Annotated in this window: 46 protein-coding genes, 2 tRNA genes and 3 pseudogenes (1 of these 51 cut by a window edge); 21 read left to right on the forward strand and 30 right to left on the reverse strand. The window is 61.2% G+C overall.

Annotated features, from left to right (window positions below):
• Nucleotides 1–176 precede the first annotated feature (176 nt).
• Entirely contained in the window at nucleotides 177–1823 is a 1647-nt protein-coding gene (locus ACUXV1_RS18670; RefSeq protein ID WP_446016195.1) for a methyl-accepting chemotaxis protein, read from the reverse strand.
• 179 nt (nucleotides 1824–2002) lie between these two features.
• On the opposite strand from ACUXV1_RS18670, the gene ACUXV1_RS18675 reads away from it, so the two are divergent.
• Entirely contained in the window at nucleotides 2003–4330 is a 2328-nt protein-coding gene (locus ACUXV1_RS18675) for an N-6 DNA methylase (RefSeq protein ID WP_446016194.1), read from the forward strand.
• A gap of 30 nt (nucleotides 4331–4360) precedes the next feature.
• On the opposite strand, the gene ACUXV1_RS18680 is transcribed toward ACUXV1_RS18675, so the two are convergent.
• Entirely contained in the window at nucleotides 4361–5716 is a 1356-nt protein-coding gene (locus tag ACUXV1_RS18680) for an aldehyde dehydrogenase family protein (RefSeq protein ID WP_081555081.1), read from the reverse strand.
• A 218-nt stretch (nucleotides 5717–5934) separates the two neighbouring features.
• On the opposite strand from ACUXV1_RS18680, the pseudogene ACUXV1_RS18685 reads away from it, so the two are divergent.
• The 4 genes and pseudogenes from ACUXV1_RS18685 to ACUXV1_RS18700 all read left to right on the forward strand — a co-directional run.
• Nucleotides 5935–6666: pseudogene (locus ACUXV1_RS18685) on the forward strand (methionine ABC transporter ATP-binding protein); the annotation flags it as partial.
• Nucleotides 6667–6711: 45 nt separating this feature from the next.
• Complete coding sequence (locus ACUXV1_RS18690; RefSeq protein WP_332087002.1) at nucleotides 6712–6945, forward strand: NIL domain-containing protein; 234 nt, start codon at nucleotides 6712–6714, stop codon at nucleotides 6943–6945.
• Nucleotides 6945–7622: a methionine ABC transporter permease gene (locus ACUXV1_RS18695; RefSeq protein ID WP_019104597.1), complete on the forward strand. Its 678-nt coding sequence runs from the start codon at nucleotides 6945–6947 to the stop codon at nucleotides 7620–7622. Before ACUXV1_RS18690 ends, ACUXV1_RS18695 begins: the two co-directional genes overlap by 1 nt.
• Nucleotides 7623–7698: 76 nt before the next feature.
• On the forward strand, nucleotides 7699–8493 hold the full coding sequence (locus tag ACUXV1_RS18700; protein ID WP_446016193.1) for a MetQ/NlpA family ABC transporter substrate-binding protein: 795 nt from the start codon (nucleotides 7699–7701) through the stop codon (nucleotides 8491–8493).
• 247 nt (nucleotides 8494–8740) lie between these two features.
• Here ACUXV1_RS18700 and ACUXV1_RS18705 read toward each other — a convergent pair whose 3' ends face one another.
• The gene (locus ACUXV1_RS18705; protein ID WP_194427068.1) at nucleotides 8741–9922 is read right to left on the reverse strand and encodes an NAD(P)H-dependent flavin oxidoreductase; all 1182 of its coding nucleotides are present in this window, start codon (nucleotides 9920–9922) and stop codon (nucleotides 8741–8743) included.
• A 355-nt stretch (nucleotides 9923–10277) separates the two neighbouring features.
• On the opposite strand from ACUXV1_RS18705, the gene ACUXV1_RS18710 reads away from it, so the two are divergent.
• A complete protein-coding gene (locus ACUXV1_RS18710) occupies nucleotides 10278–11006 on the forward strand; it encodes an acyl-homoserine-lactone synthase (protein ID WP_194427067.1) in 729 nt (242 codons plus the stop codon).
• 10 nt (nucleotides 11007–11016) lie between these two features.
• On the opposite strand, the gene ACUXV1_RS18715 is transcribed toward ACUXV1_RS18710, so the two are convergent.
• The 3 genes and pseudogenes from ACUXV1_RS18715 to ACUXV1_RS18725 form a co-directional block, all read right to left on the reverse strand.
• Nucleotides 11017–11817, reverse strand: a complete 801-nt coding sequence (locus ACUXV1_RS18715; RefSeq protein WP_114153105.1) for a helix-turn-helix transcriptional regulator — start codon at nucleotides 11815–11817, stop codon at nucleotides 11017–11019.
• A gap of 279 nt (nucleotides 11818–12096) precedes the next feature.
• On the reverse strand, nucleotides 12097–12798 hold the full coding sequence (locus ACUXV1_RS18720; RefSeq protein WP_446016192.1) for an anaerobic ribonucleoside-triphosphate reductase activating protein: 702 nt from the start codon (nucleotides 12796–12798) through the stop codon (nucleotides 12097–12099).
• Nucleotides 12785–14701 (reverse strand): annotated as a pseudogene (locus ACUXV1_RS18725) (ribonucleoside triphosphate reductase). The gene ACUXV1_RS18720 and the pseudogene ACUXV1_RS18725 overlap by 14 nt, the downstream one beginning before the upstream one ends.
• A 624-nt stretch (nucleotides 14702–15325) precedes the next feature.
• Between ACUXV1_RS18725 and ACUXV1_RS18730 the strand changes: the two are divergent.
• Nucleotides 15326–16291, forward strand: a complete 966-nt coding sequence (locus ACUXV1_RS18730) for a LysR family transcriptional regulator (protein WP_039755418.1) — start codon at nucleotides 15326–15328, stop codon at nucleotides 16289–16291.
• A gap of 173 nt (nucleotides 16292–16464) precedes the next feature.
• Nucleotides 16465–17757 (forward strand): NAD(P)/FAD-dependent oxidoreductase, encoded by a 1293-nt coding sequence (locus tag ACUXV1_RS18735; protein ID WP_446016191.1) that lies wholly within the window; start codon nucleotides 16465–16467, stop codon nucleotides 17755–17757.
• 1 nt (nucleotide 17758) lies between these two features.
• On the opposite strand, the gene ACUXV1_RS18740 is transcribed toward ACUXV1_RS18735, so the two are convergent.
• The 10 genes from ACUXV1_RS18740 to ACUXV1_RS18785 form a co-directional block, all read right to left on the reverse strand.
• The gene (locus ACUXV1_RS18740; RefSeq protein WP_446016190.1) at nucleotides 17759–18517 is read right to left on the reverse strand and encodes a GGDEF domain-containing protein; all 759 of its coding nucleotides are present in this window, start codon (nucleotides 18515–18517) and stop codon (nucleotides 17759–17761) included.
• Nucleotides 18518–18769: 252 nt separating this feature from the next.
• On the reverse strand, nucleotides 18770–19204 hold the full coding sequence (ubiT, locus tag ACUXV1_RS18745) for a ubiquinone anaerobic biosynthesis accessory factor UbiT (RefSeq protein WP_107732924.1): 435 nt from the start codon (nucleotides 19202–19204) through the stop codon (nucleotides 18770–18772).
• The gene (locus tag ACUXV1_RS18750) at nucleotides 19191–20120 is read right to left on the reverse strand and encodes a U32 family peptidase (RefSeq protein ID WP_446016189.1); all 930 of its coding nucleotides are present in this window, start codon (nucleotides 20118–20120) and stop codon (nucleotides 19191–19193) included. Before ACUXV1_RS18750 ends, ubiT begins: the two co-directional genes overlap by 14 nt.
• Nucleotides 20121–20145: 25 nt before the next feature.
• Nucleotides 20146–21162: a ubiquinone anaerobic biosynthesis protein UbiU gene (gene ubiU / locus ACUXV1_RS18755; protein ID WP_019102351.1), complete on the reverse strand. Its 1017-nt coding sequence runs from the start codon at nucleotides 21160–21162 to the stop codon at nucleotides 20146–20148.
• 93 nt (nucleotides 21163–21255) lie between these two features.
• Entirely contained in the window at nucleotides 21256–21642 is a 387-nt protein-coding gene (locus ACUXV1_RS18760; RefSeq protein WP_081556545.1) for a SirB2 family protein, read from the reverse strand.
• Nucleotides 21643–21722: 80 nt separating this feature from the next.
• Nucleotides 21723–23723, reverse strand: a complete 2001-nt coding sequence (locus ACUXV1_RS18765) for a hypothetical protein (RefSeq protein ID WP_446016188.1) — start codon at nucleotides 23721–23723, stop codon at nucleotides 21723–21725.
• Nucleotides 23720–24415, reverse strand: coding sequence for a hypothetical protein (locus ACUXV1_RS18770; protein WP_446016187.1), 696 nt, complete (start codon nucleotides 24413–24415; stop codon nucleotides 23720–23722). The genes ACUXV1_RS18765 and ACUXV1_RS18770 overlap by 4 nt, the downstream gene beginning before the upstream one ends.
• Nucleotides 24408–24797 (reverse strand): hypothetical protein, encoded by a 390-nt coding sequence (locus tag ACUXV1_RS18775; protein ID WP_081556548.1) that lies wholly within the window; start codon nucleotides 24795–24797, stop codon nucleotides 24408–24410. The genes ACUXV1_RS18770 and ACUXV1_RS18775 overlap by 8 nt, the downstream gene beginning before the upstream one ends.
• A complete protein-coding gene (locus tag ACUXV1_RS18780) occupies nucleotides 24787–25287 on the reverse strand; it encodes a prepilin-type N-terminal cleavage/methylation domain-containing protein (RefSeq protein ID WP_446016186.1) in 501 nt (166 codons plus the stop codon). The genes ACUXV1_RS18775 and ACUXV1_RS18780 overlap by 11 nt, the downstream gene beginning before the upstream one ends.
• Nucleotides 25284–25715 carry a type IV pilin protein gene (locus ACUXV1_RS18785; RefSeq protein WP_446016185.1) on the reverse strand — a complete coding sequence of 144 codons (432 nt, stop codon included), beginning with the start codon at nucleotides 25713–25715 and terminating at the stop codon, nucleotides 25284–25286. Before ACUXV1_RS18785 ends, ACUXV1_RS18780 begins: the two co-directional genes overlap by 4 nt.
• Nucleotides 25716–25927: 212 nt before the next feature.
• On the opposite strand from ACUXV1_RS18785, the gene recC reads away from it, so the two are divergent.
• The gene (recC, locus tag ACUXV1_RS18790) at nucleotides 25928–29137 is read left to right on the forward strand and encodes an exodeoxyribonuclease V subunit gamma (protein WP_446016184.1); all 3210 of its coding nucleotides are present in this window, start codon (nucleotides 25928–25930) and stop codon (nucleotides 29135–29137) included.
• A 16-nt stretch (nucleotides 29138–29153) separates the two neighbouring features.
• Here the strand turns inward: recC and ACUXV1_RS18795 are convergent, their stop codons facing one another.
• Nucleotides 29154–29987 carry a substrate-binding periplasmic protein gene (locus ACUXV1_RS18795; protein WP_052370456.1) on the reverse strand — a complete coding sequence of 278 codons (834 nt, stop codon included), beginning with the start codon at nucleotides 29985–29987 and terminating at the stop codon, nucleotides 29154–29156.
• Nucleotides 29988–30426: 439 nt separating this feature from the next.
• Between ACUXV1_RS18795 and ACUXV1_RS18800 the strand changes: the two genes are divergently transcribed.
• Nucleotides 30427–31770 (forward strand): tyrosine-type recombinase/integrase, encoded by a 1344-nt coding sequence (locus tag ACUXV1_RS18800; protein ID WP_446016182.1) that lies wholly within the window; start codon nucleotides 30427–30429, stop codon nucleotides 31768–31770.
• A 43-nt stretch (nucleotides 31771–31813) separates the two neighbouring features.
• On the opposite strand, the gene ACUXV1_RS18805 is transcribed toward ACUXV1_RS18800, so the two are convergent.
• Nucleotides 31814–32572 carry a hypothetical protein gene (locus ACUXV1_RS18805; protein WP_446016181.1) on the reverse strand — a complete coding sequence of 253 codons (759 nt, stop codon included), beginning with the start codon at nucleotides 32570–32572 and terminating at the stop codon, nucleotides 31814–31816.
• A 7-nt stretch (nucleotides 32573–32579) separates the two neighbouring features.
• Nucleotides 32580–32783: pseudogene (locus ACUXV1_RS18810) on the reverse strand (hypothetical protein); the annotation flags it as partial.
• 235 nt (nucleotides 32784–33018) lie between these two features.
• On the opposite strand from ACUXV1_RS18810, the gene ACUXV1_RS18815 reads away from it, so the two are divergent.
• A complete protein-coding gene (locus tag ACUXV1_RS18815; protein WP_446016180.1) occupies nucleotides 33019–33366 on the forward strand; it encodes a helix-turn-helix domain-containing protein in 348 nt (115 codons plus the stop codon).
• Here the strand turns inward: ACUXV1_RS18815 and ACUXV1_RS18820 are convergent, their stop codons facing one another.
• The 6 genes from ACUXV1_RS18820 to ACUXV1_RS18845 form a co-directional block, all read right to left on the reverse strand.
• Complete coding sequence (locus ACUXV1_RS18820) at nucleotides 33367–33993, reverse strand: hypothetical protein (protein WP_446016179.1); 627 nt, start codon at nucleotides 33991–33993, stop codon at nucleotides 33367–33369.
• Nucleotides 33993–34295 (reverse strand): hypothetical protein, encoded by a 303-nt coding sequence (locus ACUXV1_RS18825; protein ID WP_446016178.1) that lies wholly within the window; start codon nucleotides 34293–34295, stop codon nucleotides 33993–33995. The genes ACUXV1_RS18820 and ACUXV1_RS18825 overlap by 1 nt, the downstream gene beginning before the upstream one ends.
• Before the next feature lie 103 nt (nucleotides 34296–34398).
• Nucleotides 34399–35346 (reverse strand): hypothetical protein, encoded by a 948-nt coding sequence (locus ACUXV1_RS18830; protein ID WP_446016176.1) that lies wholly within the window; start codon nucleotides 35344–35346, stop codon nucleotides 34399–34401.
• A gap of 113 nt (nucleotides 35347–35459) precedes the next feature.
• Nucleotides 35460–36425 carry a DUF932 domain-containing protein gene (locus tag ACUXV1_RS18835; protein ID WP_446016175.1) on the reverse strand — a complete coding sequence of 322 codons (966 nt, stop codon included), beginning with the start codon at nucleotides 36423–36425 and terminating at the stop codon, nucleotides 35460–35462.
• Nucleotides 36426–36535: 110 nt separating this feature from the next.
• Nucleotides 36536–36991: a hypothetical protein gene (locus ACUXV1_RS18840; RefSeq protein ID WP_446016174.1), complete on the reverse strand. Its 456-nt coding sequence runs from the start codon at nucleotides 36989–36991 to the stop codon at nucleotides 36536–36538.
• A 317-nt stretch (nucleotides 36992–37308) separates the two neighbouring features.
• On the reverse strand, nucleotides 37309–38217 hold the full coding sequence (locus ACUXV1_RS18845) for a hypothetical protein (RefSeq protein ID WP_446016173.1): 909 nt from the start codon (nucleotides 38215–38217) through the stop codon (nucleotides 37309–37311).
• 155 nt (nucleotides 38218–38372) lie between these two features.
• Between ACUXV1_RS18845 and ACUXV1_RS18850 the strand changes: the two genes are divergently transcribed.
• From ACUXV1_RS18850 to ACUXV1_RS18890, 9 genes are all read left to right on the forward strand, one after another.
• Complete coding sequence (locus ACUXV1_RS18850; RefSeq protein WP_446016172.1) at nucleotides 38373–39278, forward strand: helix-turn-helix transcriptional regulator; 906 nt, start codon at nucleotides 38373–38375, stop codon at nucleotides 39276–39278.
• Nucleotide 39279: 1 nt separating this feature from the next.
• Nucleotides 39280–41358 (forward strand): RecQ family ATP-dependent DNA helicase, encoded by a 2079-nt coding sequence (locus ACUXV1_RS18855; protein WP_446016171.1) that lies wholly within the window; start codon nucleotides 39280–39282, stop codon nucleotides 41356–41358.
• Nucleotides 41355–42764 carry a DNA-processing protein DprA gene (locus ACUXV1_RS18860; protein ID WP_446016170.1) on the forward strand — a complete coding sequence of 470 codons (1410 nt, stop codon included), beginning with the start codon at nucleotides 41355–41357 and terminating at the stop codon, nucleotides 42762–42764. Before ACUXV1_RS18855 ends, ACUXV1_RS18860 begins: the two co-directional genes overlap by 4 nt.
• Nucleotides 42765–42826: 62 nt before the next feature.
• Nucleotides 42827–44320 (forward strand): type I restriction-modification system subunit M, encoded by a 1494-nt coding sequence (locus ACUXV1_RS18865; RefSeq protein ID WP_446016169.1) that lies wholly within the window; start codon nucleotides 42827–42829, stop codon nucleotides 44318–44320.
• The gene (locus tag ACUXV1_RS18870) at nucleotides 44317–45828 is read left to right on the forward strand and encodes a type I restriction-modification system subunit M (protein WP_446016168.1); all 1512 of its coding nucleotides are present in this window, start codon (nucleotides 44317–44319) and stop codon (nucleotides 45826–45828) included. Before ACUXV1_RS18865 ends, ACUXV1_RS18870 begins: the two co-directional genes overlap by 4 nt.
• Complete coding sequence (locus tag ACUXV1_RS18875; protein ID WP_446016167.1) at nucleotides 45825–47729, forward strand: ATP-dependent nuclease; 1905 nt, start codon at nucleotides 45825–45827, stop codon at nucleotides 47727–47729. The genes ACUXV1_RS18870 and ACUXV1_RS18875 overlap by 4 nt, the downstream gene beginning before the upstream one ends.
• Entirely contained in the window at nucleotides 47726–49402 is a 1677-nt protein-coding gene (locus ACUXV1_RS18880) for a UvrD-helicase domain-containing protein (RefSeq protein WP_446016166.1), read from the forward strand. Before ACUXV1_RS18875 ends, ACUXV1_RS18880 begins: the two co-directional genes overlap by 4 nt.
• The gene (locus ACUXV1_RS18885) at nucleotides 49399–50613 is read left to right on the forward strand and encodes a restriction endonuclease subunit S (RefSeq protein ID WP_446016165.1); all 1215 of its coding nucleotides are present in this window, start codon (nucleotides 49399–49401) and stop codon (nucleotides 50611–50613) included. Before ACUXV1_RS18880 ends, ACUXV1_RS18885 begins: the two co-directional genes overlap by 4 nt.
• Entirely contained in the window at nucleotides 50606–53590 is a 2985-nt protein-coding gene (locus ACUXV1_RS18890) for a type I restriction endonuclease subunit R (protein WP_446016163.1), read from the forward strand. Before ACUXV1_RS18885 ends, ACUXV1_RS18890 begins: the two co-directional genes overlap by 8 nt.
• Before the next feature lie 513 nt (nucleotides 53591–54103).
• Here ACUXV1_RS18890 and ACUXV1_RS18895 read toward each other — a convergent pair.
• The 5 genes from ACUXV1_RS18895 to ACUXV1_RS18915 form a co-directional block, all read right to left on the reverse strand.
• Nucleotides 54104–55150 (reverse strand): serine/threonine-protein kinase, encoded by a 1047-nt coding sequence (locus ACUXV1_RS18895; protein WP_446016162.1) that lies wholly within the window; start codon nucleotides 55148–55150, stop codon nucleotides 54104–54106.
• Entirely contained in the window at nucleotides 55143–55598 is a 456-nt protein-coding gene (locus ACUXV1_RS18900; protein ID WP_446016161.1) for a hypothetical protein, read from the reverse strand. Before ACUXV1_RS18900 ends, ACUXV1_RS18895 begins: the two co-directional genes overlap by 8 nt.
• Before the next feature lie 225 nt (nucleotides 55599–55823).
• Nucleotides 55824–55900, reverse strand: a tRNA-Met gene (locus ACUXV1_RS18905).
• 35 nt (nucleotides 55901–55935) lie between these two features.
• Nucleotides 55936–56012 (reverse strand) — tRNA-Met (locus ACUXV1_RS18910).
• An 85-nt stretch (nucleotides 56013–56097) separates the two neighbouring features.
• On the reverse strand, nucleotides 56098–57249 hold the full coding sequence (locus ACUXV1_RS18915) for a class I SAM-dependent methyltransferase (RefSeq protein WP_043636196.1): 1152 nt from the start codon (nucleotides 57247–57249) through the stop codon (nucleotides 56098–56100).
• Between the two features lie 61 nt (nucleotides 57250–57310).
• On the opposite strand from ACUXV1_RS18915, the gene ACUXV1_RS18920 reads away from it, so the two are divergent.
• Nucleotides 57311–57671, forward strand: the 5' portion of a protein-coding gene (locus tag ACUXV1_RS18920; protein ID WP_337882062.1) for a hypothetical protein. Its footprint extends 188 nt past the window's final position; the window shows 361 of its 549 coding nt (coding positions 1–361); its start codon is at nucleotides 57311–57313; its stop codon lies off the right edge, out of view.

A 57671-nucleotide genomic window follows, 5' to 3' on the forward strand; every position in this document is an offset into this window, starting at 1 on the left:
ACGGTATGTAACGAAATGTACTCGCTAGCTTATTTCAAACATGACAAAAGATTGAAAGTGGCGAGGAAATGGGTGATCTATTGCGCGTTTAGGCGAATGGCAAGGGTTTAAATGGAATAAATGCTCTAGTAGTGATCCGGCGGCAATTTTCTGCCTAATTGACGCCGGCGAGGCGGCTAAGCCGGTTGTTGCAGCAGCCGCCAATCGGTTGCCGCAGCGGAAGGCGCGGGCTCGGCGTCCGGCGCGTCGATGCGGAACCAGCTCAGGGTCTGATTCAGATCCTGCGCCGCGGCGGCCAGGTGCTGCATCACCGGCGCGGCTTGCTGCATGTGCTGGTCGATGGCGGCGGCGAGGTGAGCCACCTCGTGACCGTGTTGGCGAATATCGCCGCCGGCGCGAGCCTGGGCGGCGCTGTGCTCGCGGATGTCGGCCATCAAGCGATTCAAGCGCTCCAGCCCCGTGTCCACTTGCAGCAGCGCCTGATCCAGCGCCTGTTGCGAGTCCAGCTTGTCGGCGCAGGCGTGGCCGGCTTGCTCCAGCGCGGCGTGCAGCGAGCCGGTGGCGCCCTCCACGCGGCCCAGCGCGTCGAAGATGCTGCCGGTGGCGGCGCGGGTGCGTTCCGACAGTTTGCGCACTTCGTCGGCCACCACGGCGAAGCCGCGGCCGCTTTCGCCGGCGCGCGCGGCCTCGATGGCGGCATTGAGCGCCAGCAGATTGGTTTGCTCGGCCACGTCGCGGATCAGCCCGCTGACGCCTGCGATGTCGTCCAGGCTGAGTTGAAGCTGACGCATTTCCATTTGCGCGCATCCCATATTGTCGGCAAGCGCCCGCATCGCCTCGGCGTTGAGCCGGCCCAGTTCGCGCGCGCGGCCGGTATCGTCCGCAGCTTGCCGGGTGTGGGCGTCCGCCTGTTGCAGATGGCCGGCCACGGTTTGGGCGCTGTCGGCCACCGCGTGGGCCGCCTCGTTGCTCAGCTTGGCCTTGGCGCTTTGCTGGCGGCTGGCATCGGCCACTTGCAAAGTCAGCAATTGCAGGCGCTGGCAGTCCCCGCCGCTGCGGCGGGCGTCGGCTTCCACCCGACGCAGCAAGTCGCTCAGTTTGTTCAGGAACTGATTCAGGCGGCCGGCGGTGGCGGCCAGTTCGTCGCGGCCCTGGGCCGGCAGCCGCATCGCCAGGTTGCCTTCTCCCAGCGCGTCGGCTGAAGCGGCCATTGCCTGCAACTGCCGCTTCAGCCGTCGCGCCAGCGCTAGCTGCATCGCCGCCACCACCAGGCTAGCCAGCGCCAACGGGCCAAGCGTCAGCCAGGCCAGGCTTTGCAAGGTATCTTGCAGTTGCGCCGTTTCCTGGGCCAGCCGTCCTTGTTCCTGCGCCTGTTGGCGGTCCAGCAAGGCCGCCAGCGGCTGCAAGCTTTGCTGCCAGGCTTGCTCCGGAATGGACAGCGCATCCTGGGGCGCGGTCTCGGCGATGGCCAGCGCGCTGCTCAGGTTGCGCTCGTAGTCCTGCCATAGCCGGCTTACGGCCTGACGAAAGGGAACGGCTTCACTGGCGGGCAGGCCGGCGGCGATGTCGCCGGTCAGGCGGGCCACGGCCAGGCTGGTGTCCCTCAGCCGAGCCGGGCTATCCGGCAGCAGAGGGTCCAGCCGCGACAGCTGCAACACGCCGGCCTTGAGCTGGTAGAGGCTGGCGCTCAATTGCTGACGCGCGCTGTGGCGGTCCACCGCGCGGGTCAGACCGCTCAGCTGCTGTCCGGTGAGGATGAGGGCCAGCGCCAGGCTGGCGAGGGTAAAGAAGATGGTCAGCCACAGGTGTTTGGCCAAAGTCATGATGATGTCGTGCGTTGCGATGCGAGAGAGCCGCAGTCTAGGCGCACAGGATGACGGCAGAATGACATGGGGATCAATTGTCCTGTTGAGAACCCTATTGCCGCGACCATTCTTTGCCGACGCTGCAAGGCGTTGCGGCTAAAATAGCCGGATTTGTCATTTAACTTGATTGTTGGCTTATGACTTTGCTATCCCCGGACCAGTTGGAACACGAGCTGTGGGCGTCCACGGAACTGCTGCGCGAGCAAGTGGACCTGTACGACTACAAGAACCACGTGTTCGGCCTGTTTGTGCTCAAGCGCCTGCACGATGTGTTCGTGGAGCGGGTTCAGGCGCGAATGGCGGCCGAGGGCATGAGCCGCAAGCGCGCCGACGGCGTGGTGCAGGAACAATACGGCGTCTACCCGCAGCACGCGCGCTGGCCCGGCCTGCAAGAGCGCAAGAAAGGCATAGGCGAGGCGTTGGACAAAGCGGTGGCCGCCATCGAGGAGCATCATCCGGCGCTGGCCGGGGTGCTCAGCGTTGCGCAATATCAGGGCCACAAGCGCTTGAGCGACGAGGTGCTGCACCCCTTGATGAACCATATCGGCGCGCTGAAGCTGGGCGACGCCGATCTGGAGGACCCGTCCCGCCTGGGCGAGGTCTGCGAAGGGCTGGTGCGCCGCTACGCGGCGGAGTCCGGCAAGCGCGGCGGCGCCTTTTCCACGCCGGCGCCGGTCAGTCAGTTGCTGCTGCGTTTGGCCGAGCTTCAGCCGGGCCAGAGCCTGTACGACCCCAGCTGCGGCGCGGCCGGCACCTTGCTAGACGCTTGGCGCATGATGAGCGCGCGGCCCGGTGGCCGCTTGCCGGACGGCCGGGTTGCGCTGGAGTTGTTCGGCCAGGAAAAACTGCCGGCCACTTGGGCCATGGCCAAGCTATGCGCTTATTTCCACGGTGTGGAGATGAGCCTGGAATTGGGGGATACCCTGGTGGCGCCCAAGCACCTGACCCCGGAAGGCTGGCTGCCTCGCTTCGACCGTATCGTCGCGCAACTGCCGTTCACGGTGAAAAACTGGTGGACTCCGCTGGAGGACGAGGCGGTGGAGCCGCCGCCCGCCGACGGCAAGAAGCGTCGCCGCAAGCGTCCGGCCGAGCCCAATTACAAGAAGCTGGCGGACGAGCATAAGCGCTTTGGCTATGGCATTCCGCCGCGCAGCTTTGGCGATTACGCCTTCGTTCAGCACGTATTGGCCACCTTGAAAGAGGATGGCCGCGCCGCGCTGGTGATGCCGCACGACGTGCTGTTCCGCGACGGCGACGAGGGCCGTATCCGCAACGGCCTGCTGTTTGGCAGCCAAGGCCAGTCCGGCGACCGCATCGAGGGGGTGATCGCCTTGCCGCCGGCCTTGTTCTACGGCTCCGGCATGCCCACCTGCGTGGTGGTGTTGAACAAGAATAAACCGGCGGGCCTGCGCAATAAGGTGATCATCGTAGACGCCAGCAAGGAGTTCGGCCGTGGCCGGGTGCAGAACACGCTGCGGCAAGAGGACATCGAGCATATTCTGCGCGCCTACCGCGCCGCGGTGGAGCAGGAGACGGAGGAGCCGGACTATCTGCGCCTGGTGGGGCTGCGCGAGATCAAGCAAGGCCACCGGGGCAATCTGAACGTACAGCGCTACTTCGCCCAGGATGAGGCGGCCGAGGTTGTGGACCCCGAGGCCTTGGCCACTGAGCTGGCCGCCTTGCAAGAGCAGGAACAGGCGCTGGACGCGCGGCTGGCGGCCTTCTTCACGGAAGAGCAGGGCTGGCGGGTGGAGGAGGGCGAGCTTGAGGGGTGCCTGGCCTTGACGGATGAAAAGCTGGAGTTGCTGTCTTGCCAGTACGCCGCCAAGCGCAAGCTGCGTCCTAGCGGCATCCAGGCCTTGCTCAACCGTGGCTACGGCACCCGACGCATGGGCAAGTGGAGCCCGCATCAATCGTTCAAACCCAGTCCGTTGGGCGTGATTCCCGGCAACTGGGAAGTGTGCAAACTGGGCGAACTGGCCGCGCCGCTGGAGGCCACCGCCGAAGGCGAACTATTGGAGGTTACCGAGGACGGCGGCTGGCGTCGGGCCGGAGAGGGCTTGGGCACGGCGCTGCCGCCCAACGCTTTCGTCTTCGATCCGGCGCGTTTGTATCAGGGCGCGCTGGCGCGCAACGCCGACGACGCCCCGGCGCTGGCCGCGGCGGACCAGAGGGCCTTCGCGCTGGACGAAGCCCGGATCTCGCCGGCTTTTCTGGAGTGCTACCGGCAGTCGGAAGGATGGCGCTTTTGTCTGGAGCGGCTGGGCGCGGCGGTGGAGGGGGCCGAGTTCGGTTTCGAGGCGCTGGCGGAAATCCCGCTGCCCGTGCCGCCGTTGAGCGAGCAACGCAAGCTGGTGGAGGAATGGGCGCGCCAGGACGAAGCCTTGCTTGCCCTGCAGCAGCGCCTGCTGCAATGGCAGGCGCGACGCGACGCGCTGTTGGCGCGCTTCCCGTCTGAAGACTGAGGGCCCTCCGGCCGCCGTTGCGACGGCGGCTTATTTCTGCCAGTAGGTTTTGACGTTGACGAACTCGTACAGGCCGAACTCGGACAGCTCGCGGCCATAGCCGGAGGATTTGACGCCGCCGAAAGGCAGGCGCAGGTCGGAGCTGGTATGGCGGTTGATGAACACGCTGCCGGCTTCGATCTGGCGCGCCAGCGCCCAGGCACGCTCCTTGTCCGCGCTGTAGATGCTGGCCCCCAGGCCGAACGGGGTGTCGTTGGCCAGCCGCAGCGCGTCGGCTTCGTCGCGCGCGCGTAAAATGCCGGCCACCGGGCCGAACACTTCCTCGTGGTAAACGCGGCAATCCGGGTTGACCCGGTCCAGCACCGTGGCCGGGTAGAAGAAGCCGGGGCTGGCCGGCATCTGCCCGCCCAGCCGCAGCTCGGCGCCGTGTGCAACGGCGTCAAGCACTTGGGCGTGCAGCGCTTCGCGCAGATCGGCGCGGGTCAGCGGCGACAAGGTGGTGGCGGGGTGGCGCGGGTCGCCGGCGCGCAGTTTGGCGGCTTCGGCGCAGAAGGCGTCAATGAACGCTTCGGCGATTTCCGGCACCACGATCATGCGCTTGGCCGCGTTGCAGCTCTGGCCCGCGTCGCGGAAGCGGGAGTTGGCCGCGTCCTGGGCCGCGGCGGCGACGTCGGCGTCGGCCAGCACGATGAAGGGGTTGCTGCCGCCCAGTTCCAGCACGGTTTTTTTCAGATGGCGGCCGGCCAGCGCCGCGATGGCGCGCCCGGTTTGAGTGGAGCCGGTGAAGGCCACCGCGTCGCACTGGCGGATGGCCTCTTCCACTTGATCATGATCTATCCAGGCAACGTCCAGCACGCTCAGGCCCGAGGCGCGCGCCAACTCCAGCAGACGCTGGGTGGATTGAGGAACCGACGGAGCCGGTTTCACCAGGCAGGCGTTGCCGGCCATCAGCGCCGGCACCGCGAAGCGCAGCACCTGCCAGATCGGATAATTCCACGGCATCACCGCCAGCACCGTGCCCAGCGGCTCGAAGGCCACGCCGCTGCGGCTGGCCTGAGTGGGGATGTCCAGCGAGGCCAGCAGTTCCGGCGCCAATTGAGCGTAGTAGCGGATCAACTGGGCGGATTTGTCGATTTCCGCCAGGCATTCCGCAGTGCGTTTGCCCACCTCCAGCGTGACCAGGCCGGCCAGTTCTTCCCGATGTGCCTGCAGTTGATCGGCCAGGCGCAGCAGCTGCGCGGCCCGTTCTGCCACGCTCAGCTCGCGCCAGTGGCGCTGTGCCTCGCGCAGTTGGGCGAGCGCGATGGACAGTTGGGCTTCCGGCCAGGCGGCGCGGGTGTAGACGACTTCTCCTGTGGCGGGGTTGCAGCTGGTAAAGGCGGTCATGACGTGCTGTATTGGTTTCAAACAAAGACACAATGTAGCAAAAATCCCCAGGCCCGGGGTGGGAGCGGCGTCAATTCCGCGGCGATTTGTCTTCTATATTTCTAATTTGAATAGAGTTTTGAATTTATAGTTCTTTAGGTTTTATGTGGCTTGCTTATAGACTGGTTCGCAATCGCCAAGCAGTGGCGTTGACGGACGGCGGGATTCAGAGGCAAGGCATGATTGAAATAGAAAATTTATACAAACATTACCGGGTGGACGGGCGCGAAGTGCCGGCCCTGGCTGACGTTAGCCTGAAGGTGGCCAAGGGAGAGGTGTTCGGCATCATCGGCCGTTCCGGCGCGGGCAAGAGCACCTTGGTGCGTTGTTTGAACCTGCTGGAGCGGCCAGACCGCGGCGCGGTGCGTTTGGGCGACACGGATCTGACCGCGCTGGACAGCCGGCAATTGCAACTGCGCCGTCAGCGCATCGGCATGGTGTTTCAGCATTTCAATCTGCTGAAATCGCGCACCGTGGCGGGCAATGTGCGCTTTCCGCTGGAATTGGCCGGCGGCGTGTCCGCCCCCGATATGGACGCCCGCGTCGAGGAGCTGCTCACCTTGGTGGGGCTATCCGGCCATCGCGACAAATACCCGGCGCAATTGTCCGGCGGCCAGAAGCAGCGCGTCGGCATCGCCCGCGCGCTGGCCAATCACCCGGAACTGTTGCTGTGCGACGAGGCGACCTCGGCGCTGGACCCGGAGACCACGGATTCCATTCTGACCCTGCTGGCCGACATTAATCGCCAGCTTGGCCTGACCATTGTGTTGATCACCCATGAGATGCGCGTGATCCGCCAATTGTGCGATCAGGTCGCGGTGCTGGACCACGGCCGCGTGGTGGAGCAGGGGCCGGTGCTGGACGTGTTCCTGCATCCGCGGCACGAGGTGACCCGCGGGCTATTGGCGGAAACCGGCTTGTATCATGAAGAAGCGCGCCAGACCTGGCAGCAGCGAGTGGGCGCGCCGCTGATCAAGCTGACTTTCGTTGGCGATCCCACCTTGCAGCCGGTGCTGGATGTGGTGGGCAAGGAGGCGGGCGCCCGCTTCAACCTGGTCAGCGGCACGCTGTCCGAGATCAAGGGCACGCCGTTTGGCCAATTGGTGGCCGGCGTGATCGAGTCGGAGGCTCCGCTGGAGAGCCTGCCTGAATTATTCGCCAGCCATGGCGTGCGTTGCGAGGTGTTGTGATGGAAGGTTTCGACTGGACTCAATTATTGAGCATGGACTGGTTGGAAATAGGCCAGGCCACGCTGGACACGCTGACCATGCTGGGCGCCTCGCTGTTGTTCACCGTGCTGTTCGGCCTGCCGCTGGGCGTGGTGCTGTACGTTAGCTCGCCGGGTCAATTGCTGTCGCGGCCGCGCTTGTACGCCACGCTGTCCTTCCTGGTCAATGTGTTCCGCTCCTTGCCCTTCGTGATTTTACTGATCGTGATGATCCCGCTGACGCTGAAGCTGGTGGGCACTTCGATAGGGGTGGCGGGCGCGATTCCGCCGCTGGTGGCCGGCGCCTCGCCCTTCTTCGCCCGACTGGTGGAAAACGTGCTGCGCGAAGTGGACCGGGGGGTGATCGAGGCCAGCCAGTCCATGGGCGCCAGCCTGGGTCAGATCGTGCGCCATGTACTGCTGCCGGAGGCCTTGCCGGGCCTGGTGGGCGCGGCGACGGTGACCACCGTGGCGTTGGTGTCCTACACCGCGATGTCCGGCGTCATTGGCGGCGGCGGCCTGGGGGATTTGGCGGTGCGCTACGGTTATCAGCGTTTTCAGACCGAGGTGATGGTGGTGACCGTGGTGTTGCTGCTGTTGCTGGTGCAGTTGATACAGAGTTTCGGCGACCGGCTGGTGCTGCGCTGTCAACGCGGCTGAGCGCTCTGCGCTGCGGCCGCATCGAAAACCCAAGAGATTTGAACCCAACACTGTGTTGAATAGAGGAAATCGCATCATGAAAAAGAATATCGCTCGCTTCGCCTTTACCGCCGTAACCGCGCTGTGGGGCGCGCAGGCGCTGGCCGCAGACCTGGTGACCGTCACCGTGGCGGCGTCCCCGGTGCCGCACGCGGAAATCCTGGAAGCGTTGAAGCCTACCCTGGCCAAGCAAGGGGTCAAGCTGGAGGTGAAGGTGTTCAACGACTACGTGCAGCCCAATCTGCAAGTGTCCGAGAAGCGGTTGGACGCCAACTTCTTCCAGCACATTCCCTATCTGGACAAGTTCAACAAGGATCGAGGCACCAAGCTGGTCGTGGCCAGCAAGCCGGTGCATATCGAGCCGTTTGGCGCTTACTCCAGCAAGTTCAAAAAAGTGGCGGACCTGCCCAAGGGCGCGACCGTGGCCATTCCCAACGATCCGACCAACGCCGGCCGCGCTTTGCTGCTGCTGGATCAGGGCGGCGTGATCAAGTTGAAGGACCGCAATAACCTGTACCCGACGGTGAAAGACATCACGTCCAACGCTAAACAGGTGAAGATCAAGGAACTGGAAGCCGCCACGCTGCCGCGCGTGCTGCCGCAGGTGGACCTGGCGCTGATCAACGCCAACTACGCGTTGGAAGCCAAGCTCAATCCCAAGCGCGACGCTTTGTTCATCGAGACCACTTCGCCGTACGCCAACCTGCTGGTGGCGCGCGCCGACAACAAGGACAGCGTGGGTGTGAAGAAGCTGGCCGCTGCGCTGGCCAGCCCGGAAGCGCGCAAATTCATCGAGAGCAAGTACCAAGGCGCGGTGATCCCGGCGTTCTGAGAACCTGTTTACGATCGGCTGAGCGTCAGCGATACAGCGTTGAAACCGTCCTCAGAATGCTCATGTACCGTATGGACATGCCGCTTCTTCAGCCGTTTTCGCCTTGTCTCGCTCTTGCTCGCGAGATCGTGAATATCTGGTTTTAATCGACAAAGCCCCGCAGAGCGGGGCTTTGTCTTGTTTGCCAACAGGCTTGAAGCTGTTCTCGTCTTGTCTCGCCCTTGCTCGCGAGGCGTTGAACAGGCACTCAGGCGCCGGCGATATCGGCCGGTTTCTCTCCGGTCAGGAAATAGCGGATGGTTTCGCTGACACTGCGCATCGCGTCGCCGAAAGGCAGCGGATCGGCGCCTCGGAAAAACAGCCCCTTGCTCACTTCACCGCGGAAGGCCGCCGCGAGTTTGAGATCGATGCAGAACTGCCCCATCTTGGCCACGCCGTCGCGCAGGCCGCAGGCGCTCAGGCAATTGAGGCTTTGAGTGCAGCGCGCCGGGTCGGCTTTGGCGTTGGCCTGCAAGATGGTCTCGCGCTTCAGATAGCTTTTCAGGAAGGGCGTCAGCACCCCGCGCGCCGGAAGGCCGGCCACGCTCATGAATTCGGCGATGTCTTCCGGCTTGGCCTCCGCCAGCGTGCGCTTGAAGTTATCGTGCGCGTCGCCCTCGCGGGTGACGGCGAAGGCGGTGCCAATCTGCACCGCGGATGCGCCGAAGTCCTGGATGCAGGCTTTCATCTTCTCAAAGCTGTTGACGCCGCCGGCAACGATCAGCGGGATGCGCTCGCTCTCCAGTTGCAGGCTTTTGAACAGCTGTCGGGTTTCGTCCAGCACTTTCTGGAAGCTGAAGCGTTCGGCGTCCAGTTCGGCAAGGCTGGCCGCGCCCAGGTGGCCGCCGGCGTGTTTGGGGTGCTCGATGACGATGGCGTCCGGCAGCCGTCCCTTCTTCATCCAGCGCTTGAGCACGATGCCGATGCCGCGCGCCTCGGACAGGATGGGGATCAAGGCCACCTTGGGAAAGCCCGAGGTCATCTCCGGGAGGTCCAGCGGCAGGCCCGCGCCCATCACCACCGCTTCCGCGCCGGATTCGCAGGCTTGACGCACATAGTCCGGATAAGAGGCCACGGCCTTCATCACATTGACCGCCACCATGCCGCGGCCCTGAGCGTAGGTCAAAGCGCCCTTCACTTCGCGATCCAGCGCAATCAGGTTGAGACGATCGAGTTCGGCCTGGCCGCGCGCGTATTGCGATTGCTCGACCAGATCGGCGTGAAGGTGGCGCAGGTCAACGCTGGCCACAGTGCCCAGCGCGCCCTCGCGAGCGACGTGGCCGGCCAGGCTTTTGGCGGAGACGCCTATGCCCATTCCGCCTTGCACGATGGGAAGCAGAGCGCGTTGCCCTATCTGCAAGGGAGCGTAGAGCGGGGAATTTGTGGTCATTTAGCAACGATGCGGGTACGGGTGAATAACTAGGCAATCGTAGGCGCGGCAGGGTCTAAGAGTCTTTGCTCTAGAGCAAAAAACGAACGATCAGGTGCTTTTTAATTAAAGAAAATATTGATTCTTCAATGACTTGAGTATTTGCATGTCTTGCATAAGAAAGTGCAAGCTTTTGATTTTAGTAAGGATATTTCTAAGGCGATTGTTATTGGCTTTCTTGTTATGTTTATGTCATTTTATTTTGGTGAAAAATGGATTGCATAGGCTTTTTTTCATCAACCGTCAAAAGGGGCTAGTAACAAACCGCTAGCACATCTTTCAACTCCATTTCCTGGCCATTTTGTCAGATTTCGCTGTGGAAACCAGCACTTACATTGCCCCTGCGGTTAGAAAAATGGATCAGGAGATAGTTATGGCGCGTTTTTTTCCTATCAAGCTGGGCAATACGTCGGTCAGTAGAGTCAATGGAACCAATCGGGAGACGGACTTGCTGAAATTCCGACATCATATTTTTAGGGAGAGGCTGCATTGGGTGGCGCCAAGCGCCGATGGTTTGGACCGCGATGAGTACGATGATTTTTCCGACAATCTCGCTGTTCAGGACAGCCATGGGGTAGTGGGGTCTGTACGCCTGACCCATGGTTCGCACCCTTTTATGATAGAGAGGGAGTTTTCCCGATTATTGGCCTCGGGAGAGAAAATCCTGAAAGGGGAGAAAGCGGCGGAGATTACCCGCTTTGCGGTTGACAAACACATCTCGCCGCAGCAAATGAGAGTAGTCGGACGCTTACTTTATTTGAGTCTGCTGGAATGGTCGCAGCTGCGGGGCATCGAACGCATGTATTTCGTGGTTGAGCCTGTTTTTTACCGACATATCGTTCGGATGGGTTTCCCTGTGGTGCCGGTGGGCGTCCCCATGCATCTGGATGGCGGCGTGCTGTCCATGGCCGGCTATGTGGATTGGCCCCAGGCGGAGCCTGAGTTCATCCTGGGATTGCGGAAGGGCATTGAGGCGCCAAAGGAACGAGTTGGCGCTTGGCGGGAGTTTGAAGCGCAATACACCTCGATGCCGCATCTGATTTGACACGCTTAAGCTAAGGGCCGCTGACGACAAGGCCGGGAGGCGGCAAAAGATGCATGCCTAGCACAATGGCGTGAGTTCGATTGTTGGCGTTCAGCTTGCGGATGACGTTGGCGACGTGGAATTTCACCGTACGTTCGCTGATGTCCAGGATGGTGGCAATTTCCCAATTGGTCTTGCCGCGGCTCATCCAGTGGAAAATATCGTATTCCCGTTGGGACAAGGGCATGGAGCTGGGGGTCGCCGGCGGCAAGTTCGCTACGCGTACCGCAGCTTGATGCAAATGGGGCGTCAGGCAGTCCAGCATGGCCACTAGATTGCTGTCGTGGATGGTTTCACTGCCGCTCAGCGAGAAAATGCAGCCGAGGTTGTTTCGTTGCGATACCGCGCTAAAGCTCAAACCATCGCCTAAACCGACGGATGAGGCTTCAGCAATGAATTTCTTCTCATCTTTACCCTTTGCGCGGCTGAACCTGTCGTTCCACGAGACAGGCCCCTGACCTAGGTGAATGCGAAGAATGGGATCGCATTGCGAGTAGTTTTCCTTCATGTATTGCTCGGTCCACTCAACCGGGTAACTGACGTTCAACACGCGTTCCAGGCGCTGGATCTGCTGTTGTTGGTTGACTCGACCCAAAGCCAGAACAATGTGCTCGGAAGGCGCCTGGCTGATGATGACGTCAAGGAAAGCCCTGAGCTCGGCTTCGGTTTCGATTTGTCCGGCAAGGTGAATCCATTCCAGCAATGTCCATTGCTGACTCGCGGACAAACCGCTGGGCAGCGGCCGTGCTATCGCGGAATTTGAGATGACCATGAGCAAATCTTTCTTGATCTTGTGGTTTTACGCTGCTGGATAGTAGCCCACATGCAAAAGGCATGGGAAGCGCTAACTCCTTGTTCTGGTGCCAAGAACAGCGACTGTTGCATTCGTCGCCGACATTATAACAAATTGCCTGTCCAAAAATCCGTAAGTAGAAATAATTATATTGATCAATGACTTATTTGGTGCTAATGGACGAGGGGAAAACAGGGGGGAAAGTTGGGGCGTCATAAAGGGAGGCGGCTGGACACCCCGGGAAAACTGGACCTTCTGTCAGTGCTCCCGATAACTGAAGCGCTGGAACAAAGGCGCGATCTCTTCTACCAGTTCCGGCGCGGGCCAGCCGGCGGGGGCGGGGGGAAACGCGGCGGATGGAGGCGGGCGAAGGCGCTGCCAGTGATAATGGGCGACGCCCAGCGCCGCCAGCCGCCGTGCCAGCGCCGTCAGTTGGGCCTCACTGTGCCAGTGAGGATTTATGCTACTGCGACATTCAAAATTGATGTTGTTTTGCAACAGACAGAGTAGCGCGGCTTCTGCTTGTTCGCCGCTGCGCGACAGGCTGGTCAGTGCCGGGTAGGCGCCAAAATCGGTCTTGATGTCCAGGCCCACCCAATCGAGAAAAGGCAGAACGCGCTGCAGGCGCTGTGGATAAGCGCCGCCGGTGTGGAGGCCGGTGGCGAAGCCCAGCGCGCGGGTTTGTTCCAGCAGAGCCGGCAACGCCGGCTCCTGCAGCGGTTCGCCGCCGGAGAACACCACGCCGTCTAGCAAGCCGACCCGGCTTTGCAGCCAGCGTAGAATCTCCGGCCAGCGGGTTTCGCCGTTCCGGCGTTGCAGCAGGTGCGGGTTGTGGCAATAGCCGCAGCGCCAGGGGCAGCCGGCGATGAAGACCACCGCGCATAACTTGCCCGGCCAGTCGCAGCTGGAGAATGGCGTGAGCCCGCCGATGCGGGCTGCTGCGGGGTCAGCGGGCAGCATCTTCACTGAAGCAGACCCGTTCGTCGAATTCTCCTCGCTTGCCGATATTGAAGGACTGCACTGGGCGGTGATAGCCCATCACGCGGGTCCAGATTTCGCAGCGGGTACGTTGCTCGTCATGGAGGGGTGCGGCGTCTTGGCCGGGGAGGCGGGTGGGAGGAGTCACGGGCTTTTCCTTTCTTAACAGGGCTTATGAAGACTGGCGCGCCAGCAGTTCCGCGTCGCAGCGCGGGCAGAATTCGTGATGGCCGGACAGATAACCGTGCTTGGGGCAGATCGAGAAGGTGGGGGTCACCGTGATATAAGGCAGGCGGAAGCGGGACAGCGCGCGCCGCACCAGTTCGCGGCAGGCGTCGGCGCTGCTGACCGCCTCGGTCATATAAAGGTGCAGCACGGTGCCGCCGGTGTATTTGCGTTGCAGCAGTTCCTGGCGTTGCAGGGCCTCGAACGGGTCGTCGGTGAAGCCCACCGGCAATTGGCTGGAGTTGGTGTAATAAGGATGAGCGTCGCTGCCGGCTTGCAGGATGCCGGGATAGCGTTTGCGGTCTTCCTTGGCGAAGCGGTAGGTGGTGCCTTCCGCCGGGGTGGCTTCCAGGTTGTACAGATGCCCGGTGCTCTCCTGGAACTCGACCATGCGCTGGCGGATGTGGTCCAAGTAGTCGCAGGCCAGCTGGTGGCCCTCGTCGCTGGTGATGTCGATGCGATCGGCGCTGAAGTTGCGGATCATTTCATTGATGCCGTTGACGCCTATGGTGCTGAAATGATTGCGCAGCGAGCCCAGGAAGTGGCGAGTGTAAGGGTAGAGGCCGTCGTCGATGCGTGCTTGCACTTCGCTGCGCTTTTTCTCCAAGGCGTCGCGGGACAGTTCCAGCAAGCGGTCGGTTTCGGCCAGCAGCGCGGCGTAGTCGCCGGCGAAGCGGTGGCCCAGACGCGCGCAATTGATGGTGATCACGCCGACGGATCCGGTTTGCTCGGCGCTGCCGAACAAGCCGTTGCCGCGTTTGAGCAGTTCCCGCAAGTCCAGTTGCAGCCGGCAGCACATACTGCGCACCATCTGCGGCTCCAGGTCGGAGTTCACGAAGTTCTGGAAATAGGGCAGGCCGTATTTGGCGGTCATTTCGAACAAGAGGTCGGTATTCTCGCCGTGCCAGTCGAAGTCGCGGGTGATGTTGTAGGTGGGGATGGGGAAGGTGAAGGAGCGCCCCTTGGCGTCGCCGGCCAGCATCACTTCGATGTAGGCGCGGTTGATCATCGCCATTTCGCGTGCGCAATCGCCGTAGCGGAACGGCATTTCCTCTCCGCCCAGCACCGGAATCTGCTCGGCGATGTCGTCCGGGCAGGTCCAGTCGAAGGTCAGGTTGGTGAACGGGGTTTGGGTGCCCCAGCGGCTGGGCACGTTGAGGTTGTAGATCAGTTCCTGGACGCACTGGCGCACGTCGGCGTAGCTCAGCCCGTCTTTTTTGACGAAGGGGGCCAGGTAGGTGTCGAAGGAACTAAACGCCTGGGCGCCGGCCCACTCGTTTTGAAGGGTGCCGAGGAAGTTGACGATTTGGCCGCAGGCGGAAGACAGATGGCGCGGCGGCGCGGATTCCACCTTGCCGGGAATGCCGTTGAAGCCATTTTGCAACAGGGTGCGCAGCGACCACCCGGCGCAGTAGCCTGACAGCATGTCCAGATCGTGGATGTGCAGATCCCCCTGGCGGTGGGCCATGGCAACTTCCGGCGCCAGCACCCGCTCCAGCCAGTAATTGGCGGTGAGCTTGCCGGCGATGTTGAGGATCAGGCCGCCCAGGCTGTAGCCCTGGTTGGCGTTGGCGTTGACCCGCCAGTCGGCCCGGTCCAGATATTCGTCGATCGCGGAGATGGCATCCACCATGGCGGTGGGCGCGGAAGCTGTGCTCATTGCTATATCTAGTGAAGTTATTGAATGGTTTGCACTATAAATTGTGTTTTGTGGCCTGTGTGGCTGAGGTGGCGATAACTTGACGCGGATCAAGTGCGGCGCTTTTGGGCGACGGCGGCGCTTGCCTGGTGGGGGGAAATAGGTCGTGGAGTGCGATTATCGTGTTGTTTGCGGCGACGCATGGCTTATGCTGGATGGGTGCCGTCGTGCTGCCGATGCCGCTCCGCGGCGATCATCGTTGCCCCTGCGGCATATTGTTGCCAACTTGATGCTGTTTCATTGAGTCTGTTGCAACAAACTCATGGCATTCAGCCCGAATCAGGTGCATACTTGGATTGCATAGAAAATAGGGCGATGTATTTTCAACTAGGCTGTAAAAACTATATGACAAAGTGCGCTCCGTGAGCGGTGCAGTGGGGAAGCTGCGGTCGGTTCTGTTCCTGGCGTGGATTTGTCCATGAAGATGCATTCACAACAATTTGCAAGTTCTTCTTTAATCATTAAAGGGTATGGTGTACCCTTTTTAAAGAGATACTACTTAATAATGTTATCAGCATTGTCAAATCCAGGGCGTCCGTCCGGGCGTGAAGGGTAGGCGATGCCGAGCCTGGAACATCCCTGATTATGGACACCTTAAAAGCATTGATGGTCTTCATGACCACGGCGGAAAACGGCAGTTTCTCCGACGCCGCGCGCAAGCTGGGCGTATCCCCGGCCGCTATCAGCCAGAGCATTGCCCGGCTGGAGCAGGAACTGGAGGTTCGCCTGTTCAACCGCACCACGCGCCAATTGACGCTGACCGAGGACGGGCGCCGTTTCTACGCCCAGTGCCGCGGGCCGGTCAACAATCTGGATTCGGCGATCAATCAGTTGAAGGCCAGCCGCGACGAGCCGGCAGGTCATCTGCGGGTCAGCATGCCCAACTCCTTTGGCCGGCGTTTCATCTTGCCCATCATGGGCGAGTTCTGCGAGCGCTACCCCAAGGTGCGGGTCTTCTTTGGCCTGGACGACCACTTCAGCGATTTGATCGAGGACGGCTACGATGTGGGCGTGCGTTCCGGCATGATGCCGGACAGCCGCATGGTGGCGCGCAACTTGGCCCAGATGCCGCTCTACGTGGTGGCGTCGCCGGGGTATTGGGATTTGCATGGCCGTCCGAGCGCTCCGGAGGAGTTGAGCAACCACGATTGCATCAATTTCCAGTTCCCGACTTCCGGCCGCCTGTTCAAGTGGGAGTTCGATCGCAAGGGCGAGCGGATTCCGTTGGAGGTCAACGGCACTTACACGCTGAACGAGATGGAGGCGGTGGCCGAGCTGGCGCGTCTGGGCATGGGCGTGGCCCAGTTGCCGGGTCATGAGGTGGTGCACCTGATCCGTTCCGGCGAGCTGGAGCCGGTGTTGACCGATATGGTGTCGCTGGAGCGCTCGATTTACATCTGTTTCCCGCATCGCGATCACATCGCGCCGCGCACACGGGTGTTCGTTGATTTCGTCGTGGAGAAATTGGCGGATCATCCGGACATCATGGCGGATCTGCCGGGCCTGGATCTGAGCGCCAAACGCAAGGCGGCTCAGAAAAACTCAGTCTGATCCCGTCTCCGCTTCATCCGAAAGCCAGCGCTCGCGCTGGCTTTTTTGTTGTCTTTTTACCGCTGCGAGCCATCCTTTCTCCCAGGTGTTGTTAAATATAATGAGCGCGTGTATTGTGTTTTTATACCAATCATGAACGGACGCCACGCGTTCGCTCTGCCAAGGAGACAGCTATGAACGCGCCGGCCCGACAAGAACATACCCGCTCTTATTACGCCGCATCGGCCAATCCGGCGCCGGAGCGCCCGTCCTTGCAGGGGGCTCTGCAGGTCGATGTCTGCGTGATCGGCGCCGGCTACACCGGCTTGTCCGCGGCGTTGCATTTGGCGGAGCGCGGTTATCAGGTGGCGGTGCTGGAGGCGGTGCGGGTGGGCTGGGGCGCATCGGGCCGCAACGGCGGCCAGATCGTCAACAGCTACAGCCGCGATATGGATGTCATCGAGCGCCGGCACGGCAAAGCGGCGGCCGAGGGGCTGGGCGCGATGGCGTTCGAAGGCGGGCGCATCATTCGCGAGCGCATCGAGCAGTACAACATCCAGTGCGATCTGAAAAACGGCAATGTGTTCGCCGCCTTCACCCAGAAGCAGTTGGATGAACTGGCGGCGAAGAAGCGTTTGTGGGAGCGCTACGGCCATACCGGTTTGCAGTTGGTGGATCGCGAGGGCATGCGGGGCATCGTGGCGTCGGATCAGTACGTCGGCGCTTTGCTGGACAATTGGGGCGGGCATATTCACCCCTTGAACCTGGCGCTGGGCGAAGCGGCGGCGCTGGAGTCCCTTGGCGGACGGATTTTCGAGCAGTCCGCGGCGCTGAAGATTCATCCCGGCGGCCGGGTGCGGGTGGAGACCGCCGGCGGCGAGGTTGGTTGCCGCTTTCTGGTGGTGGCCGGCAACGCTTATCTGGGCGATCTATTGCCGGCTTTGGCGGAGAAGAGTCTGCCTTGCGGCACCCAGGTGCTGACGACCGAACGGTTGCCGGAAGCGCTGGCCAAGAGCCTGTTGCCGGGAGACCACTGTGTCGAGGATTGTAATTTCCTGTTGGACTATTACCGGCTGACCGCCGACAACCGGCTGTTGTACGGCGGCGGCACCGTGTACGGCGCGCGCGATCCGGGCGAGGTGGAGCGGCTGATCCGCCCCAAAATGTTGAAAACCTTTCCGCAGTTGGCGGATTACAAGATCGAGTTTGGCTGGACCGGCAATTTCTCGCTGACCTTGTCGCGGCTGCCGCAGGCCGGGCGCATTGGCGACAATGTCTATTACTCGCAGGGGTGCAGCGGCCACGGCGTGACTTACACCCATCTGGCCGGGCGTTTGCTGGCGGAGGCCATTGACGGCGACAGCCGGCGCTTTGATCGTTTCGCCGGCCTGCCGCACTATCCCTTCCCCGGCGGACGCGCGTTCCGCGTGCCAATGCTGACCATGGGAGCGTGGTGGTACGGGCTCAGGGACCGCTTGGGGCTGTGAGTTAGTCGTCGGGGGCGAGGCGCCGCTCGCGGTTGGCGCTGCCGGCTTCGCCCACCACGCGGTTGCGGCCCGCGTTCTTGGCCGCGTACAGATACATGTCGGCGCGGTGCAGCAGGGTCTCCGGCATGTCGTCCAGGGTTTGGGTGGCCACGCCGATGCTGGTGGTCAGGCGGTTCACCGCCGGCAGTTCGGTCTGCACCAAGCGCTGGCGGATATCATCGGCCAGCGCCATCGCCCCGCTCTGCTCGGTTTCCGGGCAAATCAGCAAGAATTCGTCGCCGCCCCAGCGCGCCACCGTGTCCAACTGGCGCGCGCGTTTTTGCAGTAGTTGGCCAAAGGCGGCCAGTACTTGGTCGCCTGCCAGGTGGCCGAAATTATCGTTGACTTCCTTGAAGTGGTCGATGTCCAACAGCAGCACGGAGAAGGGCCGTCGGGTACGGTAGGAGCGCTCGGTTTCGCGTTCCAGGATGGTGTTGGCCTGGCGACGGTTGGCCAGGCCGGTGACCGCGTCTTGGCCGGCGATGGTGTTGAGCTCTTGCAGCATGGCGTGGGATTCGCGGGCGCGGCGGTAGGCGAACAGCGCCAGCGATACGGCCAGGTTGACGCAAAGCAGCAGCGCCAGCGCCATGGTTTGCGCATTGACGTCGCCGGAGTTCAGCCACTGGTAACGCTGGGCCAGCCAGAATATCAGCAGATTGGCCAGGAGCAGGGTGGCCAAGTCGAGCAAGATCTGCCGGAGGCTGAACAGGCGTGGCTTCATGGGGCTTGGGCCGTTTCCGATGAGTGCAGGCCGCCGGGAGGCGGTTAGATTGCGTTGATTCTTTTCGGATTAGCCCAAACTTGGCCCGGCCACAAGGAGTGCGCGCCGGCAACACGTTATAAGCACCTGTTCACGAACTGCTGAGCGTTGGCGATACGGCGTTGAAAACAAGCTAAAAACGATCATGCACCGCTCGTGTATTCCGCTTTTTCGCTCGTTTTCGCCTTTGCTCGCGAGACGTTTAACAGGTGATTAAACGGCCATGAAGCGCCCCAGCGGCGTGGCGCTCCAGTCCACGCTGTCCAGCAGGTTCTTGACGATGAGCCCCAACTCGGTGTCGCCTTCAATCAGCAGTTTGCGGTGAAAAAACAGCGTGTCCGGGTCTTCCTCGCGCAGCATCATCCGGGCGAAGTCGGCCAGCGTGGCGGAGAGCTGCAAATCCGGCGCGTGGTCTTCCTGGTCGCGGCGGAAGCCTTGCTCGTCGGCGCGGAAGCGCAGGGTGAGGCCGGCGTCCAGCACGCGGATGGCGAAGCGGCGGCCGGTCAACAGCGCCATGTCCGCGGGCAGCACGCCGCGCCGGGCCAGTTGATTGAGGCTGGCGGCCAGCAGCCAGGCCGGCGGCGCGGCCGGCAGCCGGGACAGCAGCGCCGCGGCGGCGGAGGGCAGGGCTAGATCAGGAATGCGCATGGGAGGCTCCTATGGCTTGGTTGCCGGCCTGGCCGCGCCAATAGCCGTCCACCAGTTCGGAGTCGGCGTGGCGGCTGCTGGCGGACAGCAGCGCGTCCGGGTCGGCGCCGTCCAGCGCTTGGCGGAACAGGGCGACGATGTCGCCGGTGGCGCGCGACTGCGGGCTGACGCGCACGGCGTCGACGCCGATGGCGGACAGGCCGCGCAGATGCGGCAGCAGGCTATGGCAGCCGGCGGACAGGGTCTGGATGCCGTTGAGGGTGAGGAAGTCCTGCTGGTCCTGGGTGCGCATGATCAGCCCGTCCGGGTGTTCCAGGCAACGGAACTGGCAGTCGTCCTTGCTCAGATTGTAATGACGGGCGGTGAAGCACCGCGCGGAGAGCGCCAGCGGCAGCTTGCCCCAGGCGAACAACTCGGTGGCGATCGGCGCGCCGATCTCGGCGTAGCGGGCCAGCAGTTGAGCCAAGGTGGCGCGGTCCATTTCCACCGGCGGCACCCAGCGCTCGGCGCCCCAGTCGCGGATCAGCTTCAGGGTGTCGGCGTTGTAGATGTTGAGGTGCGGGCCGGCGACGAAGGGCAGGCCGTGTTCGCGGGCCAGCTTGATCGCGCCCAGGTCGTTGGCTTCCAGCGCGATGTCGCCGTTGGCGGCCAGCTGGCGCGCGCGGCGCAGGTCGGATTCGCTTTCCAGCAGCGCCTGACAGCTGAGGGTGACGCGTTTGCCGGCGGCGGCCAGGTCGCGCGCTAGCGAGATCCAGTCCTGCGGCCGCATCTGCTGGCGGCGCGAGCACACCACTTCGCCCAGATAAATCCGGTCCAGCGGCCAGTCGGCGGCGGAGGCGTAGAAGTCCAGCAGGGTGTCGCGCGGCCAGAAGAACAGCACAGGCCCCAGCGTCAATTGCAGATTGAGGGTTGTCATTGTCGGTTTTCCATGGGGGCGGCGCTCATTTCCACGGCCGGTTGTAGGCGCCCAGCGTCTGCTGCTGTCCTTCCGACACCTTGTTCAGCGCCTGGTGCCAGGCCGGGCGCGCCTGGAAGCGCGCGCCGTCGCGGCCGGCGGCATCCAGCGCTTCGCGCAGCGCTCGCGTCACCTGAGCCACGTAGGCCGGGCTGCGCTGGCGACCTTCCACCTTGATGGCGGCCACGCCGCTGGCGATGATTTGCGGCAGCATGTCCAGCACATTGAGGCTGGTGGGTTCTTCCAGCGCGTAATAGGTTTCGTCGCGCACCTGGAAGCGGCCCTTGCACAGCGTGGGGTAGCCGGCGGGTTCGTCGTCGCGGTAGCTGTCGATCAGGATGTGGTTGAGGCGGGCGTTCATGCGCCGCTCGTCCGGTTCCCAGCGCACGAATTTCGCCGGCGAGCACACCCCGTGTGTGTTGGGCGATTCGCCGGTGGCGTAGCTGGACAGCTGACAGCGGCCTTCCACCATCACGCACAGGCTGCCGAAGCCGAAGACTTCGATTTCGACGTCGGTGTGTTCGATCACGTGGCGCACTTGATCCAGGGTCAGCACCCGAGGGAGCACGGCGCGGCGGATGCCGAACATGTCGCGCGCCAGATTGATGGCTTCGTAATTAGTGGCCGAGCTCTGCACCGACATGTGCAGGCGCAATTCAGGGTGGCGTTCTGCGGCGTAGGCCATCAGGCCCAGGTCGGCCAGGATCAGCGCGTCGGCGCCCAGGGCCGCGCCTTGGTCCACCGCCGCGCGCCAGCGGCCGGCGTCTGCGCCTTGGGCGAAGGTGTTGATCGCCAGCAGCACTTTGCGACCGTGGCGATGCGCATAGGCGATGCCTTCGCGCGCGCTGGCGTCGTCGAAATTCAGCCCGGCGAAATTGCGGGCGTTGGTCTGGTTTTTCAGGCCCAGGTAAACGGTGTCGGCGCCGTTGTCCACCGCGGCCTTGAGCGCCGGCAGGCTGCCGGCGGGGCAGACCAGCTCGGGCAGGGATGTGTGCAGAGCCATCTTGGTCGGTCCGGTTTAAAACCCGCCGACGATAACAAGCCCCGCGTCGCGGGGCCTTGTTCTGGGTCAAGCGCAGGCCGGGCGCCTGGAGAATCAGAGGAAGGGCACCACCATCTTGGTCTTGGCCACCAGCACGATGTAGAACACCGCGGCCAGCGCGCAGAGGAAGGCGATCAGCCGGGTTTGCGGCGTTTTGCCGCGGCGCAGCGCGATGGTGCCCAGCGCCACGTAGAGCACCAGGCCCACGACCTTGGCCAGCAGCCACGGGCTTTGCAGGATGGGCCAGCCGCCCATGACCACCAGCGCGATGGCACAGCCCAGCAGCAGGGTGTCGATGACGTGGGGCAGGATGCGCACCGGCTTCAGCGCCAGGAGGTGCTGTTTGCCGCCCAGCATCAGGCCGCCGCGCACGGCGAACAAGAGAATCGACAGATAGGCGAAGCCCATGTGGGCGTGTTTGACGATCAGATAAGGATACATAGGCGTCCGGAAGTTAAAAACCTGTTGAATGTCCGCTGCGCTTGGTGAAACCTTGGGCAAGCTTTAGGGCTTGAGCGCGCTTAACGATAGCGCGCCCATAATACCCGCGCCGCGCCTGTTTGCGGGTTCGGCGTGCCGCCGCCGTCGCCCGGCAAACCGTTCTGACCGCTGATGTCGATCACGGTTTCCGCGCCCAGGCTGTTCAGCGGCCGGTTCGGCGGCGGAGCGCCGGGCGGCCGGCTTTGCAGCGCCGCGCTGACAGGGCCGTAGATATGCGTGCTGCCGGCGGTGTCCAGCGTGTCGCCGGCCAGCACCGCGCCGTGTATCCGATTGCTGGCGCCCAGCTTGATCTTGCCGCCGCTGAAAGCTTGGGCCGCATCGTAGCCGCCGGCCAGCAAGGCGATGCCGAGCAGAGGGGATTCGCGCAGCGAATTCCGGTCCGCGCCGCAATGGTTCAGCGGATAGACGCCCGGGAAGTCCGCGCTGCGGCATACGCGCGCCGCGCCGGCCTGGCGCAGGCTCCACAGTTCGACATTGCTGCTGGTTTCGATGTGGCCGGTGGCAAGGAGGGTGTTGTCCAGCCGGCCGTACAGCGACAGATTGCCTTCGAACAGCACCACGCCGGGCAGCATGCCCAGCGGCGGTTTGAGGCGCAGCAGCCATTGCTGCGCATTGCTGCCGGCGAGGCAGCTTTCCGCATCGCTTTCGCACAGACGCAAAACCGGCTGGCCGGTCACCGTCGCGCAGCGCCTGCCGTCGGCCTGCAAGGCTGGACACAGATCATTGCGCTGCCAGTCGTCTGCCCGCTGCCGGCCCAGGCGGTAGACCGCGCCGTCCGGCACGCCGGCGACGTGTTGCAGCCGGATCCGGATGCGCTGCAGCGCGTCGGCGGAGCGGTCCGCCGGGTCCCAGTAGACGATGAGGTTGGCGGCGTCGCGGTAATCGTTGGCATTGATGCGGGTAGCGCCGAGGCGGAATTCCGGCACGGGCTCCAGCGGCACTTTCAAGCCGGCTTGGTGGCGCACCCGCACGGTGTTCGGCGGCGCTTGGCGCGGCTGGCCGGCGGCGTCGAAGATCTGCGCGCCGTTGTGGGTGAAAGCGCCGCCAATGATGCCGTCGTCGATGTTGGCGTTGCCGCGGGTGTCCAGCAGGCCCTGGGCGCGCAGCGCGTTCAGCCGGTTGCTGCTGCTGGAGCGCACATCCCCCTGGCTCAGCAATTGGGCGGAAATGGCGACGTTGCCGGCCAACGTCACGTCGCCGATGGCCGTCAGCCGGCCCACCCGCTCGCCGCTGCTGCTGACCGCGCCGTTGGCGGCGGCGGTTTCCACATCGCTGCCATTGCCCATGGTGATGTTGCCGCGCGCTTTCAGCGTCAGAAACTGGCCGCTGTTGACGCGGATGTCGCCGTTGCTCCACAGGCTGAGCGGGGCCTGGCCGTCGCCGCGGGCCGGATTGCCCTGGAACAGGATGTCGCCGGTGGCCTGGATCGCGCTGACGCCGGTCAGGCTGCCGCTGGTGTCCACCGCGCCCTCCACTTGCAGCAGCGCGTCTTTGGCGCCGGTGACCACAATATTGCCGCTGGTGGACAGGCCGCCGCGGATTTGCGCCGCGGCGTTGGCGGTCGGAGGCGGCGGCGCGCCGTTTAATTGGTAAACCACCTCCAGCGTCACCGTGGCGTCGCCGCTGCGAGCGGTGATCCAGGCGGCCGCTTTGTCGTCGTCGACCACGGCGCCGCCGGCGCGCGGCGCCGGCAGCAGTTTGATCTGGAGGGCGTCGGCCAGCCCCTGGCTTGCAAGCGGCAAGCTGGCGCGGTCCAGGCTCAGCGCGGCGCCGTCCTGTTCCAGCGCCTTCAGTTGCGCCGGCGTCAGCGCCGACAGGTATTGCCGTACCAGTTCCGCGCCGGTCCAGGCGCGCCACTGCGCTTCGCTATTGCCGCGCAAGGAGCGGGTCAGTTCCTGCTGGCCGCGCAGGTGGTGCATGCCGCCCAGGGCCAGCGCGGTCAGGGCCATGCCGGTGAGCAGCACCATCAGCACCGCGGCGACGCCGCGTTGCCGGCGCGGCGGGAGGGAGCGAGCCTTCATGAGGGGGCCGCCAGATTAGTCAGGCAACTGGCGAAGCTGCGGCTCTCGCCTTGCTGTGTGTTGTCGTAATTGAGCAGCAGCTGGGGAAAGGTCTGGCTCGCCGCCGTTGCCGCCGCATAGGGCCAGCAGGGTTGCTCCAGCCGCAAAGCCATGTTGAGCCTATGGCGCGGCGGCAGCGGGCCGGTCAGCGCCCGCGCCCGCCATTGCGAAGGCTGGCTTAGAGCGTCTGAGATGACGGCGCAGTCGTCGGCTTGCAGCTGGTACACGACGCTGTTCTGGCCGGCTTCGCCCAGCCGGGCCACGCCGCGGCAGGCGTAAGCGCTGGCGTCCAGCTGCGGGCGGTAGCGCCACACCGCGGCGTTGCCGTTGCCGGAGGCCACCGGCGCGGCGCTGAGCGCGGTGACGACGCCGTCGGCGTTCAGGCGCAAATCGCTTATCGACAGCAATAGCAGGTTCTGCTCGCGGCCGCCGCCGGCGCCGAAGCCGGCTTCCTGCGCCTGCTGCTGCACGCTAAGCAAGGCCGCCATCAGCTGGCTGTCCCGCTGCGCCAGCTTGGCGCTGCCTTGGTCCGGGTCGAACACGCTGCGCGCGGTCTGTCGATACAGGGTCAGCATCGCCAGGGTGGTGATCAGCGCCAGCAGCATGCCGATCAGCAGCTCCAGCAGGCTAAAGCCAGAGGCGCGTTTATTCATGATTGCTCAGGGTGAGAGTGGACGATGCCGCGTCTTGCAGCTGCAAGGTCTGGCCGCGCAGGGCGGCCTTGGCGGAGATCTCGGCGCCGCCGTTTTGCGCTTGTCCGCGCAAGGTCACCGCGGGCGCGGAACGGCAGGCCAGCCGCGCGGTGGCGTTGACGCCGCTGGCCAGCGGCCAGTTGCCGGCGCTGTCGCAGGGCAGGCCGCCTTGTTGCAACTGTTCCCGCGCCTTGCTCAGGGCCAGCGCGTGTTGTTGCAGTTGCTGCTGGCTGCCCAGACTGCGCGCATTGACAAAAACAATGCCCAGGCCGGTCAGCATCAGCAGCAACATGGCGATCAGGCTTTCCAGCAGGCTGATGCCGCTTTGCGCCTTATAAGTCACCGCTGAGTTCCTGTTGAGTCCCGCGAATGCAGTAGGCGGGCCGTGTGCCGCAGACAACGCCGGCCGCTTGCGTCGTCAGCGGCTGGCCCTGGTTGTTCAAGGCCAGGCATTGCGCGGCGGGCGTCATCAGGCAACTTGTCCCCAGCGTCACCGGGCGCGGCGCGGCGGCGCGCCACAGCGCCGCGCCGTGGCAGCGTTCGCCCTGGGTGCCGCTGGCCGGCGCGCCGGCGAATACGCACAGCTGGCCTTCGGCGCTGGACATCAATACCGCGGCCGCTTGGTCCGGCGGCGCCGCCTGCGGGTTGCTCAGCGCCGCGGCCTGGGTTTGGGCGTAGGCCCGTGCCAACTGGCTGCGCGCCAGCGCCAGCTTGTGGGCGTCGCTCCAGCCTTGCGCCAGCGGCACGCTCAGCAGGGCCAACAGGCCGATCAGCGCCAGCGTCGCGCACAATTCCATCAGGGTCAGGCCGCGCTGGCGGCGGGGAGGGCTCACCATTGGGTCTGGCACGCGGAGGTGCTGGTGTTGGCGCTGTGATCGGCGCCGCTGAGTTTCAGCACGCAGCCGGACAGCTGCGGGCCGACGCCGCTGGCGGTGAGCTGGAAGCTGCCGCTCTGCGGTTGGTAACCGTAGTTGAATTCTGTTTGAGCGGGTTGCCAGCTGTTGTTGCCCAGCGCGGCGCGGATGGCGCTGGCGCCGTCCGCGCTGGCGGCGGGATAAGCCAAGTGCAGCAGTTTGTGGTTTTCCAAGGCCAGGCTCAAGGCCATCAGGTCGCTCTTGGCGGTATTGGCCTTGGCCGCCTGCACATGGCGCTGGTAGGACGGCACCGCCACCAAGAGCAGGATGCCGACGATGGCGGCCACTACCATCATCTCGATCAGGGTGAAGCCGGAATGGCCTTGAGGCCGGACGGACGCGCTCACGACATCGCCTCGTTAAATAAATGTCATATTTTAGCGGCATTGGATTTATATTGGTATTGATTGGCATCAATATGCTTTGTAAGTATCCAATTGAGGGGCTAGCCGCTCACGATGAACAGGGACGCGGCATAATCTGCCGCGCGCGGCGCATGCGGCCGATCCGGGCCGCGGATGCTACACTTGGCCTGATTTCACCACCCGTCGATTCCCTCATGCTGCTTCTTTACCAGTCCAACCGCTTGGAGCAATTGGGCCAGCTTTTTTGCGGAATGAGCCAGAGCTTGCCGCTGTCCGACCCGTTCGCGCCGGAAACCGTGATCGTGCAGAGCCGCGGCATGGGGCGCTGGATCACGCTGGACCTGGCGCGCAGCAACGGCGTGGCCGCTAATCTGGACTTCGTGTTGCCGGCGGCCTTCGCTTGGAGGCTGATGCAGCGGGTGATGCCGGAGCTGCCGCGCAAGTCCTCGTTTGCGCCGGAAGTGCTGAGCTGGAGGCTGATGGAGCTGTTGCCAAGCTTGGAGGGCGAGCCTTTTCTCGCGTTGTCGCGTTATCTTGAGGGGGGCGAGGTGGCCTGTTTCGAGCTGGCCGGCAAAGTGGCGGACATCTTCGACCAATATCTGGTGTTTCGGCCGGATTGGATCCGCGCCTGGGAAGCCGGCCAGTTGCAGGGCTTGGGCGAGGACGAAGCCTGGCAGGCCGCGCTGTGGCGGCGGCTGGCAGACAGCGACTCCAGCCGCCATCGCGTGCGCATGCTGGATGAATTCTTCGCTGAACTGAAGGCCGAGCACCTGCCGGAACGCGTGACGCTGTTCGGCATCGCCAGCCTGGCGCCCATGTATCTGGCCCTGGTCAAGCGGCTGTCCCAACTCACCGATGTCTGCCTGTTCACCCTCAACCCCTGCGAGGCGTATTGGGGCGACATCGTCGACGCACGCCGCAAGCTCAAGCTGAGGCAAAAGGGCGATTTGTTCGCCACCGAGGGCCATCCCTTATTGGCCTCCTTGGGCAAGCAGGGGCGAGATTTTTTCGAGTTGATCGCCGAAGACAGCGAGTTGGATGCGCGTCCCTTGTTCGAGGCACCGCGCGGCGATGCGCTGCTGGCGCGGCTGCAACGCGACATCCTGCAATTGAACGACCCCAAGGACGCGCCGCGACCGCTGGCGGCGGACGACGATTCGGTGCAGATCCACGCCGCCCACGGGCCGATGCGCGAATTGGAGGTGTTGAAAGACCGCTTGCTGGCGATGTTCCGCGACGACCCGGGGCTCAATCCCGCCGACGTGGCGGTGCTGACACCGGACATCAATAGTTACGCGCCCTATATCGACGCCGTATTCGGCGCCCGTCCGCAGGAGGACGCGGCGCCGGATATCCCTTATAGCATCGCCGACCGCCGCATCGCGCGGGAAGAGCCGTTGCTGGCCAGCTACGCCGCCTTGCTGGATCTGGCGGACTCCCGCTTCGCCGCCGATCAGGTGTTGGCCTTGCTGGATGCGCCGGCGCTGCTGCGCCGCTTTGGTTTGGACGACGCCGACGTGCCCTTTGTGCGTCAATGGGCGCGTGAAGCTGGCATTCGCTGGGGGCGGGACGCCGCGCACAAGGCGGCGCTGGGCTTGCCGGCGGACCCCTTGTTTACCTGGCGCTGGGGTTTGGACCGGCTGTTGCTGGGCGCGGTGTTGCCGCCGGCCTTGGCCGGAGACGACAGCGGTCTGTACGCCGGCCTGCTGCCGCACAGCAGCGCTCAGGGCCAGCTGGCGGAAGCGCTGGGGCGTTTCGCCGCTTGCTACCGCGAACTGGAATGCACGGCGGAGGAGTGGGCGCTCCCGGCCAGCCCGGCGCGGTGGGCTGAGAGGATGCAGCAGGCTTGCGAGCGTTTGTTCGACGCCGACGTTGACGACGAGAAAGCGCTGGAAGTACTGCGTGGCGCGCTGGCGGAATTGGCGGAGGACGCGGAGCTGGCCGGTTTTGAAAAGCAGGTGGGCTTGCCGGTGGTGCGGGATTGGCTCAAGCGCAAGCTCACGCTGGCCTCTCCGCTGGGCTTTCTTTCCGGCGGCGTCACCTTCTGCGCGATGGTGCCGATGCGCTCCATTCCCTTCCGCGTGCTGTGTCTGATCGGCATGAACGACGGCGCTTACCCGCGCGACGAACGCCCGGTCAGCTTTGATCTGGTGGCGCGCCATCCGCGCCGCGGCGACCGCTCGCGCCGCTTCGACGACCGCTATCTGTTTCTGGAGGCCATCCTCTCCGCGCGCGAAAAACTGTATTTGTCCTATGTGGGGCAGTCCGCCCGCAGCGGAGAGACCCTGCCGCCGTCGCCGCTGATCGCCGAGTTGCTGGACTGCTTCTCCGCCATGTGCGGCCAGGATCTCGGCCGGACGTTGACGGTGCGCCATCCGCTGCAGCCATTTTCGCCCGCCGCCTACGACGGCGCGGATCCGCGGCTGGCCAGTTTCGAGCCCACCTTCGCGGCGGCCTTGTCGCAGCCGGAGGCCGCGCCACGCTCCTTCGCCGGCGCTTTGCCGCCGGCTGCGCTCAGCGGCGTGGTCAATCTGCATGACTTCATCCGCTTCTGGCGCAATCCGGTGCGCGCTTGGCTCGCGGACCGGCTTGCCATCCGTCTGTTTGGCGGCGACGAGGAATTGCCGGTGCGCGAGCCCTTTGCCGTGGACGGAGACGCCAGCCAGGCGGTGCGCAGGCAACTTGTGGACGCCATGTTGCACCGCCGTCCGCAAGCGCCGGTGCGAGAGCGCGTCGCCGCCGCCGGCCTCTTGCCCCCGGCCGCGTTGGGCCGGGCCTGGCTGGTGGAGGAGGCGCGTTCCAGCGTCAAGCTGGCGGCGCGGCTGCCGGCCGCTCTGAGCCGGGACGTTCTACCGCCGCAGCCGGTCCATCTGCACGCGGCCGGTCTCACCCTGGTGGGCGAGCTCACCGGATTGCGTCCCGAAGGTCAGCTGGACTTTGTCGTCGGCAAGATCAACGCCGCCCAGCGCGTGGCCCTGTGGCTGAGCCACCTGATTCTGTGCGCGGCGCGGCCGCTTGGCGTGGCTTGCCGCACCGTCTGCTACGACGACACCGGCAGCCTGCTGCTGGAGGACGAGCCGGAGGCTCTGGCCTTGCTGGAGCCGTGGCTGGCGCGCTGGCGCCAGGGCCAGGATCAGCCCTTGCCTTGGTTCGGCCGCACCAGTTGGGCTTACGCCGAGACCTTGGCGGCGGAGCCGGAGCGGCGCGACAAGGCGATGCAGAAGGCGCTGGAGAAGTGGGATCCAAGCTTTGTTCGCGAAGGCGGCATGGCGCAAAAGGACGAGGCCGCGATCGCATTGGCCTTTCGCAATCAGCAGCCGCTGGACGACCCTCTGTTCGCCCAATTGGCGGAAACACTGCTGCTGCCGCTGGCGGAACGGCTGCAGGGCGGCGGCGAGGATTGAGGCGGCAGACGCCGGTTTATTCCTCCGGATACGGCGCTTCGAAGTGCTGCTGGTACAGGGCCTGGATCGCCCCGTCCCGCCGCATGCTGGTCAAGGCCTGCTGAAAGGCCTCCACCACCGGCCGCGGCACGCTGCTTTTGCTGAAGATGAAATAAGCGCCTCCGGTATTCCAGACTGGAGCGAGCGGCACGACCTCCGGTTCCGTAGCCTGGGCCTGCAGCGCTGCGCGCATGGTGGCGCTATTGGCCAGCAACAGGTCTAGCCGCTTGGCCCGCAGTTTTTGGACATTGATGTCCAGAGTCGGCCCGATATCCACGCTGACCGTGGGCGGCGGCTGTTTCAGCCAAGCGTCTATATTCGTCCCGTAGCTATCGCCGCGGGTGACGCCGAGGATGAGCTTGCCGTGCTTGCCCAGGTCCTCCAGCCGGTGCGTCGGCCATTGCGCGACGCGGCTGCGCAGGCCCCACAAACGCACGGTGGTGGGGCTGTAAGCCCAGACGAAGCGGGCGAAAGACTCGCGCTCCGGCGTTTTCAGCGCTTCCATCGCCAGGTCCACCAATCCGTTTTTCAGGCTCAGCAAGGTCCGCGGCCAGGGCATCTGCTGATAGTTGAGCCGGCAGCCGGTCCGGCGAGCGGCTTCGTTGAGCACGGCGACGGAGTAGCCGTCCAGCTGTTGGCGCGCGGACAGGTAGTGGTATGGGGGCCAACTGTCCCACCCTACGCTCAACTCCCGGCTGCAGACGCTGGGTGTCAGCGGAGGTGCGGCCTGAGCCAGGCCGACGCATAGCGCCGCGGCGCAGATCAATCCGTGGACAGCGGCGCGGAGAGTTCCGGCTTGCAGGCGGCGCATGGCTAGGCTCCAGCGGGAAATGCTTCACTATAGCTGGGCGGTTGGGGATAACTTGACGCTCTCGCTTCAGCCTGTGGATAAGGCTCGCTCATAACACCCCTGACCCTGCGTTGCGCTTCCTGAGGGTGCGACTTGTACTGTGTGGGAGGTTCTCTGCGAGGTGCGGCTCTGGGAGGGGAGGCGGAGGGCGGCGGAAATGCGAAAAGGGTCAGCTTGCGCTGACCCTTTTCATTTTGGTGGCGAATCAGGGACTCGAACCCCAGACCTGCGGATTATGATTCCGAAGAACTAAACATCCGTTCATGTGGAACGACATCCGTGTAGGCACCTTGTTTCCTTATAAATAAAGGGTTTTAGCCAAGTTGCGCGGATTTTTTCATTGACCGAGATGGATCGATTGTCCTAGGATTTGCCTACATAGTGCCTACACGAGGGAATTGTGAGCAAGCAGAACTTCACAGCGGCGCGGGTTGAGAGCTTCCAATGCGAACCGGGCAAGCAGCAAACTATTTACTGGGATGCGAAGACGGCCGGCTTCGGGTTGCGTGTCACGGCAGCGGGCGCGCGAGCCTACATTTTCGAATCTCGTTTGTTCGGCAAGACAGTCCGGGTGACCATCGGGGATGCCCGTGCGTGGGATCTGGGGCGCGCACGCACCGAGGCGGCAAGGCTTAGAACACTGATTGACGACGGCAAAGATCCCCGCGAAGTACGGGCAGAGCAGCAAGTGGCTCACGAAGCCCGCCGTGCGGAGGCGCGGCGGCAGGATTTGCTTGTCCTGGAGGCTTGGCAGCAATACTTGGAGGTGCGCAAGGACAAGTGGTCGGAGCGGCATTACTTGGACCATCAGCGGTTGTCAGAGGTGGGGGGGCGGCAGGCAAAAAAGGGCGGGCGTCAAATTGTTGCAGGCCCGCTAGCTCCGTTGCTGGCACTCCGTTTGTCCGAGTTAACTCGCGAGACCGTTGATTCGTGGCTGGCGGAAGAGGTGAAGGCGCGCCCGGCGAGAGCGCGGCTGGCTTTCTCGCTTCTGCGGACATTTATCACATGGTGCCAAGAACAACCTGATTATGCGGGTCTTGCTTCATCTGAGGTATGCACTAACAAGCGGATTCGCGAGCATTTGACCAAGCCCGCAACAAAAGCTGATTGTTTGCAGCGAGAACAGTTGGCGGCGTGGTTTCGCGCCGTGCGCAATATCGCCAACCCAATCATCAGCGCTTATCTGCAAGGATTGTTGATCACGGGTGCTCGTCGTGAAGAATGGGCAGGCTTGCGTTGGGATGATGTCGATTTTCGTTGGCGAAGCCTCGTTCTGGACGACAAGGTCGAGGGGACCGGTGGCAGGACGATTCCCCTTACTCCGTATCTCGCGACGTTGTTGATGAATTTGAAGCGGCTGAACGACACGCCGCCGGATCGCCGGCAACTCGCACGCCTAAACGAGCGAGGAGAGACGTGGGCGCCGTCCGAATGGGTGTTCTCCAGCAAGACTTCGGAGGACGGCAAGATCGCTGAACCCCGCATCGCGCACAACAAGGCACTTGCCGAGGCGGAGCTTCCCCATGTCACGTTGCATGGCCTTCGCCGCTCGTTCGGTACTTTGTCGGAATGGGTTGAGGTGCCGGTCGGGGTAGTTGCGCAAATCCAGGGGCACAAGCCGTCAGCTATCGCCGAGAAGCATTATCGCCGTCGTCCTCTCGATTTGCTGCGGAAGTGGCATGACAAAATCGAGTCTTGGATGCTGGAACAGGCGGGAATCGAGTTTCAAGTCGATGTAGCCTGATCTACAAACGAACAGCGGCTGATGGGCTGCGTGCATGCATGGATTACCACACCCACGAGTCAACTTCCGGTTCGTGTGGAGTTGGTGTGTTACGATCCGCTATCAGCAGCTGTCGCTTACTTTCCAATTCAGACAGGAATGAAGCGTCGACAAATCCGAATCTGGCCAGCTTACGGTCTATCACTTCATAGGTTCCCAGTAGCTTTGGGGGATATTGATCCAGCAGCTTTCTCATGGCCTCCATAAATTTCTCTAGCACCATTAGTTTACCCTGCTTGAGGATCTCAGAATCTTCATCGCTACCGATTCCCGGTTCATCACCAGCATCGCCCTCGTCTTCATTGAAGATTTCATCCATTTTTCTCAAGACTAGGAAGTAAATAAAATCATTAAGTTTCTTATAAAACTCAGTTTGATAACCCTTCGGAACCCACTGCCTCACTTCCAGAATGTTATCTAGGACCTTGGAAGCGTGAAGCGCCATCTCCTCTAACCACACGCTACGAGTTGCTTCATCTGGAGCAAGCTTGAAAAGCTCCTCCCAGGCCTCTGGCATGAACCAGCCATTGGTCTCCAGCTTTCGATCCATCAGGACTCTGAATATTTTCTGTAAATGCTCCGCACCGATTGCTGCTACAAAGTGAGCAACGCGTTTTCCATCCCCACCAAACATCAGATGTTGCCAGGAGGCTTCAAACAGCGGGTGTGATGGATCTATGGCGATTGTTTCAATTACTGGCTCCCAGATCTTCTTTCCCGCGTGATGAGTCGCCAAATACCATAGGGGTTGTGGGCTGCCCATATAAATCTTAACAGCCGCCAGGAGTATCCGTTCCCGCGACCTTCTTCTTGCCCAGATTCAGGTAACCCAGTTCGGCGGACAGGTAGTCCTTGATGCCGTGCCCGACATACAGGCCCCAACCCGTTGGATGGTTGTCATTCTTAGTGATTGACAGGCTGTCCCACTCCATGTCGTTCACGCTGTACTTGCTATGGTCTGCCTTGCCTAGCTCAAGACCGACATAGGTCTATCCATAGGCTGAAAAGGAAGCGAGGCACGCTGCCGCGATTAAGGTTCTTTTCATGAAATCCCCCTGTTGAGATGAAAAATTGTCGTTCTAGGGAATACTGGCTTACACAAAGCCAGACCCGATATGGATACGACGGCCACACCGCCAATGCGTATCGAATTGTAGAGTAAAGACGACAATTTTTGCTGTTTCTATAGCGTCGCTAATCAGTCATCAGGTGGGCATCCTGCATGGCATGACTGCCAAGCGCTCAAACACACCTACTGCCAGGCCGGCCCCGATCTCGATTGCACTTGGCAAGCGGATCAAGGAGTGCCGGCATGCGGTCGATAAGTCGCAGGAAACGTTGGCGTTCGAGGCACAGGTGGACCGAACGTACATTTCGTCCATAGAGCGCGGCGCTGCCAATCCTTCAATTGAGACACTGGCAGACATTTGCCACGCGATCGGGATCAGCCTGGCAGAACTGTTTGCACCGATGACCGATATCCCGCCCGCACCGAGCGGGGATCGGCGGGTGAATGCCGCCACGCCGCCCGAGATCAAGCGCCGCCGGTTGCGGTGATTACGGTGGACGGGAGAGCTGGATCGATATGGCTCCCTCGATAGAGACAGGGTACGTTGCCGTCGTTGTGACGTAGGTAGGTCGCTTGCCCTTGCCGAATTCCAGCCGAGCATTGAAACCGGCCAGCCCCGGTTCGGCCTCGGCCGGATCAAGCAACAGCATCGCGTGGGGTACAAAGTGCCGCGCAAGCTGTCGCCCCTCGACGCCGACCAACAGCACCGCATGTGCCTGCTGTTGGCTGTGCCAGCCGACTATCACCGGCCGGCCCTTAGCCAGTTCCTGCGTGCAGAAACGCAGCACCACCGCGGCATTGCCCTCGGCCGTGACCGGCTGCACGCCGCAGTTCAGCTCCCAAACGAAGCTTGCCAATTCAGACAGCGTCAGGCCGTGCAGGTAATGCGGCCAGGCGCGATTCCAGAAGTGGCCTTCTGGGCCATCCGCATCCCGTCGGACCTGCACCGGATCAGACAACTTGCCGAGTAGCGCGAGCGCCATGGCGATGCAGTGGAGAGGGCTACCGCCGTCCCAGTCCCCTTGCCGGCTGAAAAGCGGGACCCCGGATTTAGCCAGCATGACCTGCTGACCGAGACGCAAGGCCGGGTGCAGCTTCTGGATCAGCGCGTCCATCAGTAATCCTCCGGAAGCAGAACTGTCGTGCTCAGGCGATCCCACTCCGTGATCAACCACACGGTTTGTCCGTTTGGTAACGAGTAGCTGGATAGCACACGCTCACCGGCCATGGCAGCAAGATCGTTGTGCTGTCGGTCTTCGTCCGACACGTCGCCCCAGTCGCCACTGGCGTGACGCTTCACCAGTGCAAAGATCGAGACGTCTGCTGCCTGTAGAGCATGGATCGCAGCGGGCGTGGCCACCAGGTGGCCGAGGGCTAACCGCAGTCGGGGCAATGCGGGTACGGAGTAATCCGGCATGTGACTCTCCTGATATAGAGACGAACACGGGCCTCCGACGAGGTCGGATGCAGGAACGTCAGTTGAGAAGAAGGGAAAGGCGAGCGTCGGGCGGATGCCCGGTTTATGCTGTCGGGTGGGGCGTGGGGAGCTGACGGCGCAGGGCCGTCGCGCGGGATTGCGAGCACCCAAGGTGACGACGGATATCGGCGACGGTTGGGCGTACCCGCCCGGCAGCGATGTCCCGCACGAGCAGCGTCACGTCGGGGTCGGATGATGCGTCTTCCGGTAACGGCATGACTGGAGCGCTGTCCGGCGTGTGACTGCCGTTCGCTTCGTGTCCCGCCGTGACAGGGGGCGTGACTACCGTGATTCCCAGAGAGGGCCGGGACTGTAGCGCGATCGTCCACAGCAGGCAGGCAACGCCTTCCAGTACTGCCGCGAAGGTGAGACTCGATAACAGATCGACGCGCGCGACGGTCGTGCCGAGTAGCACCGCGAGTCGCCCCGTGACTGGATCGGTCGCCTGGGCGTCGCGTCGGGTCATGGCCCGGTCATCCGCTGCCTGCCGACGCCGAATGTCGTCGGCTTCGGCCTCCAGTGCATCGAGCTTGGCGGTAAGCGTGACGCGACGGGCTTCCAGTGTCGTGCAGTTGCCCATACAGCGCTGCGCATTGACCGCCGCCAGTCGTGCGGTGACGCCAGCCCGCTCCGCCGTGACTGCGGTGAGACTGCGACCGGACGGAACTGCTTCGGACACGGGAGTCGCTGAGGCCCGCAGTTCCCCGGCATGCCGCTGGGCGAGTAGGAAGAAGTTCGCATGACCATAGCAGGCAGCGGTCACGCAAATCAGCCACAGCGCACCGCCCACTGCGCGCATGACGACGGGCGCATACCGAATCAGGGCAGGCAATAGGTGCGCACTGACGACCAGCACGATGCCGAGCGCTACCCACACCAGTCGCTCTGCCATCGTGCCGCCGCGCTGCCAGCTGGACAACACCGATAGGCTGAGCGCGGTGCCGGTCGCACTGGCCGCCAGCATCCACGCCCAGCGGTTCCCGCCGATCATTCCTCCGTTCCGCCTAGCCGTGGGTTCGAGGGGTCTCAAGTAACCTCCAGAATGATTTGGCCCTGTGGGTGAATACGACCGGGCCGACATGTAAGGGAAGACGGGTGGGACTGCTATACCACGAGCTTGAGTGCTTCATCCCACGCTTTCTGCTTGAGCGTCGCGCCTGCGCCAAACCATGCGGCATCACGACGGTGGTCGTCGCTGCGGGCGCGGCGATGGTGATCTGCGTACTCGGTCACCGCATTGAGCAGACCCCATGCGGTACCGGAGGCCGACGCCAGATCCGCTCCTTTGCCACGGCCGGCGTAGAGTTGGCCGACTGCCTTGATCGCGCGTTCGTTGACTGCGAGTGCGTCGCGATCCGCAACGTTTGGAGTCGAATAGTTGAGCACACGCCGCAGGAACGCTTCGGCGGCCGAGTCGGACACCTTGCGCTCAGCGAGCGCCTTGGTCCGCGCAATGAAGGCATCCCACGATGAGATGGCGATACCAAGCTGTCGCTTGACCGCTTGCGCGTCGAACTGGCTGCGATGCGGCACCTTGACGGCGCCAGTGCCATCACCCAAGGCAATCTGTAACGTGTTATTGCAGACCACACGCACACTCGTGAACTGCGCGGTGGTTGCCAGCGTCCCGTCGCAGGCGGTGGCGAGCAGCAGGTAACCGTTCACGGTGTCCTTGCTCTTGAGTGCCGCGCTCTGGCCCGTCTTGGCGAGTGCAAAAAGCTTGCGGCCGTTCTTGAGCACCCCGGCGGTTTCCAGCTCGAAACCACCGACTTCGGTCAAATCACGGTAGAACTCCAATATCTCCAAGGGCTGCACGACCTGATAGCGCGCGGAGACGACTGACAAGGGCTCCTTGGTGTCGGAGCGGTACAAAACTTTCTGATCGGGAAAAGCGTGGATAGCGCCGATGTTGCCTGTGCCAGTGACGAACCGAACATCAGATGACTCGATGCTCCAGTTCATGCCGGCTTCACGCTGCCAGACTTCGATAGGTTGATGTTCAGACAATTGGTTACCCAGGCCGTGCCAGGGTTGTTGGCCCACATAAGCCATGGATTCGACGAGGTGCATGGATGATTGCTCCTTTGGAAAGACGAATGCATAAAGCCCGGCAAGAGCCGGGCTGATAATGAGATTAAGAGGAGGCGAAAGGAAGGTGGCGGATGAGCCCGCCGCCGGGATTAGCCGTGAGGTAGAGGAAGCGGCTCGTCTTCTTCGGACAGGCCGAAGGGATGGGCTCTGTACCCACCCGCATCGGGTTCGTCGAAGGATGAAGGCTGGCGGGCACGATACCCGGCCGACGCCTCCCCGAACGTATGCCCACAGTCTAGGCAGCGGTAGTTGTGCAGAACCTTATCGTCGATCAGCTCACCTAGAGCCGCACCGGCCGAGCAGCCGGTCGTCCCGCCCAGCAGGCCACCGAGGATGGCTCCGGCGACGGAGCCCAGGGCTGCGCCGGGAGGGCCGGCAATGAGACCGATCCGACCACCGAGCGTGCCGCCGATGCGCGCGCCTTTCATGGCCGCGGAAAAACCGCTGGCAGCGCCAGCGATTGCTCCTAGGGTGCCGCCAACCTTGCGCGCGTGGTTACGGGTCACCACTTGTGGGGATCGGCAATTCGGACAAGTCGTGGTCATGCCGTCTGCTCCTTCTGGGGAGCGTCGCGGCTGCTGCAGCGCAAATGGCCCCAGAGTGCGCCGATCAGGAACATTAGAGCGAATACGCAGAGGCTTTCGAGGGGGGAGTTGGTCGATATCATGATGGCTCCAGGGAGAGGACAAAAGGCGGACCGAGTGGCCCAGAAGCGGTGGCATTCCACCGCTCTCCATCGTGATATGTGGGTGAAAATTTTTTGAATCTACGCAGTCCCGCCACGGGGTTGTGGCCACCATTCAACTTGCCGACTGGTCAAGTCGAGCTGTGTACTGGGGCATCTGGATGCTTGACTCTCCTCTTAGCGTTTGGTCGGCCAAGGCGGATAGATCATCTCCGCGACCAAACAGCAAATGAGTCGATGATCGTCGACGTGGAAGAGCGCTCGATCACTCTCGTCCTGTCTCCCAAGGAAGAACAGCCAACCCTTCTCTTTGTCTTCTCGTTTTTTCGCTGCCATGTACTCTAGCCTGGCGGTTTCGATCTCTCGGGAGACATAGTTGCGTTTCGCAACGCTCCAGTTCTGCCAGTTCACTTTCACCCGATATGGACGGATAAGCTTCCGCTCTTCCCATTCACCATAGCTCAACTGGATTTCCAGATGATCGTCGTTGGCGAGTGATGCTTTCCAACTGATGGGGGCATAGAAAAGGCGCGGTTCAGGGTGCTGGAGAATCTGATCGCTTTTGAGAGAGCGGAAGACGCGCTGGTAAGTCTCGGTAGCGATGCCTGGTACCGCCAAAGGGAGATGCCGATCATGCGGATAATTGACGAAAGTGCGGCAGATTGGCCGAATGGTTTGGGCCGCCCAATGTCGATCTCGTTGCTCCTCGCTTGAGCCATTGGAGCCGGTTCGGCATCCTCCAGCGCTCGTCGTGGCAGTCGGTGTTCCTTTCGTACCGGCCACAGGGCGTGTGTCTCGGAGCACAAGCCGGTTTGGGAAGCTGCCTGGGAAGCCCTCGCGGGTTGACACGCGTTGCTTCCGAGCTCGTTTCACCAGTTCGACTTCTCCCTCGACGTCGCAGCCAGCGTTGTGCCCATCCTTCGCGCTAAAGTAGGGGCGGACCTTGTTTTCTGGTCGGTACGAACAGGGGGTGGCTAGGGCGCCACAGCCCCGACATTCATAGCCCAGGGGATCGACCGGGTCGATGATCCAGAGCTGTTCGGCGTCCACTATCTCGCCCGTGTGCTTATCACGTGCTGATTCCATCTTTCTCACCCCGCTCCTGATTACGACTGCAATATCATAATCAAAATGATCATGTTGACGAATTGTAGTGATTTCGTGGACGCATGATAGGGCTGCTTATATACTCCATGCAATAACCATTATTAGCCTTCGCTAACCCGATCGAGCACTTCTGGATGACCATAAATCAGCTTGCAGAACTCACCCAGCCACAGCGAGACCGCCTCGCGTTCGTGGAGTTGCGCGTGCGTTTCATCGGGGATATTCGCCGCCAGGACTTGGTGTCGCGGTTCGGCATCCAGTCGGCTGCCGCCACGCGTGACTTGGCGATCTACAAGGAGCTGGCCCCGGGCAACATCGACTACGATGCCAAGGCCAAGTGCTATGTCCTTGGGGTTGGCTTCAAACCGCTCTTTGATTTTCTGCCGGAGCGGGTGCTCTCGTGGTTGACGCAGGGCTTCGGCGACGGAGAGCCATCTCGGCTCAAGGCTTGGGTGGCCAGTGAAATTCCTTTAAGGCTCAACCAACCAGACTTGGATGTGCTCGCGAGCGTGACTCGGGCCATCCATCAGGTATGTCCGCTCCGCATCGAGTATCACTCCATCTCCAGTGGCCACACCGAGCGCGAGATCGTTCCCTTTGCGCTGATCGACAACGGACTGCGCTGGCACGTCCGCGCCTTCGACCGGAAGTCCCAGGAGTTCCGGGATTTCGTCATCACCCGAATCAGACGCCCCAGGGTGCTGAAGGGGCTGCCAGTGGCGCCCCACGAGTTGAGCGATCAAGACATTCAGTGGACCCGGATCGTCGAACTGGAGCTGGTTCCGCATCCCGATCAGCCTCGGCCTGAAATCACTGAAATGGACTACGACATGCAGGACGGCGTGCTGCGGATGAGGCTGCGTGCCGCAACGGCCGGATACATCCTGCGCAAGTGGGGTGTGGACTGTTCTCCCGACCATAATCTGCGCGGTTACGAATTCAGGCTTTGGCTGAAAGATCACTTGGCGCTGTACGGCGTCAAGAACGCTGTGTTGGCGCCGGGCTACCGCTCGCCCGACCAAAACAAGGGAGAGAAATAACGTGGCCTACGATCCAAAACGCGCACTGGAACTACTCCGGATCGGCTCCGGACGTGCAGAAGCCACTTTCCGTGACGGCCAAGAGGATGCCATTCGTCACATCGTCGAAGGCAAAGGCCGCTTGTTGGTTGTGCAGAAGACCGGATGGGGCAAGAGCTTCGTCTACTTCATCGCGACCAAGTTGCTGCGTGAAGTAGGCGCCGGACCTGCGCTGCTGATCTCTCCGCTTCTGGCGTTGATGCGAAACCAGATCGCTGCGGCAGAGCGGATGGGAGTTCGCGCCGCCACGATCAACTCCGACAACATGGACGACTGGGCGGCAGTCGAGGGCAAACTGGCCAACGGGGAAATCGACATTCTGTTGATCTCGCCTGAGCGCCTGGCAAACGAGCGCTTTCGCACCCAGGTACTGGCGGGCATCGCCGCACAGATCTCTCTGCTGGTCATCGACGAAGCACACTGCATTTCCGATTGGGGGCACGACTTCCGCCCTCACTACCGACTGCTGGAACGCATCGTCAAAACGCTACCGCCCAATCTCCGACTCCTCGCTACTACGGCGACGGCGAACAACAGGGTGATGGATGATCTCGCGGCGGTTCTTGGACCCAAGCTTGATGTGTCGCGGGGCGATCTCAATCGCACCTCACTCTCTTTGCAGACCATCCGCCTGCCCAGCCAGGCCGAGCGCCTTGCATGGCTGGCAGAGCAACTCGCCACGCTGCAAGGCCACGGCATCATTTACACGTTGACGGTGCGGGACGCCAATCAAGTGGCGGAATGGCTGAAGACCCAAGGCTTAAACGTAGAGGCTTACACCGGCGAAACAGGCGACCGCCGAGAGGAACTGGAGCAGGCACTGCTCAATAACCAGGTCAAAGCGCTGGTTGCCACAACGGCTTTGGGCATGGGCTACGACAAACCGGATCTGGCATTCGTTATCCATTACCAAATGCCTGGTTCGGTAGTCGCCTACTACCAACAGGTTGGCCGTGCAGGACGCGCACTGGACTCTGCCTATGGTGTGTTACTCAGCGGCCAGGAAGAGTCGGACATCACCGATTGGTTTATCCGCAGCGCCTTCCCGACCCGTCAGGAAGTTGCCGACGTATTGAGTGCCCTTGAAAAGGAAGAAAGTGGTTTGTCCGTACCTGAACTGCTGAGCCGAGTTAACCTGAGCAAAGGGCGCGTCGAGAAAACGATTGCACTGCTCTCCCTCGAAGCGCCGGCTCCCATCGCCAAACAAGGCAGCAAATGGCAGCTCACGGCAGCAACGTTGAGCGAAGGTTTTTGGGATCGAGCGGAGCGGCTCACTGCACTACGGCGAGACGAACACCAGCAGATGCAGGATTACGTCAGTCTGCCGTTTGGTGAGCACATGGGCTTTTTGATAGGCGCGCTCGACGGTGATCCAAGTGTTGTCACCGACCCGGCCTTGCCTCCACTGCCTACAACGGTGGATGCCGAACTGATCAAAGCAGCCGTCGCATTTCTTCGTCGAACCAGCTTGCCCATCGAACCGCGCAAGAAGTGGCCGATAGGCGGCATGCCTCAGTACGGCATCGCAAGTAATACAAACATTGAATATCAAGCCCAGCAAGGCAAAGCATTGTGCGTTTGGGGTGATGCCGGCTGGGGCGATTTGGTTCGACATGGCAAATACCGCGATGGCAATTTTTCCGATGACCTTATTGCCGCCTGCGTAAAGATGATCCAGGAGTGGAGCCCGCAACCAGCTCCGACCTGGGTGACCTGCGTACCTTCGCTTCGGCATCCAGACTTAGTACCGGATTTCACTCAGCGCTTGGCTGTTGCACTGGGTCTGCCGTTTCATATGGTCATCGCAAAAACAGATGCAAGGCCCGAACAGAAAACGATGGCAAACAGTACACAACAGGCGCGCAACCTTGATGGCTCGCTCGCACTTAACGGCCAGCCCATCCCTCCCGGCCCGGTCCTCCTGGTTGATGACATGGTCGATTCGCGCTGGACGCTGACGGTATCTGCGTGGCTGCTGCGTAAGAGTGGAAGCGGCGCAGTTTGGCCAATGGCCCTCTCACAGACGGGGCACGACGAATGACGCCGGCCCTTTCACCCAACACCCAGGCGATCCTGCTGCTGACGGCGCCACTCATTGCCGGACGTGGCACTGCGTCACCCGATCTGCTTTCGCCTGGCGAATACAAACGCCTTGCTCGTCACTTGCGCGAGATCCAGCGCCAGCCTGCCGATCTCGTTTCCCCGGACGCAGCTGAGATCCTGCGTGCGTGCCAACCGGTGATTGACGAGAGCCGGCTGCAGCGGTTGCTGGGGCGCGGATTCCTGTTGAGCCAAGTGATTGAGCGTTGGCAAGCTCGCGCTATTTGGGTAGTCAGCCGTGCCGACGCAGAGTACCCCCGTCGCTTGAAAGCTCGGCTCCGTGAAGACGCGCCGGCTGTGCTCTACGGTTGTGGCGACATGGGCCTGCTCGAAACCGGTGGGTTTGCCGTCGTCGGATCGCGCCATGTGGACAACGCCTTAATTGATTACACGATGTCTGTCGGGCGGCTGGCTGCCCGCGCTGGCAGTACGCTCGTGTCAGGCGGCGCTAAAGGGATCGATCAGGCTGCCATGCGTGGTGCGCTTGAGGCGGGAGGCAAAGTCTGTGGCATTTTGGCGGACAGTCTGGAAAAGACCACCATGAACCGCGAGCACCGTAACCTGCTGCTCGATGGTCGACTGGTGCTGATTTCACCCTACGACCCAAGCGCCGGGTTCAACGTCGGCAATGCCATGCAACGAAACAAGCTGATCTACGCATTGGCGGACAGCTCACTTGTGGTGAGTTCCGACTTTAACAAGGGGGGCACTTGGGCTGGTGCCGTTGAGCAGCTCGACAAACTGAAGTTCGTCCCCGTCTTCGTTCGATCGACGGGCGAATCTTCTGCTGGATTAGACGCCCTGCGAAAGAAAGGTGCGCTTCCCTGGCCGAATCCGCAAAACGTGGATTCATTTGCTGAAGTGTTCAACGTGCAGATGCCAACGTCAGTCGCCTCCCCACAGGCTGGTTTTCCGCTGTTTCCGAACGACAGTCCACCAGCAGCCGACGCCTCATCTACGGCGCCCATACCACTCGACGCCGCTCCAGCGCCCCAAGCCGAGAGCGAGCCATCGTCACCTGTCGACGTTGTTTCAGATGTGCAATCCCCAGTTGTGGTTTCCGAAGAACTGATGTCCGCCACACCGGAAAAGGTTGCGCCGATAGGTGAGGCTAAGGAGTTGCCGCAGCCGGAGTCGCCCCCAGCTGTAGTGCTGTTCGCAGCTGTGCGTAATGCAATCCAGCTGCTCTTGAACGTGCCGATGAAAGACACCGAAGTAGCCGCAGCGTTGGATGTCTCAAACGCTCAGGCCAAGGCATGGTTGCAGCGTCTTGTCGATGAAGGGGTGATCGAGAAACAGAAGAAGCCTGCAGGCTACATCGTCAAGCCAAAGCGGCTGTTTGAATAACCGATGAAGACCGACAAGAACACAAGCCGCATGCGACGGTTCGATGAAGAAGGATTAAGCGTTTGAGCAACCAACAAATCACCCTCGGTCAGCTCGAAAGCCACCTCTGGGAATCCGCCAACATCCTCCGTGGCCCCGTGGATGCGGCCGACTTCAAGACCTACATCTTCCCGCTGCTGTTCTTCAAGCGCATCTGTGATGTGTGGGACGAGGAGTACCAGGAGGTCGTCGACGAAACCGGCGATGAGCAACTGGCGTGGTTCCCCGAGTCGCACCGCTTTCAAATACCCGAAGATTGCCACTGGAACGACGTGCGGACCAAGGCTACGAACGTCGGTACGGCCCTGCAGCTGGCGATGCGTGAGATCGAGAAGGAGAATCCCGACACGCTGTATGGCGTCTTCGGCGACGCCCAGTGGACCAACAAGGAGCGTCTGTCCGACGCGCTGCTCAAAGATCTGCTCGAGCACTTCTCGAAGCTTCCGCTGAGCAACCAGGATGTGGCGTCGGACGTTCTCGGAGACGCCTATGAGTACCTGATCAAGAAGTTCGCCGACGCCACCAACAAGAAGGCGGGCGAGTTCTATACCCCGCGTAGCGTCGTTCGGATGATGATCGACATGCTCGACCCTAAGGAGGCCGAAACCATCTACGACCCGGCCTGCGGTACGGGGGGCATGTTACTGGCTGCAGTGCAGCACGTACAGGAGCAGCACGGTGATGTGAAGCGCCTGTGGGGCAAGCTGTTCGGCCAGGAGAAGAACCTGACCACTTCGTCCATCGCAAGGATGAACCTGTTCCTCCACGGCATTGAGGACTTTCAGGTCGTTCGAGGGGACACGCTGCGCAACCCTGCCTTTTTCGACGGCGATCGGCTCGCGACCTTCGACTGCGTTATTGCCAATCCGCCGTTCTCACTGGAGAAGTGGGGTGAGGACCTGTGGTTGAACGATCCCTTCGGGCGCAACTTCGCCGGGCTACCGCCTTCCTCCAGCGGTGACTTCGCCTGGGTGCAGCACATGGTCAAGTCGATGGCCGAGGGGAAGGGCCGCATGGCTGTCGTTCTGCCCCAGGGAGCGCTGTTTCGCAAGGGGGCCGAAGGCGAGATCCGGCAGAAGCTGCTGCAGATGGATCTGGTCGAGGCGGTGATTGGCCTGGCGCCCAATCTGTTCTATGGCACCGGTCTGGCCGCTTGCATCTTGGTGCTGCGCAAGCACAAGCCTACTGTCCGCAAGCAGAAGGTATTGATCGCCGACGCATCCCGTCTGTTCCGTCGCGGCCGGGCGCAGAACTATCTGGAGCCGGAACACGCCGCCGCAATCCTACGTTGGTTCCAAGATTTTGCCGATGTGCAGGACGCAGCTCGCGTGGTCTCCCTCGACGAAATCAAGAATGAAGATTGGACGCTGAACATCTCGCGCTACGTGCTGCCGCCGCTACAGGATGACATTCCACCTCTGCCTGAAGCTATCGCTGCGTTTAAGGATGCGCTCACCCGTTGCCGCGAGGCCGAGGAGCGGCTCGCGCAGGTCATGACCGAAGGAGGATGGCTATGAGCCGCATCACCCAACAAGAACTCGAAAGCTATCTCTGGGGTGCCGCCGTGCTGCTGCGCGGCTTGATTGATGCGGGTGACTACAAGCAGTTCATCTTCCCGCTGTTGTTCTTCAAGCGCGTGTCGGACGTGTGGGACGAGGAATACCAGTCGGCCCTGGCCGAGTCCGGTGGCGACCTGTCCTACGCCCAGTTCGCCGAGAACCACCGCTTCCAGATTCCCGAAGGCGCGCATTGGAACGATGTGCGGCAAACGCCCAAGAACGTCGGCGCCGTCATCCAGAAGGCCATGCGCGCCATCGAATCGGCCAACCCTGACATGCTCGACGGCATCTTCGGCGATGCACCGTGGACCAACCGCGAGCGCCTACCCGATGAAACGCTAAAGAACTTGATCGAGCACTTCTCGACCCAGACGCTTTCGGTGGCCAACGTGCCCGAGGATGAGCTGGGCAATGCCTACGAATATCTGATCAAGAAATTCGCCGACGATTCGGGCCACACAGCAGCCGAGTTCTACACCAACCGCACTGTAGTCCACCTGATGACACAACTGCTGGCCCCGCAGGCAGGTGAGTCGATCTACGACCCTACTTGCGGCACCGGCGGCATGCTGATCTCGGCACTGGACGAAGTGAAGCGCTCGGGAGGCGAGTACCGCACGCTCAATCTGTACGGTCAGGAGCGCAACCTCATCACCTCATCTATTGCCCGCATGAACCTGTTCTTGCACGGGGTGGAGGACTTCGAAATCATTCGCGGTGATACCCTGGCAGAGCCCAAGCACATTGAGAGCGACCGCCTGCGCCAGTTCGACGTGATCCTGGCCAACCCGCCTTACTCTATCAAGCAATGGAACCGCGAGGCCTGGAGCAGTGACAAGTGGGGCCGCAACTTCCTCGGCACGCCACCGCAAGGCCGAGCTGACTACGCCTTCCAGCAACACATCCTGGCCAGCCTCACAGACAAGGGGCGCTGCGCTGTGCTCTGGCCGCATGGTGTGCTGTTCCGCAACGAGGAACAGTCGATGCGCTCCAAGATGATCGAGCAGGACTGGGTGGAGGCCGTTATCGGCCTAGGACCCAACTTGTTCTACAACTCCCCAATGGAGTCCTGCATTGTCATCTGCAACCGCAAGAAGACAGCTGCACGCAAAGGCAAGGTGATTTTCATCGATGCGGTGAACGAGGTCACCCGCGAGCGCGCGCAGAGTTTCCTCAAGCCCGAGCACCAGCAGCGCATCCTGACCGCTTACAAGACTTTCGCCGATGTGCCTGGTTTCGCCAAAGTCGCAACCCAGGCCGAGATCGGCGCGAACGCTGGCAACCTGTCGATCCCGCTGTATGTCAAGCGCATTGCCGCCGCCATCGCCACCGACAATAATGGCGATGCGGTATCGTTGCGCTCCTCCTGGGAGCAGTGGCAGAACGATGGGCGCGCCTTCTGGCAACAGATGTATGCGCTGGTAGAAACGTTGGATGGCCTTTCCAAAGCAGAGGATGCTGTATGAAGCTTCAAACGATTCGGCTATCGAACTTCCAGTCTTTTGGCGCACAACCGATCGAGCTCACGCTGGAAGATATCACCTACCTGATCGGCCCCAACGGCTCAGGCAAGACCGCCTCGCTCCAGGCGCTGTGCCGCCTGTTTGCTTTTGATCCATCCTTGCGCCGCATACAACGCTCGGACTTCCATGTTCCATTTGATGAGGAACATGCACCTGAGGAGCGTCAGCTTTGGATAGAGGCCGACTTTCTCTTCCCTGAACTGGCGGAGGAAAAAGACAACAGCACAGTTGCGCCACACTTTGGCCATATGCGCTTGGACGAGGCAGACGGTATGCCACGCGTGCGATTTCGCCTCAGTGCAACCATGGGGTTGGATGGCGACATAGAAGAAGCCTTGGTCTATGTGTTGGACGTTAATCCCGATGGCTCGCCACTGACTACCGCACAAGTACCCCGATCTGAGCGCAACCATATCCATGTTCACTACCTGCCTGCCCGCCGTGACCCGGCTGACCACATCGCCTACGGCGCCAATGCGCTGCTCGGGCGCATGCTGCGCGCTGTGAACTGGGATGCAGAGCGCGATGCAATCAAGGATCTCACCGGCCAAATCAGCGACAGTCTCGCGTCCAACCCATCGGTTAATGCATTCAGCACAAGCTTGAAAGCTACATGGGACGCTTTACACAAGGGCAGTTTTTTTGCCGACCCGAAGATCACCTTCGTGGCCTCTGAGGTTGAAGCCTTATTGAGGCATATGTCGGTTTCATTCTCGCCGGGGCACGATGAACAGTTGGTTGACTTCTCGCGCCTGAGCGATGGCCAGAAGTCGATGCTCTATCTGTCCCTGGTACTGTCGTCACAGGCAATCAGCCGCGCCGTGCTGGCAGAAGAAGACAAGTCATTTGATGCCGACAAGTTGCGGCCACCTGTCTTTACGCTGGTCGCCGTCGAGGAACCTGAGAACAGCCTTTCGCCCCATTACCTTGGGCGGATCATCAATGCCCTAAACTTGATGGTCGGCAGCGGCGACGCACAAGCACTAATCGCTACTCACGCTCCGTCCATGCTCCGTCGCGTTGCTCCCGAACACATTCGTTATCTGCGGCTCGCAGAGGAAAGAACATCGCGTATCACTCATATCCAGCTGCCCGGCACCACGGACGAAGCACACAAGTTTGTGCGTGAGGCCGTGCAGGCCTTTCCGGAAGTCTATTTCTCCCGCCTTGTGGTGCTGGGAGAAGGTGACAGCGAAGAAATCGTGCTTCCACGACTCCTTCAGGCCAAAGGAGCCCCTGTTGACGAGTCGGCAGTCTCGATAGCGCCCTTGGGTGGGCGCCACGTCAATCACTTCTGGCGCCTATTGTCTGCCCTGCAGATTCCCTATCTGACGCTGCTTGATCTGGATGTCGCGCGCTATCAGGCCGGATGGGGGCGAATCAAGTACGTCAATGACCAGTTGGCGGTGCACGAACCAGGCAAGGCACTCCCTGCGGACCATGTCATTCCCAGTTGGAATGATACCGCTCACAAGGTCCGAGATTACGCGAACTACAGATCTCTGCTCGAAGAGCGAGATGTGTATTTCTCGTTTCCCATGGATCTTGATTTCGCGATGCTGCTCGCCTACCCGGATGCCTATGGCGTAGTGAGGGAAGAGCCCGATGAGTCAACGATCAAGGCTGTCCTCGGGAAAAGCCACCATGACGCAAGCCAATACAGCGAGGACGAACTGAGGTTGTTCGGCACTTATCACCGCAGCTTCAAGCTTGGCAGCAAACCTGCCGCCCACATCGATGCGCTGGCCCAGCTGACTGATGAAGAGTTGCTGGCGAGCATGCCTGAATCTCTTGGTAGGCTGGCAGACGCCGTCATCGCCAAACTAGCGGAGCTGCCCGAGTGATTGCCGTCGAAACCTGGCAGCCTGCGGATGGCCTGACGCTTGAGCCCAATGCCCTGCTTGCCGCTAAAGAGCAAGAGCGCTGCCTCGCCCTGACGGCCGGCCCAGGTGCCGGCAAGACAGAAATGCTTGCGCAACGGGCAGATTTCCTTCTGCGCACAGGCATGTGTCGCTATCCCAAGCGAATTCTGGCCATCTCCTTCAAAGCTGATGCCAGCAAAAACCTGAAAGAGCGTGTGCAGCGCCGCTGTGGTTCAGAGTCGGCATCGCGCTTTGACAGTTACACCTTCCATGCCTTTGCCAAGCGAATCATTGACCGATTCCGGCCAGTGCTCACGGGCGAATATGCGCTGGATGCCGGCTACAAAATCATCGACAGGAAAGCTGGTCCTTCCAGCACTCAGATTGAGTTCGGAGATCTGGTTCCGCTGGCTATTCAGATCCTTCAGAAATCGAAAGTTGCCCGGAATGCGATCCGACAGACCTACAGCGATGTCTTTCTGGATGAATTCCAGGACTGCACCAACCAGCAGTACGAACTGGTAAAGCTCGCCTTTCAAGGCACCAGCATTCGCCTTACCGCCGTGGGCGATACCAAGCAAAAAATCATGGGTTGGGCGGGCGCACTGGACGGCATCTTCCAGACCTTCGCGACAGATTTCGCTGCGACACCACTCAACATGTACCGCAACTTTCGTTCGAAGCCACGCTTGCTGCGCATGCAGAACGAAATCATTCGGGTACTCGATCCAGCATCCGTCATGCCCGATGAGCAGTTGGTCGGCGATGAAGGTGAGGTTTTCGCTTGGCGCTTCGAGGATAGCCGCAAGGAAGCGGAATACCTGGCGGTTTTGATTGATGGTTGGATAAAGACAGAGCAGCTACCTCCTGCTGAAATTGCGGTTCTCATCTCCAAGCAACTCGATCTTTACGCCGGCCATCTCATGGCCGCGCTGGAGGCACGCGGCATTCCCTTCCGCAACGAACAGCAGATGCAAGATATAACAGTTGAACCCGCCGCACGCTTGATCGTGGACTACCTATCTTGCCTCTATGGCCAGCGCGAGCCCAAAGCCTGGGTTAGGTTGATGAACCAGTTGGTGCCCTTCGCGGATGAAGAAATTCAGACCAATGCGCGAAAAGACCTTGATCGATTGATCAAGCAGCAACGGAAAGAGGCAGCCATCGCTGACCTAATCGCGGGGCCTTTCTCTGGCTGGTGGGAGTTTGTTCGAGCTTTCTTGAAACAAATCAGTATCGAAACCCTCGTCGCGCTGTCGCCGGACTATGAATCCCATGATCGTCTCAAAGAGGTCGTCCGGGATACCAAGGCGCGCATTGAAGAACTGCTCAAGCTGGAACCAGATTTGCCCAAAGCGCTTGAACGCTTCTCGGATGACCAAGCGGTACGCATCCTGACTATCCACAAAAGCAAAGGTCTTGAGTTCGATTCAGTCATCATCATGGCCGTTGAAAACGAAATCTTCTTTGGCAATCAGGCTGAAAACCGCTGCGCATATTTTGTCGGGGTTTCTCGCACCAAGAAGCGACTGGTTCTTACCCATGCAGATCAACGGGAACGCCCTGCTGGATATACGAAACGTTGGGACGTGCATCGCTCTGTCCAAACTGAATATTTTGGCTACGCCATGCCGTTCGTAAGGCAACAACAATGAAAAATGAATCCCTGAAACCTGGCTGGCGCCAAGTGAAGTTCGGCGACGTGGTGCGGCTCTCGAAAGCACGCAGCAAAGACCCGCTCGCTGATGGCTTTGAGCGCTATGTCGGTCTGGAACATCTGGAGCCGAGCGATCTGCGCATTCGCAGTTGGGGCAACGTTGCTGACGGCGTAACGTTCACCAGCGTGTTCCAACCCGGACAGGTGCTTTTCGGCAAACGCCGCGCATACCAGCGCAAAGTGGCCGTGGCGGATTTCGCGGGTGTGTGCTCCGGTGACATTTACGTACTGGAGTCCAAGGACGCGCAGACCTTGCTGCCGGAGTTGCTGCCATTCATTTGCCAGACCGACGCCTTCTTCGATCACGCGGTTGGCACATCGGCAGGCTCGTTGAGCCCACGCACCAACTGGGCGAGCTTGGCGGGTTTTGAGTTCGCGCTGCCGACGATGGAGGAGCAGGTCCGGCTTCTACCGCTGTTCGAGGCTTGGCGCGAGGCTTCCGACGCAAGCATCCAGGCGATCACCGATGCACACCGAATGCGACGAGCAGCGTTTGCCCGATTTTTTGAACATGGTATTCGTGGTGAGGAGCGTGTCACCACACCTATTGGAGAACTGCCTAAATCATGGATGGTGGCTCCGCTGGGGGAGAGATACGAGGTTCAGCTAGGCAAGATGATGTCTGAGACGGCAAGATCGGCTCCCGGCCAGACTCCCTACCTCCGGAACGCGAATGTTCAATGGAATAGGTTGGATCTCGACGATGTTGCCGAGATGGCGTTTAGCCCAAGAGAGAAGGAAAAATTCGGTCTGCGCTACGGAGACATTCTTGCCTGTGAGGGCCGGCATGTCGGCAAATCTTCTATGTGGAGAGAGGAGATCCCCGGTGCTTGCTACCAGAAAGCACTCCACCGACTTCGACGACTTTCCGATGCGGATGAGCCACGGTATTTGCTTCACTGTCTTCAGTACTACTCATGGACAGGGAGATTCATTGCGGTAACAGGGGAGACAACGATTCCCCATCTGCCCGCAGAACGCTTCAGGGCGATGCTCTTCCCATTTCCCTTACTGGACGAGCAAGTTGAGATCGCTGAGGCAATCGACAATATTGACGCAGCAATTGCCAACTTAGAAGAACGGCAACACTTTGCGTCTCGCACACTTTCTTTAGCTCTGGGCGAGTGCAATGGAAGGCGCAATGTTTAACGAATCCAACACCGTCGAAGCCTACGTCCGTGACCTGCTCGTTGGCCCTATCAAGGCGACACCAGCCAACACCGTCCAGGAACCCCTAGCCAGCTATGGACCGAGCCCCAAAGGCATCGGCTGGCGCTACGCAGCCCCCTCTGAAGTACCGCGTCAGATTCAGGAGGTGCTGGTTGAGCCCTGGTTGCGGGATGCGCTGATCCGCCTGAATCCGGAGATTGCCGCGCAGTCCGACCGCGCCGACGAAGTGCTCTACAAGCTCCGGGCAATCGTGTTATCGGTGCGCTCGGATGGCCTAATCCGCGCCAACGAGGAGATGACCGCCTGGATGCGTGGCGAGCGCTCCATGCCCTTCGGCCAGAACAACGAGCATGTGCCGGTACGGCTGATCGAGTTGGACGACCTGAAACAGAACCAGTACATCGTTACCCAGCAGTACACTTATCGCGCAGGCCCTACCGAGCGCCGTGCTGATTTGGTGTTGCTGGTCAACGGACTGCCGCTGGTGCTGATCGAGGCCAAGACGCCGGTCAAGAAGTGCATCAGCTGGGTCGATGGCGCGGTGCAGGTGCACGACGACTACGAGAAGTTCGTGCCGGAGCTCTTCGTCTGCAACGTGTTCTCAGTGGCCACTGAGGGCAAGGCCTACCGCTACGGGTCTATCGGCCTACCAGTCAAGGACTGGGGCCCTTGGCATCTGGATGATGACGACGATAGCCAGCACCATCCGCTGAAATCACTCAAATTGTCGGCCGATAGCATGCTGCGGCCGCATGTGGTGCTGGACATCCTCGGTAGTTTCACGCTGTTCGCCACGGACAAGAAGAAGCGCCGCATCAAGATCATCTGCCGCTATCAGCAATACGAGGCGGCCAATAAGATTGTCGAGCGGGTACTCGCGGGGTACCCCAAGAAGGGCCTGATCTGGCACTTCCAAGGTTCGGGCAAGTCGCTGCTGATGGTATTCGCGGCGCAGAAGCTACGTCTGCACGCTGGGCTGAAGAACCCTACGGTGCTGATCGTGGTAGACCGCATCGATCTGGACAGTCAGATCACAGGCACCTTTACCGGAGCGGATATCCCCAACCTGGAAAAAGCTGACAGCCGCGAGAAGTTGCAGCAACTGCTAGCACAGGACGTACGCAAGATCATCATCACGACGATCTTCAAGTTCGGCGAGGCCGATGGTGCGCTGAACTCTCGCAACAATATCATCGCGCTGGTGGACGAAGCCCACCGCACCCAGGAAGGAGACCTGGGCCGCAAGATGCGCGAAGCCTTGCCCAATGCCTTCCTGTTCGGCCTGACAGGCACGCCCATCAACCGTGCCGACCGCAACACCTTCTACACCTTCGGCGCGGAGGAGGACGAGAAGGGTTACATGAGCCGATACGGCTTCGAGGAGTCAATCCGCGACGGCGCCACGCTAAAGCTGCATTTCGAGCCCCGGCTGATCGACCTGCACATCGACAAGGCCGCGTTGGACGCAGCTTACAAGGACTTGACCGGTGGCCTTTCAGATCTCGACAAGGACAACCTCGCCAAGACAGCCGCCAAGATGGCGGTGCTGGTGAAAACGCCCGAGCGCATACGCAAGATCTGCGAAGATATCGTCCAGCACTATCAGAGCAAGGTAGGGCCCAACGGCTTCAAGGGCCAGATCGTCACCTTCGACCGCGAGTCCTGCCTGCTGTTCAAGACCGAGCTGGACAAGCTGCTGCCACCCGAAGTCACCGACATCGTGATGTCGGTGCAGGCTGCGGACAAGAAGGAACACCCAGAGTACGCACCTTACGACCGCAGCCGCGACGAGGAAGAGCGCCTGCTGGACCGCTTCCGTGACCCGGCTGACCCGCTGAAGCTGATCATCGTCACCGCCAAGCTCCTGACTGGCTTTGATGCACCCATCCTACAGGCCATGTACCTGGACAAGCCGCTGCGCGACCACACGCTGCTGCAGGCGATATGCCGCGTGAACCGCACGTATTCGGAGCAGAAGACCCACGGCCTAATCGTGGACTACCTAGGCATCTTCGATGACGTGGCCGCTGCACTGGAGTTTGACGACCAGAGCGTCAAGCAGGTGGTCAGCAACATCCAGGAGCTGAAGGATAAGTTGCCCGAGGCGATGCAAAAGTGCCTGGCCTTCTTCCACGGCTGCGACCGCACGCTACAGGGCTACGAGGGCCTGATCGCGGCACAGCAGTGTCTGCCTAACAACGAGGTACGCGACAACTTCGCGGCCGAATTCAGCGTGCTCAACAAGATCTGGGAAGCGTTGTCACCCGACACCGTGCTGGGGCCCTTCGAGAAAGACTACAAGTGGCTGTCTCAGGTGTACCAGTCGGTGCAGCCCTCCAGCGGCCACGGCAAGCTGATCTGGCATTCGCTGGGCGCCAAGACCATCGAATTGATCCATCAAAACGTACACGTCGACGCGGTGCGCGACGACTTGGACACCCTGGTACTAGACGCCGATCTGCTGGAAGCCGTGCTCTCGAACCCCGACCCGAAGAAAGCCAAGGAGATCGAGATCAAGCTGAACCGGCGCCTGCGTAAGCACGTGGGTAACCCGAAGTTCAAGCAGCTGTCCGAACGACTCGATGCATTGAAGGATCGCTTCGAATCTGGGCAAATCAACAGCGTCGAATTCCTGAAGCAACTGTTGGAGATTGCCAAGGAAACCCTGCAAGCAGAAAAGGAAGTCCCGCCCGAAGAGGACGAGGATCGAGGCAAGGCAGCGCTAACTGAATTGTTCAACGAGGTGAAGACGTCCGACACACCGATCATGGTCGAACGCGTGGTTGCGGACATCGACGAGATCGTGCGATTAGTGCGCTTCCCGGGTTGGCAAGGCACGCAGGCTGGCGAACGCGAGGTCAAAAAAGCACTGCGTAAGGCCCTATTCAAATACAAGCTGCATGCGGATGAGGAGCTTTTCGAGAAGGCCTACAGTTACATTCGGCAGTATTACTGAAGGGGGCGAGGATGAGCGACACGCAGGACAGCGCATTTTCGAACACAATTTGGTTCGTCGGTGCGAGCTATCCAAGCTACAGCGGCACCGATGATCAGATGCTGCGATTTCTGGCAGAAAGTATTTAGGAGAACGGCTACGACGACAGGCATCTCGAACTTGTACGCTCCCTGCAGCCCGGTGAGAGGGGCGCCATCAAGGCTGCCTACACCTGCAAGCACGGGCTGCCCTTCGATAACCGGGGACGTACCGTTTCTGTAATGGGTATCAAGGTAATTACCGGTTACAAGCATGCGCTGATTGTGATGGCTATCGGCCAATTTGTTCACTTCTTACGAATCATTGGCGGCAAGTCTATATACCACCTCGCATCCAATGTTGCCTGTGCATTCCGCCGTTCCTGTTCATTGCAGGTAAGTGCCGCTGCTGTCGTAGACGTCTTCGCAGGTAGAGTGCTTGCTAGCGATATTCGAGTCACGTAGCTTGCTGGGTCGTTCTTAACCTTCGCTCGCATCATGTCTCTCCCAAAAACCGACGAATGTCCCTAGATGAGATGGTCGGTTTGCAGTAGGCCGTAATTCGGGTTGTGCGGCCGGATTCCAGCATAGTCTTTGTTGCTTCCGAATTGCCAGCAGCACCGACTGTAAGTTGATATTCCTTGCTATCGTCCCGTCTGACCCAGGCCTTTGCCCTATCGACGATAGAGTATTCCCAGTCTAGGCAGGAATCGACCTGGGCGAGCTCATTTGACACCTCTATTGCCGCAGAGTATCGATTTGCGATGTCGGGCTCGATGCATTTCTTGACAATGCGGCGCAATCGCTCGGGAATGTGCTCGGGAAATATACTACGATCAGGGAACTGACCATTTCGGACTGCAAACCTGAAGCCGTCACGATCGAACGCCACTGGGTCCGCTCCAAACCGATGGAACTGCTCGTAGAAAGCCGCATTACCATTGCACATGCGATAGAGTGTTAGGCCGAATTGGTAGATATCAAACGCTGGCGTGAATTGAGCATCGGTATACGCTTCAGGGGGGCGCATCTTGTAGTACATGCGATCCTGTTCCGCTCTACCTTCTCGGCTCAGCCGACGCGACAAGCCAAAGTCCGAAATCAGAGCCTCTCCGCGTGGTGAAAGCAATACATTGTCAGGTTTGAGATCAAAATGGATCAGCCGCTTGGAATGGATGTTGTGCAGACCACTTGCAATCTGACACCCAAGGACAACGATCTCACGTACTGTTAGGAACCGGGAGTTGATTAGCGCATTGAGCGAACCACGGCGATAGAACGGCATCGCTATGTAAATGTGGTCCGTGTCTTGGCACGCATAGTGCACCGACACGACATTGGGGTGCCCACTCAAGTGCAGTATCTTCGCTTCCTCGAAGTATGTATCGACGGAATCAAGATCGGCTTTTCGAACCTTCTTGATGACAATCTCCGCGTCCAACTGGTCGTCGTGCGCCACATGCGCAGTGGAGTTAGCACCTTCCTGACCTATTTCTTGCCGAAGCTGAAATGAAATTTCCGCTCTACTGTAGGGCTTAAGCATGGCAAGCTCCGATGGCGCAAAGAACAGCCTCGCGTTGAGCGTTACTCATATCGCCCCAGCGCTCTATATCCCACTCCAATGTCCCGTCGATGTACCTCTTGAAATCCGCACGGTCAATCTGTAGCCGGGCCGAAATCGACGAGATCTGTCCGACGTAGTAGGCGCAGACACTGCTGCTCGCAAATGCTTCCTGAATCACGCCTTCCAGTTGAATGCGCTCGTGGCTTGGTGACTGGGCATTCGGCTCGGTTATGCGCACACCTGCACGCTCAACCTCATACTCCCTCAAAATGTCGAGCAAGTTGTTACGTACATACTTGAGAGAATCGGGAACGGTAAAGGCAATTGGGATCTTGATGTCTTCGATGTTGATCACGGCTTTGAGCGTGTCGTCATACACCGCAAATGTGACCGCTTTTGGTGCCGCACGAATTCCAATTGCCCGCATGATTCTTCCTGTTGTGCTTATGCTCCCGGGAAGTATAGCGTTTAGAACGTGTGGGTCAAAAGCAGCGCGAACGGTCACTCTTTGTCGTCACGGCGTTGTGTGGACCGGATGAGGATATGGATCGATATGGATTAATGTTGACCCAAAATGCCTACACAGTGCCTACACGGCGGCAGAAAAGCAAAAGGCCAGTTCTTTCGAACTGGCCTAAGTGCTTGAATATATTGGTGGCGAATCAGGGACTCGAACCCCGGACCTGCGGATTATGATTCCGTCGCTCTAACCGACTGAGCTAATTCGCCATGAAGACTTGTCGAAAACAATTCTTCGCAAACTGTGGTGGCGAATCAGGGACTCGAACCCCGGACCTGCGGATTATGATTCCGTCGCTCTAACCGACTGAGCTAATTCGCCACGTTTTTCGATGCACGAGTGCACCGAGACGCGAAATATACGCAGCCGAAAGCCGGCTGTCAACAAGATTCTCGCGGCGGCCGTCTCACAGTGTGTAGCAGCGATCGCCGCGCAGAAACCCGCTCCAGTCTATGCTCACGCCCTTGCCGAAGCCTATGGCTTTGAACAGCTCGCCCATTTCCGACGGAGATAGTAGTTTTTGGACCGCTGCGGCATGCGGCAGATAACCGGCGGCGTCTGCCGGGTCCAGTTGCTCCAGTAATTGAGTGATGCCGGCGTTGATCAGGAACTGGGCTTGGGTGGTGTAGCCGATCAGGTCCAGGCCGGCGTCTATGCCGGCTTGGGCCGCCGCGCTGAAATCAACGTGGCAGGTCAGGTCCATCAGGCCGGGAAGGAAGAAGGGATCGTCCACGGTATGGTGGCGGTAATGGCCTATCAGTGTGCCCATATGGCGCTGCGGGTGATAGTACTCGGCGGCGGGGAAACCGTAATCCAGCAGCAGCACGGCGCCGCGCGCCAGCTTCTGCGCCAGGGTGTGGATGAAACCGATATTGGCCGGGCTGATTTCCGACAGATAGTCGTTGTGACGCGGCTCGATGGCCTGGGCCAGTTGCAGTAGTTGCGGGTCCTCGATGGCGCGGTCCGCCCAGATGAAGCGTTCGCCGTCCAGCGCCACGCCGCGCTGTTGTGGTTCGGGGGTCCAGTGGATCAGCTCGCAGGGCATGGCGTCCAGCACTTCGTTGCCGATGATCACGCCGTCCAACTGCTCCGGCAACTGGTCCAGCCACTGCACGCGCTCGGCCAGATGGGGCAGAGCTTGGCGGATATTATGTTGCTGGCGCTCGATCAGGTCCGGGGACAGGTCGACGATGCAATAGCGTTCCGGCAGCGCGTCCAGCGCTTGCAGTTCGCTGAGGATGTCGATGGCGAGTTTGCCGGTGCCGGCGCCGAATTCGTAGAGAATGTTGGCGGTTTGCGGCAGCAGCTCCGCTAGCTGGCGCGCCAGCGCGCGGCCGAACAAGGCGCTCATTTCCGGCGCGGTGGTGAAGTCGCCGGCCGCGCCCAGTTTGCGGCTGCCGGCGGCGTAGTAGCCAAGGCCGGGCGCGTACAGCGCCAGTTCCATGTAGCGGGAGAACGGCATCCAGCCGCCGCGCTGGCGGATTTCCGCCTGGATGGCGTGGACGAGGCGTTGGCTGATGGCCAGCGCGTCGGCGCTGGCTGCGGGTAAGGTGGTCATGGCGGGCATCCTGCTACAATGTGCCGCGATTGTGGTGGAAACTGGCGGACAGGAGAAGAGGGTGACGCTATTTTACCGTTGGATGGCCGGCTGTGCCGGCGGCCTGATGCTGGGACCGGCGCTGGCGGCGCCGCAGTGGACGGTGAGCAAGCCGTATCCGGACAAGCCCTTGCAGGTGGCCAGCCTGGACGGCGAGGCGACGGTGGGGCGCAGTCGTTTTCCAGTGATGCTGGAGCTGGCCTGCCGAGCCGACAGCCCGCCGCTGCGGATGTCGCTGCATGTGTCCGACCAACTGGGCGGTTGGGACGTGCGCCCGTTCGAGGGGCCGGGCGGCCTGGGCGAGCGCCGCAAGCTCAAGCTGGGCATGGCGGGTTTGCGCCGCGGCACGGACAGCCATTTCGCGGGCTGGTACGAGGCGGACG

This window comes from Chromobacterium sp. W521 (assembly GCF_052805975.1).

Excerpts from the sequence above, each read along its gene's own strand:
- ACUXV1_RS18700 (WP_446016193.1), top strand. The coding sequence starts at position 7,699 with ATGAAAAAGAATATCGCTCGCTTCGCCTTTACCGCCGTAACCGCGCTG.
- ACUXV1_RS18760 (WP_081556545.1), bottom strand. The coding sequence starts at position 21,642 with ATGTATCCTTATCTGATCGTCAAACACGCCCACATGGGCTTCGCCTAT.
- ACUXV1_RS18835 (WP_446016175.1), bottom strand. The coding sequence starts at position 36,425 with ATGCACCTCGTCGAATCCATGGCTTATGTGGGCCAACAACCCTGGCAC.
- ACUXV1_RS18715 (WP_114153105.1), bottom strand. The coding sequence starts at position 11,817 with ATGGTCATCTCAAATTCCGCGATAGCACGGCCGCTGCCCAGCGGTTTG.
- ACUXV1_RS18870 (WP_446016168.1), top strand. The coding sequence starts at position 44,317 with ATGAGCCGCATCACCCAACAAGAACTCGAAAGCTATCTCTGGGGTGCC.
- ACUXV1_RS18805 (WP_446016181.1), bottom strand. The coding sequence starts at position 32,572 with ATGGGCAGCCCACAACCCCTATGGTATTTGGCGACTCATCACGCGGGA.
- ACUXV1_RS18830 (WP_446016176.1), bottom strand. The coding sequence starts at position 35,346 with ATGATCGGCGGGAACCGCTGGGCGTGGATGCTGGCGGCCAGTGCGACC.
- recC (WP_446016184.1), top strand. The coding sequence starts at position 25,928 with ATGCTGCTTCTTTACCAGTCCAACCGCTTGGAGCAATTGGGCCAGCTT.
- ubiU (WP_019102351.1), bottom strand. The coding sequence starts at position 21,162 with ATGGCTCTGCACACATCCCTGCCCGAGCTGGTCTGCCCCGCCGGCAGC.
- ACUXV1_RS18720 (WP_446016192.1), bottom strand. The coding sequence starts at position 12,798 with ATGCTGCCCGCTGACCCCGCAGCAGCCCGCATCGGCGGGCTCACGCCA.
- ACUXV1_RS18840 (WP_446016174.1), bottom strand. The coding sequence starts at position 36,991 with ATGACCACGACTTGTCCGAATTGCCGATCCCCACAAGTGGTGACCCGT.
- ACUXV1_RS18670 (WP_446016195.1), bottom strand. The coding sequence starts at position 1,823 with ATGACTTTGGCCAAACACCTGTGGCTGACCATCTTCTTTACCCTCGCC.
- ACUXV1_RS18770 (WP_446016187.1), bottom strand. The coding sequence starts at position 24,415 with ATGAATAAACGCGCCTCTGGCTTTAGCCTGCTGGAGCTGCTGATCGGC.
- ACUXV1_RS18890 (WP_446016163.1), top strand. The coding sequence starts at position 50,606 with ATGTTTAACGAATCCAACACCGTCGAAGCCTACGTCCGTGACCTGCTC.
- ACUXV1_RS18735 (WP_446016191.1), top strand. The coding sequence starts at position 16,465 with ATGAACGCGCCGGCCCGACAAGAACATACCCGCTCTTATTACGCCGCA.
- ACUXV1_RS18750 (WP_446016189.1), bottom strand. The coding sequence starts at position 20,120 with ATGACAACCCTCAATCTGCAATTGACGCTGGGGCCTGTGCTGTTCTTC.
- ACUXV1_RS18740 (WP_446016190.1), bottom strand. The coding sequence starts at position 18,517 with ATGAAGCCACGCCTGTTCAGCCTCCGGCAGATCTTGCTCGACTTGGCC.
- ACUXV1_RS18845 (WP_446016173.1), bottom strand. The coding sequence starts at position 38,217 with ATGGAATCAGCACGTGATAAGCACACGGGCGAGATAGTGGACGCCGAA.
- ACUXV1_RS18705 (WP_194427068.1), bottom strand. The coding sequence starts at position 9,922 with ATGACCACAAATTCCCCGCTCTACGCTCCCTTGCAGATAGGGCAACGC.
- ACUXV1_RS18765 (WP_446016188.1), bottom strand. The coding sequence starts at position 23,723 with ATGAAGGCTCGCTCCCTCCCGCCGCGCCGGCAACGCGGCGTCGCCGCG.
- ubiT (WP_107732924.1), bottom strand. The coding sequence starts at position 19,204 with ATGCGCATTCCTGATCTAGCCCTGCCCTCCGCCGCCGCGGCGCTGCTG.
- ACUXV1_RS18695 (WP_019104597.1), top strand. The coding sequence starts at position 6,945 with ATGGAAGGTTTCGACTGGACTCAATTATTGAGCATGGACTGGTTGGAA.
- ACUXV1_RS18675 (WP_446016194.1), top strand. The coding sequence starts at position 2,003 with ATGACTTTGCTATCCCCGGACCAGTTGGAACACGAGCTGTGGGCGTCC.
- ACUXV1_RS18820 (WP_446016179.1), bottom strand. The coding sequence starts at position 33,993 with ATGGACGCGCTGATCCAGAAGCTGCACCCGGCCTTGCGTCTCGGTCAG.
- ACUXV1_RS18860 (WP_446016170.1), top strand. The coding sequence starts at position 41,355 with ATGACGCCGGCCCTTTCACCCAACACCCAGGCGATCCTGCTGCTGACG.
- ACUXV1_RS18730 (WP_039755418.1), top strand. The coding sequence starts at position 15,326 with ATGGACACCTTAAAAGCATTGATGGTCTTCATGACCACGGCGGAAAAC.
- ACUXV1_RS18915 (WP_043636196.1), bottom strand. The coding sequence starts at position 57,249 with ATGACCACCTTACCCGCAGCCAGCGCCGACGCGCTGGCCATCAGCCAA.
- ACUXV1_RS18900 (WP_446016161.1), bottom strand. The coding sequence starts at position 55,598 with ATGCGGGCAATTGGAATTCGTGCGGCACCAAAAGCGGTCACATTTGCG.
- ACUXV1_RS18895 (WP_446016162.1), bottom strand. The coding sequence starts at position 55,150 with ATGCTTAAGCCCTACAGTAGAGCGGAAATTTCATTTCAGCTTCGGCAA.
- ACUXV1_RS18885 (WP_446016165.1), top strand. The coding sequence starts at position 49,399 with ATGAAAAATGAATCCCTGAAACCTGGCTGGCGCCAAGTGAAGTTCGGC.
- ACUXV1_RS18875 (WP_446016167.1), top strand. The coding sequence starts at position 45,825 with ATGAAGCTTCAAACGATTCGGCTATCGAACTTCCAGTCTTTTGGCGCA.
- ACUXV1_RS18825 (WP_446016178.1), bottom strand. The coding sequence starts at position 34,295 with ATGCCGGATTACTCCGTACCCGCATTGCCCCGACTGCGGTTAGCCCTC.
- ACUXV1_RS18795 (WP_052370456.1), bottom strand. The coding sequence starts at position 29,987 with ATGCGCCGCCTGCAAGCCGGAACTCTCCGCGCCGCTGTCCACGGATTG.
- ACUXV1_RS18850 (WP_446016172.1), top strand. The coding sequence starts at position 38,373 with ATGACCATAAATCAGCTTGCAGAACTCACCCAGCCACAGCGAGACCGC.
- ACUXV1_RS18680 (WP_081555081.1), bottom strand. The coding sequence starts at position 5,716 with ATGACCGCCTTTACCAGCTGCAACCCCGCCACAGGAGAAGTCGTCTAC.